The sequence below is a fragment of the Streptomyces polygonati genome (genome assembly GCF_042650325.1).
Lineage (GTDB): Bacteria > Actinomycetota > Actinomycetes > Streptomycetales > Streptomycetaceae > Actinacidiphila > Actinacidiphila polygonati.
Genome location: NZ_JBHSBB010000009.1, coordinates 136,880 through 194,550, shown reverse-complemented (window position 1 = coordinate 194,550; position 57,671 = coordinate 136,880). Strand labels below are relative to the sequence as shown.

Annotated in this window: 43 protein-coding genes (1 of these 43 cut by a window edge); 23 read left to right on the top strand and 20 right to left on the bottom strand. The window is 73.5% G+C overall.

The window, feature by feature from the left end; translation table 11 throughout:
• The 5 genes from ACFO3J_RS11005 to ACFO3J_RS10985 all read left to right on the top strand — a co-directional run.
• On the top strand, positions 1-741 hold the 3' portion of the coding sequence (locus ACFO3J_RS11005; protein ID WP_386428596.1) for a D-arabinono-1,4-lactone oxidase. 501 nt of this gene lie to the left of the window's left edge; the window shows 741 of its 1,242 coding nt (coding positions 502-1,242); its start codon lies beyond the left edge, outside the window; its stop codon occupies positions 739-741.
• Between the two features lie 35 nt (positions 742-776).
• Positions 777-1,217: an Lrp/AsnC family transcriptional regulator gene (locus tag ACFO3J_RS11000; protein WP_093741425.1), complete on the top strand. Its 441-nt coding sequence runs from the start codon at positions 777-779 to the stop codon at positions 1,215-1,217.
• A gap of 191 nt (positions 1,218-1,408) precedes the next feature.
• Positions 1,409-2,956: an amidohydrolase gene (locus ACFO3J_RS10995; protein ID WP_386429187.1), complete on the top strand. Its 1,548-nt coding sequence runs from the start codon at positions 1,409-1,411 to the stop codon at positions 2,954-2,956.
• A 707-nt stretch (positions 2,957-3,663) separates the two neighbouring features.
• Positions 3,664-5,343 carry an apolipoprotein N-acyltransferase gene (gene lnt, locus ACFO3J_RS10990; protein ID WP_386428593.1) on the top strand — a complete coding sequence of 560 codons (1,680 nt, stop codon included), beginning with the start codon at positions 3,664-3,666 and terminating at the stop codon, positions 5,341-5,343.
• Positions 5,340-6,110 carry a polyprenol monophosphomannose synthase gene (locus ACFO3J_RS10985; protein WP_386428590.1) on the top strand — a complete coding sequence of 257 codons (771 nt, stop codon included), beginning with the start codon at positions 5,340-5,342 and terminating at the stop codon, positions 6,108-6,110. Before lnt ends, ACFO3J_RS10985 begins: the two co-directional genes overlap by 4 nt.
• Before the next feature lie 60 nt (positions 6,111-6,170).
• On the opposite strand, the gene ACFO3J_RS10980 is transcribed toward ACFO3J_RS10985, so the two are convergent.
• On the bottom strand, positions 6,171-7,061 hold the full coding sequence (locus tag ACFO3J_RS10980) for a hypothetical protein (RefSeq protein ID WP_386428588.1): 891 nt from the start codon (positions 7,059-7,061) through the stop codon (positions 6,171-6,173).
• 67 nt (positions 7,062-7,128) lie between these two features.
• On the opposite strand from ACFO3J_RS10980, the gene fxsA reads away from it, so the two are divergent.
• Positions 7,129-7,785 (top strand): FxsA family membrane protein, encoded by a 657-nt coding sequence (gene fxsA / locus ACFO3J_RS10975; protein WP_386428587.1) that lies wholly within the window; start codon positions 7,129-7,131, stop codon positions 7,783-7,785.
• A 168-nt stretch (positions 7,786-7,953) separates the two neighbouring features.
• Here the strand turns inward: fxsA and ACFO3J_RS10970 are convergent, their stop codons facing one another.
• On the bottom strand, positions 7,954-8,328 hold the full coding sequence (locus ACFO3J_RS10970) for an RNA polymerase-binding protein RbpA (RefSeq protein WP_386428585.1): 375 nt from the start codon (positions 8,326-8,328) through the stop codon (positions 7,954-7,956).
• Positions 8,329-8,726: 398 nt separating this feature from the next.
• Between ACFO3J_RS10970 and yczR the strand changes: the two genes are divergently transcribed.
• Positions 8,727-10,214 (top strand): MocR-like transcription factor YczR, encoded by a 1,488-nt coding sequence (gene yczR, locus ACFO3J_RS10965; RefSeq protein WP_386428583.1) that lies wholly within the window; start codon positions 8,727-8,729, stop codon positions 10,212-10,214.
• A gap of 52 nt (positions 10,215-10,266) precedes the next feature.
• Here the strand turns inward: yczR and ACFO3J_RS10960 are convergent, their stop codons facing one another.
• The gene (locus tag ACFO3J_RS10960; RefSeq protein ID WP_386428581.1) at positions 10,267-11,877 is read right to left on the bottom strand and encodes a hypothetical protein; all 1,611 of its coding nucleotides are present in this window, start codon (positions 11,875-11,877) and stop codon (positions 10,267-10,269) included.
• Between the two features lie 118 nt (positions 11,878-11,995).
• The gene (locus ACFO3J_RS10955) at positions 11,996-12,190 is read right to left on the bottom strand and encodes a hypothetical protein (RefSeq protein WP_386429185.1); all 195 of its coding nucleotides are present in this window, start codon (positions 12,188-12,190) and stop codon (positions 11,996-11,998) included.
• Positions 12,191-12,495: 305 nt separating this feature from the next.
• Here ACFO3J_RS10955 and ACFO3J_RS10950 point away from each other — a divergent pair, with 305 nt between their 5' ends.
• Both ACFO3J_RS10950 and ACFO3J_RS10945 read left to right on the top strand, forming a co-directional pair.
• Positions 12,496-13,122 (top strand): uridine kinase, encoded by a 627-nt coding sequence (locus ACFO3J_RS10950; protein WP_386428579.1) that lies wholly within the window; start codon positions 12,496-12,498, stop codon positions 13,120-13,122.
• 94 nt (positions 13,123-13,216) lie between these two features.
• Positions 13,217-14,233: a GNAT family N-acetyltransferase gene (locus tag ACFO3J_RS10945; protein ID WP_386428578.1), complete on the top strand. Its 1,017-nt coding sequence runs from the start codon at positions 13,217-13,219 to the stop codon at positions 14,231-14,233.
• A 70-nt stretch (positions 14,234-14,303) separates the two neighbouring features.
• Here the strand turns inward: ACFO3J_RS10945 and rho are convergent, their stop codons facing one another.
• From rho to ACFO3J_RS10915, 6 genes are all read right to left on the bottom strand, one after another.
• Positions 14,304-15,449 carry a transcription termination factor Rho gene (gene rho / locus ACFO3J_RS10940; protein WP_386428576.1) on the bottom strand — a complete coding sequence of 382 codons (1,146 nt, stop codon included), beginning with the start codon at positions 15,447-15,449 and terminating at the stop codon, positions 14,304-14,306.
• A gap of 311 nt (positions 15,450-15,760) precedes the next feature.
• Entirely contained in the window at positions 15,761-17,941 is a 2,181-nt protein-coding gene (locus tag ACFO3J_RS10935) for a restriction endonuclease (protein WP_386428574.1), read from the bottom strand.
• A gap of 156 nt (positions 17,942-18,097) precedes the next feature.
• Positions 18,098-19,639, bottom strand: a complete 1,542-nt coding sequence (locus ACFO3J_RS10930; RefSeq protein ID WP_386429184.1) for an SDR family oxidoreductase — start codon at positions 19,637-19,639, stop codon at positions 18,098-18,100.
• Between the two features lie 74 nt (positions 19,640-19,713).
• Positions 19,714-20,973 carry a D-alanyl-D-alanine carboxypeptidase family protein gene (locus ACFO3J_RS10925; RefSeq protein WP_386428571.1) on the bottom strand — a complete coding sequence of 420 codons (1,260 nt, stop codon included), beginning with the start codon at positions 20,971-20,973 and terminating at the stop codon, positions 19,714-19,716.
• A gap of 212 nt (positions 20,974-21,185) precedes the next feature.
• On the bottom strand, positions 21,186-22,031 hold the full coding sequence (locus ACFO3J_RS10920; protein ID WP_386428568.1) for an MBL fold metallo-hydrolase: 846 nt from the start codon (positions 22,029-22,031) through the stop codon (positions 21,186-21,188).
• A 21-nt stretch (positions 22,032-22,052) separates the two neighbouring features.
• A complete protein-coding gene (locus tag ACFO3J_RS10915) occupies positions 22,053-23,054 on the bottom strand; it encodes an LLM class flavin-dependent oxidoreductase (protein ID WP_386428566.1) in 1,002 nt (333 codons plus the stop codon).
• Between the two features lie 200 nt (positions 23,055-23,254).
• On the opposite strand from ACFO3J_RS10915, the gene ACFO3J_RS10910 reads away from it, so the two are divergent.
• Positions 23,255-24,493 carry a transglycosylase family protein gene (locus tag ACFO3J_RS10910; RefSeq protein ID WP_386428564.1) on the top strand — a complete coding sequence of 413 codons (1,239 nt, stop codon included), beginning with the start codon at positions 23,255-23,257 and terminating at the stop codon, positions 24,491-24,493.
• Positions 24,494-24,541: 48 nt separating this feature from the next.
• Here ACFO3J_RS10910 and ACFO3J_RS10905 read toward each other — a convergent pair whose 3' ends face one another.
• The 4 genes from ACFO3J_RS10905 to ACFO3J_RS10890 form a co-directional block, all read right to left on the bottom strand.
• On the bottom strand, positions 24,542-25,228 hold the full coding sequence (locus tag ACFO3J_RS10905; protein ID WP_386428562.1) for a phosphatase PAP2 family protein: 687 nt from the start codon (positions 25,226-25,228) through the stop codon (positions 24,542-24,544).
• 10 nt (positions 25,229-25,238) lie between these two features.
• Positions 25,239-26,243: an aldo/keto reductase family protein gene (locus tag ACFO3J_RS10900; RefSeq protein WP_386428560.1), complete on the bottom strand. Its 1,005-nt coding sequence runs from the start codon at positions 26,241-26,243 to the stop codon at positions 25,239-25,241.
• Positions 26,244-26,297: 54 nt separating this feature from the next.
• A complete protein-coding gene (locus ACFO3J_RS10895; RefSeq protein ID WP_386428558.1) occupies positions 26,298-29,267 on the bottom strand; it encodes a discoidin domain-containing protein in 2,970 nt (989 codons plus the stop codon).
• 237 nt (positions 29,268-29,504) lie between these two features.
• On the bottom strand, positions 29,505-30,167 hold the full coding sequence (locus ACFO3J_RS10890; protein ID WP_386428556.1) for a hypothetical protein: 663 nt from the start codon (positions 30,165-30,167) through the stop codon (positions 29,505-29,507).
• Positions 30,168-30,369: 202 nt separating this feature from the next.
• On the opposite strand from ACFO3J_RS10890, the gene ACFO3J_RS10885 reads away from it, so the two are divergent.
• From ACFO3J_RS10885 to ACFO3J_RS10855, 7 genes are all read left to right on the top strand, one after another.
• Positions 30,370-31,053, top strand: coding sequence for an LAETG motif-containing sortase-dependent surface protein (locus tag ACFO3J_RS10885; RefSeq protein ID WP_386428553.1), 684 nt, complete (start codon positions 30,370-30,372; stop codon positions 31,051-31,053).
• 392 nt (positions 31,054-31,445) lie between these two features.
• Entirely contained in the window at positions 31,446-34,190 is a 2,745-nt protein-coding gene (locus ACFO3J_RS10880; RefSeq protein WP_386428551.1) for an alpha/beta fold hydrolase, read from the top strand.
• Positions 34,187-35,086 carry an ABC transporter permease gene (locus ACFO3J_RS10875; RefSeq protein ID WP_386428549.1) on the top strand — a complete coding sequence of 300 codons (900 nt, stop codon included), beginning with the start codon at positions 34,187-34,189 and terminating at the stop codon, positions 35,084-35,086. The genes ACFO3J_RS10880 and ACFO3J_RS10875 overlap by 4 nt, the downstream gene beginning before the upstream one ends.
• Before the next feature lie 183 nt (positions 35,087-35,269).
• Complete coding sequence (locus ACFO3J_RS10870; protein ID WP_386428547.1) at positions 35,270-36,664, top strand: S53 family peptidase; 1,395 nt, start codon at positions 35,270-35,272, stop codon at positions 36,662-36,664.
• A 143-nt stretch (positions 36,665-36,807) separates the two neighbouring features.
• Positions 36,808-38,592: a carbohydrate binding domain-containing protein gene (locus ACFO3J_RS10865; RefSeq protein ID WP_386428544.1), complete on the top strand. Its 1,785-nt coding sequence runs from the start codon at positions 36,808-36,810 to the stop codon at positions 38,590-38,592.
• 147 nt (positions 38,593-38,739) lie between these two features.
• Entirely contained in the window at positions 38,740-39,576 is an 837-nt protein-coding gene (locus tag ACFO3J_RS10860; protein ID WP_386428541.1) for an undecaprenyl-diphosphate phosphatase, read from the top strand.
• A 151-nt stretch (positions 39,577-39,727) separates the two neighbouring features.
• A complete protein-coding gene (locus ACFO3J_RS10855; protein ID WP_386428539.1) occupies positions 39,728-42,007 on the top strand; it encodes an RICIN domain-containing protein in 2,280 nt (759 codons plus the stop codon).
• A 246-nt stretch (positions 42,008-42,253) separates the two neighbouring features.
• Here the strand turns inward: ACFO3J_RS10855 and ACFO3J_RS10850 are convergent, their stop codons facing one another.
• From ACFO3J_RS10850 to ACFO3J_RS10835, 4 genes are all read right to left on the bottom strand, one after another.
• The gene (locus ACFO3J_RS10850) at positions 42,254-43,399 is read right to left on the bottom strand and encodes a Gfo/Idh/MocA family protein (protein WP_386428537.1); all 1,146 of its coding nucleotides are present in this window, start codon (positions 43,397-43,399) and stop codon (positions 42,254-42,256) included.
• On the bottom strand, positions 43,396-44,142 hold the full coding sequence (locus ACFO3J_RS10845; protein WP_386428535.1) for a sugar phosphate isomerase/epimerase family protein: 747 nt from the start codon (positions 44,140-44,142) through the stop codon (positions 43,396-43,398). The genes ACFO3J_RS10850 and ACFO3J_RS10845 overlap by 4 nt, the downstream gene beginning before the upstream one ends.
• 114 nt (positions 44,143-44,256) lie before the next feature.
• Positions 44,257-45,177: a sugar phosphate isomerase/epimerase family protein gene (locus ACFO3J_RS10840; RefSeq protein ID WP_386428532.1), complete on the bottom strand. Its 921-nt coding sequence runs from the start codon at positions 45,175-45,177 to the stop codon at positions 44,257-44,259.
• Between the two features lies 1 nt (position 45,178).
• Entirely contained in the window at positions 45,179-46,381 is a 1,203-nt protein-coding gene (locus ACFO3J_RS10835) for a Gfo/Idh/MocA family protein (protein ID WP_386428530.1), read from the bottom strand.
• Positions 46,382-46,530: 149 nt separating this feature from the next.
• Between ACFO3J_RS10835 and ACFO3J_RS10830 the strand changes: the two genes are divergently transcribed.
• The 3 genes from ACFO3J_RS10830 (at position 46,531) to ACFO3J_RS10820 (ending at position 49,904) form a co-directional block, all read left to right on the top strand.
• Complete coding sequence (locus ACFO3J_RS10830; protein WP_386428529.1) at positions 46,531-47,787, top strand: ROK family transcriptional regulator; 1,257 nt, start codon at positions 46,531-46,533, stop codon at positions 47,785-47,787.
• A 352-nt stretch (positions 47,788-48,139) separates the two neighbouring features.
• Positions 48,140-49,309, top strand: a complete 1,170-nt coding sequence (locus ACFO3J_RS10825) for a DUF5954 family protein (RefSeq protein ID WP_386428528.1) — start codon at positions 48,140-48,142, stop codon at positions 49,307-49,309.
• Between the two features lie 442 nt (positions 49,310-49,751).
• Entirely contained in the window at positions 49,752-49,904 is a 153-nt protein-coding gene (locus ACFO3J_RS10820) for a hypothetical protein (RefSeq protein ID WP_386428525.1), read from the top strand.
• A gap of 26 nt (positions 49,905-49,930) precedes the next feature.
• On the opposite strand, the gene ACFO3J_RS10815 is transcribed toward ACFO3J_RS10820, so the two are convergent.
• On the bottom strand, positions 49,931-50,344 hold the full coding sequence (locus ACFO3J_RS10815) for an NTP pyrophosphohydrolase (protein WP_386428524.1): 414 nt from the start codon (positions 50,342-50,344) through the stop codon (positions 49,931-49,933).
• Positions 50,345-51,177: 833 nt separating this feature from the next.
• Between ACFO3J_RS10815 and ACFO3J_RS10810 the strand changes: the two genes are divergently transcribed.
• Both ACFO3J_RS10810 and ACFO3J_RS10805 read left to right on the top strand, forming a co-directional pair.
• Complete coding sequence (locus ACFO3J_RS10810) at positions 51,178-51,678, top strand: hypothetical protein (RefSeq protein ID WP_386428522.1); 501 nt, start codon at positions 51,178-51,180, stop codon at positions 51,676-51,678.
• A 198-nt stretch (positions 51,679-51,876) separates the two neighbouring features.
• Positions 51,877-54,018 (top strand): SpoIIE family protein phosphatase, encoded by a 2,142-nt coding sequence (locus ACFO3J_RS10805; RefSeq protein WP_386428521.1) that lies wholly within the window; start codon positions 51,877-51,879, stop codon positions 54,016-54,018.
• 23 nt (positions 54,019-54,041) lie between these two features.
• Here ACFO3J_RS10805 and ACFO3J_RS10800 read toward each other — a convergent pair whose 3' ends face one another.
• Positions 54,042-55,598: a hydrolase gene (locus ACFO3J_RS10800; protein ID WP_386429182.1), complete on the bottom strand. Its 1,557-nt coding sequence runs from the start codon at positions 55,596-55,598 to the stop codon at positions 54,042-54,044.
• Between the two features lie 473 nt (positions 55,599-56,071).
• Here ACFO3J_RS10800 and ACFO3J_RS10795 point away from each other — a divergent pair, with 473 nt between their 5' ends.
• Positions 56,072-57,469: an NADP-dependent succinic semialdehyde dehydrogenase gene (locus ACFO3J_RS10795; RefSeq protein ID WP_386428519.1), complete on the top strand. Its 1,398-nt coding sequence runs from the start codon at positions 56,072-56,074 to the stop codon at positions 57,467-57,469.
• The last annotated feature ends 202 nt before the right edge of the window (positions 57,470-57,671 follow it).

Genomic DNA, 57,671 nt, shown 5'->3' with positions numbered 1-57,671 from the left:
CTCACCCTCGACACGGTGCCCGACTTCCGGATACGGCAGCGGGTCCGCACCGGTCTCGAACTGTCCGACGCCGTCGAGCACTTCGACGCCATCACCGGCGCCGCGTACAGCGTCAGCCTGTTCACCGACTGGCGGGCCCCCCGCTTCGGCCAGGTGTGGCTCAAGCAGCTCGCCGACGCCCCCGACCCCGACCTGCCCTGGACCCGGCCCGCCGAGGGCCCGCTGCACCCCGTGCCCGGCGCGGACCCGGTGCACTGCACGCCCCAGGACGGCGAGCCCGGCCCCTGGCACGAGCGGCTGCCGCACTTCCGGGCCGGCTTCACACCCAGCAGCGGCGAGGAACTCCAGTCCGAGTACCTGGTGCCGCGCGCCAACGCGGTGGCCGCCCTGCAAGCCCTGGCCGGCCTGCGCGGGACCATCGCGCCCGTGCTCCAGGTCTGCGAGATCCGCACCGTCGCCGCCGACCGGCTGTGGCTCAGCCCCGCCCACGGGCGCGACACGGTGGCGCTGCACTTCACCTGGATCAAGGACCCGGCCGCCGTCGCGCCCGTACTGGCCGCCGTCGAGGCCGCGCTGGCCCCGCTCGACCCCCGCCCGCACTGGGGCAAGCTCTTCACCGTCGCCCCCGACCGTGTCCGGGCCGCCTACCCCCGGATGGCCGACTTCCTGGCGCTGGCCGAGCGGACCGACCCGACCGCGAAGTTCGGCAACGCCTACCTGCGACGATTGCTGTCCGCCTGACGCGACCGCGCTCACTGCCGGTAAGGTCATCGGCTGTGGAGGAGCTGGACCGGCACATCGTGGAACTTCTCGTCGCCGATGGGCGGATGAGCTACACCGACCTGGGCAAGGCCACCGGCCTGTCCACCTCGGCGGTGCACCAGCGGGTGCGCCGCCTCGAACAGCGCGGGGTGATCCGCGGCTACGCGGCGATCATCGACGCCGAGGCGATCGGGCTGTCGCTCACCGCGTTCATCTCGGTCAAGCCCTTCGACCCCAGCGCGCCCGACGACATCGCCGACCGGCTCACCGAGGTCCCCGAGATCGAGGCGTGCCACAGCGTGGCCGGCGACGAGAACTACATCCTCAAGGTCAGGGTCGCCACGCCCATCGAGCTGGAACACCTGCTCGGCCGGATCCGCAGCCTGGCCGGCGTCTCCACCCGCACCACCGTCGTCCTGTCCACGGCCTACGAGGCCAGGCCGCCGCGCGTCTGAGCCCGTCCCGCCCGGTGGCCACCCCGAGGCCGGAGGCGGCGGGCGGGCGGGGGAGACTGGTGCCCATGCACGACACCTCCGCGCGGCGGACCGCCGACGCGACCGAGACCCCCGAGGGCCCCGCGCCGAGCGGCACCGTTCTGCTGCGCGGCGGCTTCGTCTACAGCCCCGCCGACCCCTTCGCCACCGCCATGGTGGTGGACGGCGGCTCGGTCGCCTGGGTCGGCTCCGAGGGGGCCGCGGACTCCTTCGCCGACGGCGTCGACACCGTCGTCCAGCTGGACGGCGCGCTGGTCACCCCGGCCTTCACCGACGCTCATGTGCACACCACCTCCACCGGCCTGGCCCTGACCGGCCTCGACCTGTCCGACGCCGGCTCGCTGACCGAGGCACTGGCCCGTACCGCCGCGCACGCCGCCGCCCGCCCCGCCGACCGGGTGCTGCTCGGCCACGGCTGGGACGAGAGCCGCTGGCCCGAGCGCCGGCCCCCGACCCGGGCCGAACTCGACCGGGCGGCCGGCGGCAGACCGCTCTACCTGACCCGCGCCGACGTGCACTCCGCCGCCGTCAGCAGCGCGCTGCTCGCTCTCGTCCCCGGCATCGAGGCCGAGCCCGGCTACGACCCGGTGGCCCCGCTGACCCGCGGCGCCCATCACGCGGTGCGCCGGGCCGCCCACGAGGCCGTGCCGCCGGCCCAGCGGGCCGACGCCCAGCGGGCCGCGCTGGCCCACGCGGCCGCCCAGGGCATCGGGGCGGTCCACGAGTGCGCCGGCCCCGACATCTCCAGTGAGGACGACCTGACCGGCCTGCTGGCGCTGGCCGCCGCCGCGCCCGGACCGCGGGTCTTCGGCTACTGGGCGCAGCCCTGGCAGGGCCCCGCCGACCTGGAGCGGCTCCGCGACCTCGGCGCGATCGGCGCCGGCGGCGACCTCTTCGTCGACGGCTCCATCGGCTCGCACACCGCGCTGCTGCACGCCCCCTACGCCGACGCCCCGCACACCGGTGTCGCGCACCTTGACGCCGAGACCATCGCCCGGCACCTCGTGCTGTGCACCGAGGCGGGCGTCCAGGCAGGTTTCCACGCCATCGGCGACGCGGCGATCGACGCGGTGGTGGCCGGGGTACGGGCCGCGGCGGAGGCGGCCGGAAAGGACCGGGTGCGCGCGCTGCGGCACCGGGTGGAGCACGCCGAGCTGATGACCGGGCGGACCATCGCCGCCTTCGCCGAGTTCGGGCTCGTCGCCTCCGTCCAGCCCGCCTTCGACGCGGCCTGGGGCGGCGAGGACGGCATGTACGCCCGCAGGCTCGGCGCCGAGCGGGCCGCCCGCCTCAACCCCTTCGCGGCGATGACCCGCGCCGGGGTGCCGCTGGTGCTCGGCTCCGACAGCCCGGTCACCCCGCTCGACCCGTGGGGCGCGGTCCGGGCCGCCGCCTTCCACCGCACCCCCGGGCACGGCATCTCCGCCCGCGCCGCCTTCAACGCCCATACCCGGGGCGGCTGGCGGGCCGTCGGCCGCGACGACGCCGGCGTCCTGGTGCCCGGCGCGCCCGCCGACTACGCGGTCTGGAGCGTCGGCGACCTGGTCGTACAGGCCCCCGACCAGCGCGTCGCCAACTGGTCGACCGACCCGCGCTCCGGCACCCCCGGCCTGCCCGACGTGACCCCCGGCGGCCCGCTGCCCACGGCGTTGCGCACGGTGGTCGGCGGCCGGACGGTCTACCCGCCGCCGAACGGGTGAGCTGCGGTTTCCCTCATGCCGCCGAACGGTGTGCCCTCGCCGGGCAGCGGCGTGTCGTGATGTCGTGGCCGAGTCCGTACTGACCTGCTGATTTGGCGAAACCCAGCAGGTCACAGGGGTGTTGACAGTTGCTGGTCGGGGGCGAGTAGGTTCGGCCGAGTCCACCACAGGACGTCGGACCGGGGGCACTCCGCGGCTGCGTCGACCACGCTGGGCCATGGGGCGTCGCGCCGCACGTGCACGCCGCCACTGGCAGCCAGGCCCAGCGCTCACGACGCGGCACGCGGCTCGCCAGTGGGCCCCTCCACCCGCGAGGGTACGGAGGGGGAGGGCCGCCCGACCGGCAGGTGTGACCCGGAAAGGGCCCGGACGCCCAGTAGACAACGACCTCGGTGCCGACTCGCAGCCAGCGAGCCCCGGGTCGGCCCGAAGGTCGTCCGGGCCCGTTCCGTGTGGGGTGGCGGGGTGTGCCGGCTCGCAGCTGGGGGTGCCCCCGGACGGAGTCCGGGGGAGGGCCCCGGGTCGGCCCGAAGGTCGTCCGGGCCCGTTCCGTGTGGGGTGGCCGGTGGGCCGCGGGGGCGGGATTTGCCGGTCCTTGGGCAACCACCGAGCACCGGGCGGGGCTCTGCGTACCCGGGACCGATCCTCATGGCATCACGAGGTACGGTCGCCTTCACCACCCCGCCACCTGCTGGAAGGCCGCGATCGTGCGTCTGCGACCCGAAACCGCGCCCGCGGTGCCCCCGACGGCCGCCGAGCCGGCCGGCACGCGACCCGAGGCCGCCCCGGACGACGCCGCGCCGGTACGGGCCTCCCGGCGGCGCCGGTTCGCCGCCACCTGCCGGCGAGCCGCGCCCAGCACCGCCGTGGCCGTCGTCTTCGGCCTCGCGCTGACCGTCGCCTTCCCGCCGTACGACATCTGGCCGCTGTCGATCGTCGCGGTCGCCGCGCTGTCGCTGCTGATGCGCGGCCGGACGGTCGGGCAGGGCGCCTGGCTCGGCTTCGCCTTCGGGCTGCCCTTCTTCATCTGGCTGCTGTCCTGGCTCAACGTGGTCGGCTGGGACGCCGTGGTGGGCCTGTCCGCGATCGAGGCGGCGTTCCTGGCCGGACTGGGCGCCTGCCTGGTGCTCAGCCAGAAGCTGCCGTGGTGGCCGCTGTGGGCCGCGTGCCTGTGGGTGACCGAGGAACTGGCCCGGGACCGGCTGCCGTTCGGCGGCTTCCCGTGGGGCCGGCTGGCCTTCGCCAACACCGGCTCGCCCTTCACCCCGCTCGCCGCGCTGGGCAGCGCCCCGCTGGTCACCTTCGCGGTGGCCCTCAGCGGCACTCTGCTGGCCGCGGCGGCCCTCGCCGCCTACAAGCTTCGCGGGCAGCCCCGCGGGGCGCACAGCGCCGTCACAGCGGGCGGCGCCCTCGTGCTGTCCGCGGCGGCGGTCTGCGCCGGGCTGCTGGTGCCGGTGCCCACCGGCGCCACCGACCACGTCCGCATCGCCGTCGTCCAGGGCAATGTGCAGAAGCCGGGCCTGGACTTCCTCGGCCGCCCGATGATGATCCTCGACAACCACGTCAGCGCCACCCTCAAGCTCGCCGCCGACATCAAGGCCGGCCGGGTGCCCAAGCCGGACCTGGTGCTGTGGCCGGAGAACTCCTCCGACCTCGACCCGTTCTCCAACCCGGCCGCGTACGACAAGATCACCCAGGCCGTGCAGGCGGTCGGCGTCCCCGTCCTGGTCGGCGCGCTGGTGGACGGCCCGGACAAGGACCACGTCCAGAACGAGGGCATCGTCTGGGACCCGGTCACCGGCCCCGGCGCCCACTACACCAAGCAGCACCCGGTGCCCTTCGGCGAGTACGTGCCCTACCGCAAGGAACTCACCAAGGTCATCAGCCGGCTCAAGGAGATCCCGCGCGACTTCTACCCCGGCAAGGGCACCGGCGTCCTGCAGCTCGGCCCGGCCAAGCTCGGCGATGTGATCTGCTTCGAGGTGGCCTACGACGGCATCGTGCGCGACACGGTCAACGCCGGCGCCCGCGCCATCGTCGTCCAGACCAACAACGCGACCTACGGTCGCACCGGTCAGCCCGAACAGCAGCTCGCCATGTCCCGGCTGCGCGCCATCGAGCACGGCCGGGCCGTGGTGACCGCGGCGACCAGCGGCATCAGCGCGATCGTCGCTCCGAATGGGAAGATCGAGCAGCGCAGCGGCGAGTTCACCCAGCAGGTGCTCAGCGCCGACATCCCGCTGCGCGACCAGAGAACTGTCGCCGATCGCGTCGGTGCGGTACCGGAGTGGACTCTCGCTATGGTGGGGCTCCTGTCCTGTGCGGCCGCGGTCGCGATCGGCAGGCGCGACCGGACACGCATGGCGAAGGGGCAAAAGCAGCAGTGACAGCGAACGACGACGAGCAGCGGAAATTCGGTCCGCTCGGCACAGTCCTCGTCATCATCCCGACGTACAACGAGGCAGAGAACATCAAGCCGATCGTCGAACGGGTCCGGGAGTCGGTACCCGACGCCCATGTCCTGATCGCCGACGACAACAGCCCGGACGGCACGGGCAAACTCGCCGACGAGCTCGCGCACGCCGACAAGCAGGTGCACGTCCTGCACCGGATGGGCAAGGAAGGCCTGGGCGCCGCCTATCTGGCCGGTTTCCGGTGGGGCATCGACGAGGGCTACGGCGTGCTGGTCGAGATGGACGCCGACGGCTCCCACCAGCCCGAGGAACTGCCCCGGCTGCTTATCGCGCTGAAGAACGCCGACATGGTGCTGGGCTCGCGCTGGATCTCCGGCGGCCGGGTGGTGAACTGGCCGAGGTCCCGCGAGATCCTCTCCCGCGGCGGCAGCACCTACTCCCGGCTGATGCTCGACGTGCCGATACGCGACGTCACCGGCGGCTACCGGGCCTTCCGCAAGGAGACCCTGGAAGGCCTGGGCATGGACGAGGTGGCCTCGGCCGGCTACTGCTTCCAGGTGGACCTGGCCTGGCGCGCGGTGAAGGCGGGCTTCCACGTGGTCGAGGTGCCGATCACCTTCGTGGAGCGCGAGCGCGGCGACAGCAAGATGAGCCGCAACATCGTGGTCGAGGCGCTGTGGCGGGTCACCGCCTGGGGCGTGGGCGACCGGGTCGGCAAGATCACCGGCCGCAACCGCTGACCGGGGTCCCACCGCGCGTACACCGGTACGGGGGTGGGCCGGCCGGGCCGGGGGCCGTCATCACTTCAGGATGTTGACGGCCCGTGCCACCACCAGCACGACGGTGAGCAGGGACACCGCCGCCTGCACCAGCATCAGCGCCTTGGCGGTCCGCGTCACCGGCATCACATCGGTGGGGCTGAAGGCCGTGGAGTTGGTGAAGGACAGGTAGAAGTAGTCCAGGAAGGCCGGCTCCCAGTGCGCGGGAGCCAGTTCCGGTGACTGCATCTGCACGAAGAGGAAGTCCGGTACCGGGTGCTCCCCGGCGGCGCGGGCGGCCGGGCCGCCGCGGTCGAGTTCCCAGTACAGCAGCGCGAAGATCACCGCGTTGACCAGCCAGATCCCGCCGCCGGTCAGCAGCAGGGAACCGGCGGAGTGCCCTTCGGTGCCGCCGATCAGGCCGGAGATCAGCTTGACCGCGGAGTAGGCGTTGGCGCCGCCGATGGTCAGGGCCAGCACCAGGCTCAGCAACCGGTACACGCCGGAGCGGCGTTCGATGCGGTGCGGGTTCAGCGCGGTCAGGCAGATCAGCAGGGCGAATTCGACGGCGGGCATCACCAGCCGCGGCTGCACCGACAGCCGGCCGGGCAGCGTCAGCTGGATCGCCATCACGACCAGAATGGCGGCGGTGGCCGCCCAGCGCGGCTCCCCGCGGGTGGCCCGGCGCCAGGCCGGGACGAACCGCTGCCCGGCGCCCGCGAGCTGGCTCCGGGTCGGACTGAGCAGCAGCGCTTCGATCCGGGCCAGGCGGTCGCCGAGCTGTTCCCCGCCCGCGGCAGGGGGACCGGCCGGCGGTGGGTCGCCCTCCCGCTCCGGGGCCACCCCGGCCGGCGGCCGCCGGGGTGGCTCATCCTCGCCGTCGGGAGTGCCGTCGGGGATGCCGTCGGGGGTGCCCCCGGGGATGTGCGTCACGTCGGTCATCGTGTCGCCCGGCGACCGTCCGCGTCCACCGGGGAGGCGGCTGCGGCACACTTGTCCTATGACGATGAGCACACCGCCCCCCGGCCGTTCCCCGTCGGCCGACCAGCCGAAACGGCGGCGCTGGCGGGCCCGCCGCGTGGTGCCGCTGGTGATCGCGTTCTGGGCGGTGCTGGAGATCTGGCTGCTCGTCGTGGTGGCCCGGGCGACCAACGGATTCGTCGTGCTGCTGTGCCTGCTGGCCGGTCTGGTGCTGGGCGCGGCGGCGATGAAGCGGGCCGGGCGCAGTGCCTGGCGGAATCTGACCGCGACCGTGCAGCGCCAGCAGCGGGCGGCCGGCATGGCGGGGGGCCCGCAGGGCGAGGAGGCCGCCGCGGTGCCGCCCGGGGGCAGCCGTACGGGCCTGCACATGCTCGGTGGCCTGCTGCTGATCATCCCGGGCTTCATTTCGGACGCCGTGGCCCTGGTGCTGCTCTTCCCGCCGACCCGGAAGCTGGTCGGCAGGGGCCTGGACCGCTCGCTGGCCCGCCATGTGCCCGCTGCGGGGGAGCCCGGCTCCCTCGGCGATCTCCTGCAACAGGCCCGCGACGCCGACGAGCAGGCCACGATGCACCGCCCCGACGGCAAGGTCATCCGGGGCGAGGTGATCGACCCCGACGATCCCCGTGCTCCTCGGGACAAGGGCCGCGACAGCGGGCGGCGCGACGACCGGGACTGAGCCGCCGGCCGGCCGGGGCTCCGCCCGAATGGGGTAGGGCCCCGGCGGCGCGCACGACAAAACGCCCGACCCGGGAGCGCTGCGCGCTCCCGCGCCGGGCGGGAAGTGTCGAGGGCCCTCCCCGGACGTCGTCCGGGGGTACCCCATTCGCGGGCCCGGGGCCTTGGGTCAGGCGCTCTTGCGGTTGTCTCGCGGATGGACCGCGATGTTCATCGCCCCGGAGCGCAGGACGGCCAGCCGTTCGGCCAGCACCTCCTCCAGCTCCTCCAGCGTGCGCCGCTCCATGAGCATGTCCCAGTGCGTGCGCGCCGGTTTGACGGACTTCTCCTCCGGGCCCTCTCCGTCCACCAGGAGAGCGGTCTGGCCGCATGCGCGGCACTCCCACTCCGGCGGAATCTCGGCCTCAACCGAGAACGGCATCTCAAATCGATGGCCGTTCCGGCATGCGTACTCAACGGTCTGGCGCGGGGCCAGATCGATACCGCGGTCGGTCTCGTAGCTGGTGGCCCCGAGTCGCGTGCCGCGGAGAGCTCGCTCACTCATGAATCGTGCCTCCCGGGCTTGGTCGCCCACAGGACAGGTGTCGCTGTCGTCGTCATCCGGTCAACGTCCGGTCGGCGGTGAAGATTCCCGTTGAGGGATATGCGTCGCCCGTCGTGTCAGCCCTGTTTGTACCCACCGGTGCCCGGTTTGTCACATCTGGGCAGAGATGTCACCCGGTGTCGTCGCATCTTTTGCTTGCAGTAACGGTCAGGCTACTGGGTCAACCGCGTACACTACCGGTCCTCGCCGCCGAGGGCTAAATCGCCCCGCGCTTCCGCCGCGCCCCGGCCGCCGCGCCCGCCGTCCCGCTGGTGGCCGGACGAACCCGCGTGACACCCTGTGGCCTGTACAACACCGTCATTCCCCCAGCCAATCCCCTGGAAGGTGGACTGAGTCCGATGTCGCAGTGGACCGCTTCGGTGAGCGCGGCGCAGCTGGCCCGGCTCCTCGAACCGCGACCGCGGGCCGGCGGGGGCCGCAAGCTCCCCGCCTACCGCGCGCTGGCCGACGGCGTACGGCTGCTGGTGCTGGAAGGGCGCGTCCAGGTCGCGGCGCGGCTGCCGGCCGAGCGCGAACTCGCCCTCGCGCTCCGCGTGAGCAGGACCACCGTCGCGGCGGCGTACGAGGCGCTGCGGGCGGAGGGGTTCGCCCGGTCGCGGCGCGGCGCCGGCAGCTGGACCGCCATCCCCGAGGGGCATGTGCTGCCCTCGCGCAGCCTGGAGCCGCTGCCGCCGGACGCGGCCGGCTCGGCGATCGACCTCGGCACCGCCGCGCTGCCCGCCCCCGAGCCGTGGCTGACCCGGGCGATGCAGGGCGCGCTGGCCGAACTCCCCGCCTACGCCGCCACCCACGGCGACTTCCCGGCCGGCCTGCCGGTGCTGCGGGAGGCGATCGCCGACCGCTACACCGCCCGCGGGGTGCCCACGATGCCGGAGCAGATCATGGTGACCACCGGGGCGATGGGCGCGATCGGCGCCGCCGCCCGGCGGCTGGCCGGCTTCGGGGAGCGGGTGGCGGTGGAGGCGCCCAGCTACGCCAATGTGCTGGAACTCTTCCGCGAGACCGGTTCCCGGCTGGTGCCGGTGGCGCTGCGCGAGGGCCTGGGCGGCTGGGACATGGACGCCTGGCGGCGGGTGCTGCGGGACGCGGCGCCCAGGATGGCGTACGTCATGCCGGACTTCCACAACCCGACCGGGACGCTGGTGGGCGACGACGAGCGGCGCGACCTGGTGGAGGCGGCCCGGGCGGCCGGCACGGTGGTGGTCGCCGACGAGACGATGGCCGAACTCGTGTTGGACGGGCAGGAGTCGGGGGTGCGCCCGATGGCCGCCTTCGACCGCGGCGGCACCGTGATGACGGTCGGCTCGGCGAGCAAGGCGATGTGGGCGGGGCTGCGGATCGGCTGGGTGCGCGGCACTCCCGACGTGGTGCGCCGCCTGGTCTCCGCCCGCGCCTATCTCGACCTCGGTTCGCCGGTGGTCGACCAGCTCGCGGTGGCGTGGCTGCTGCGCGGCGAGGGCTGGGACCAGGCGCTGGCCGCCCGGCGGCGGCGGGCCGCGGAGTGCCGGGACGACCTGGCGGCGGCGCTGCGCCGGCATGTGCCGGGCTGGGACTTCACCGTGCCGCGCGGCGGTATGACGATGTGGGTGCGTACCGGCGACGTCTCCGGCTCCCGGGTCGCGGTGGCCGGTGAACGACTCGGGGTGCGGGTCCCCTCCGGCCCCCGGTTCGGCGTCGACGGCGCCTTCGAGTCCTACATCCGCATCCCCTTCACCGTCAGCGGGCCGCTCGCCGCCGAGGCCGCCGCGCGGCTGGCCCGGGCCGCGGACCTGGTCCGCTCCGGCGGCGCCGCCGACAGCGAGGGCACCGGCCTGTTCGTCGCCTGACGCCGGCCCGCGACCGGGGCGCCCGCCGCGGGCCGGTCAACCCCCTGATGGCTCAGCCGAGTTCGAGGTCCGCCACGGTACGGACCACCGCTTCCTTGCGCAGGGCGACCTTCTCCGGATCGGGGAGGGCCGCCTCGGCGCCGGGGGACGGCGGCGCCGGCAGCGGGGGCCCGCCCGGCAGCAGCGCGAGCACCGCCGCACGGTCGGCGGGGGAGGTGTCCTCGTCATAGGGGTCGGGCGTCGCGGGGACCTGGAGGCGGACGACCGGACCGGCGCCGAGCCGGGCGTAACCGCGCCCCGGCGGCACCTCGGCGGCGGGCGTGGTGCGCTGCGGGGCGCCGAGCACGGCGGCGACATGCTCGGGGGCCAGCGAGCCGAGGACCACCCGGGCCCGGGTCTGGGCGATCACCACCGGCGCCAGCGCCTCGGCGGCGTCGAGCTGGTCGGCCACCGCGACCGCGACGTTGGCCGCCCGTCCGTGCCGCAGCGGTACGTCCAGCAGCGTCTGGGGGTCGGGCCTGCCCTCCGCCACCGCGAGATGGGTGAGCGCGGTCGGCCGGTCGACCAGGATCCACAGCGGTCGCCGCACGTCGTCGGGCACCTGACCACCGGACTGCCGGGCCCGGTTGACCGCGATCAGCCGCCGCTCGGTCTCGCGCCCGGCCCACTCCAGCGTGGCCGCCGCGCCCAGCAGGCCGTCCTCGACGGCCAGCACGCCGGGCCGCCCGACCAGGCACGCGTACTCGCCCGTCCCGCTGCCGTCGACCACCACCACATCCCCGTGCACCAGCGCCTGGAGCGCGATCGACCGCAGCAGGCTGGTCGTGCCCGTGCCCGGCTGACCCAGCGCCAGCAGATGCGGCTCGACCGAGCGCGTCCCGGTCCGCCACACCACCGGCGGCGCGTCGTAGGTCTCGCCGCCCGCCGTGACCGGCAGGGTGCGCCGGACCGCGTCGGCGTCGGTGAAGCCGAGCACCGTCTCGCTCGGTGAGGTGACGAACCGCTGCGCGAGCACATCGGTCGGCAGCGGCGGCAGGGCGGTCAGGGCGAGGTGGTTCTCCTCCTCGTCCCAGTCGAAGCGGTACTCCCGGCCCCGCCCGGCCTTGGCGTGCAGCAGCTGCTCGATCCGGGTCCGCGCGTCGGCCTCGCCGTCGGTGAAGTAGGCCGGATAGCGCAGCCGCAGCCGTGCCAGCCGGCCGTCCTTGAACTCGTGGGAGCTGAACGCCTTGTCCCAGCTGCCGTCGTGCGTGTACAGCGGCGCCGGGTCGGCCGGGTCGGACAGATACGGCACCAGCGCCTCGTACAGCGACTGGAGCCGCACCGCCTCCGCCTCAGTGGGCCCGGCGGGGGCGCCGGCCCGGTCCCGGCCCATCCACGCGGCGGACGCGACCAGCGCCGCCGCGCCGAGGATCGGGCCGTACGGCATCATCAGCACGACGACGACCCCCGCGGCGGCCAGCAGCAGGGCCGGCCCGCGCTGCTCCCGGGGAGTACGGCCCCACCAGCCACCGGCCCAGGCGGTCAGCCGGCGCATGCCCCGGGCGATGACGATGACGGGGTGGAGCACGTCGGTCGCGCCGTCGGCGGCGTTGCGCGCCAGCTCACGGCCGCGGACGAGCGCCGGCCGGCTGCTCAGGATGCTGGGAAGGGGACGCCTGGCCACGGGTGCTCCATGGGATGGTTCGGACTGGTGGTTCGGGCCGGTGGTGCGGATCATGGCTGCGGGCCCGGTGCGGGTCGACCGCCGCCGGGCCCATGAGGGGAGTTTCGGGAGCGGCCGGCTAGATCTTGAGGCCGCTGATCAGGCTGGCCAGGCTCTGTCCGCTCGCCTTGATGCTCGGGGCGATCGCGGAACCCGCGAGGTAGAAGCCGAAGAGGGTGCACACCAGCATGTGCGACACCTTCAGGCCGTCCTTGCGGAAGAACAGGAAGCAGATGACGCCGAGAAGAACGACGCCGGAGATGGACAGAATCATGGGGCTCTTCTCCTGGGTGCTGGGGACGGTCACCTTCAGTTCCTCAAGGCTCACAAAAGGTGATGGATCACGCTCAGTGGCAAATGGGTGATTGTCGGGTGATTTCGACCAGTCGAGTGAGTGTGCGACCGTCGCCGCGCGGGGCGGTGCGCGCCCCGCGCCCGGTGGAGGCGCCCCGGGCGCCGTCCGGGGAGCCATCACCCGGGATCCGCCCCCGCTTCCTCCGAACGAGTGAGCGGCCCGGCGGACGGCCGCCGGCCGCCCCTGACCGGTCGGCGCGAACCGCCTCGGGCAGGATGGACGGCGTGCAGCTCACCCCGATCACCTGGCCGCGCCTGGCCGACGCCCTGGCCGAACGCGTCGCCACCACCGCGTCCCCCGGGCCCTGGTGGCGCGTCGCGGTGGACGGCGCCCCCGCGGCCGGCACCGGGGACCTCGCCGACGCCCTGGCCGCCGCGCTCCCCGCGCTCGGCCATCCCGTGCTGCGGGTCAGCGCCGAGTCCTTCTGGCGGCCCGCCTCGCTGCGGCTGGAGTACGGCCACGAGGACGTCGACGCCTACTACCAACTCTGGCTGGACACCGGCGCCCTGCGCCGCGAGGTGCTCGAACCGCTGGGCCCCGGCGGCACCGGGCGCGCGCTGCCCTCGCTGCGCGACCCCGCCACCGACCGCTCCACCCGCGCCGACTACGTCCGGCTGCCGCCCGGCGGTGTCCTGGTGCTGGACGGGCCGCTGCTGCTCGGCCAGGGCCTCCCGCTGGACCTGACCGTCCATCTGCGGCTGTCCCGCGCCGCGTTGGAGCGCCGTACGCCGGACGGCGAACGCTGGACGCTGCCCGCCTACGACCGCTACGCGCGGGAGGCGCTGCCCGAGGAGACCGCCGACGTCCTGGTACGCGCCGACGACCCCCGGCACCCCGCCTGGACCGGCTGACCACCCGTCGGGCGCCGGGCCCGGGCCGTACCCGGCCGCCGCGCGGGCCCGCCTTGCCGAGGGGGCGCGTGCGGCACTAGCGTCCACCAGCACCATGACTGTCGCCATCGCGCCGCTGACCACCGAGCACATACCCGAGGCCGCACAGCGGTACGACCGCTGGTTCACCCGCGCCCGCCGTCCCCTTTCCCAGCGGTCCTGGCTGGCCGACGGCCCGGTGCGGGGCGAGGAACTGCTCGGCAAGCTGCAGACCGCTCCCGGCCTGGAGGCCTGCCGCGCCCTGGACGGCGACGGCAATCCGATCGGACACCTCGCCGCGATCCCGGTCGACCTGAGCGCCGACGACCCGGCCGCGCTGCGCAGCCACCCGCGCTCCGCACTGGTCCCGCACGGCGGCCACGCGCTTCCCTCCGGCCGGGAGAGCGAGGTGCTGCGCGCGCTCTACGTACGGGTCGCCGCCCGGCTGGTCGACGACCGGCGCCTGGTGCACTACGCGTGGGTGCCGGCCGGCGAGACGGCCACCGCGCCCTGGTCCGACCTGGGCTTCGGCCGCGAGCTGGTGCACGGGCTGATGGCCGTCCGACCGCGCGGCCGCCAGCCCCGCGGCGTCGAAGGGCTCGGCATCCGGCGGGCGGGCCCCGGCGACCTGCCGCAGATCGGCCGGATGGCCGCCGAGTCGTCCCGCCGCCAGCGCGAGTCCGGGGTCTTCCAGCCGCAGCCCGAGGGTGCGCTGGCCGCGCTCCGGCTGCGCTACGCGGATTCGCTCGGCGACCCGCGCTGCGGCGCCTGGATCGCCTCCCGCCGGGGCGAGGAGATCGGCATGGTGCTGCTCCAGCCGGCGGTCCCGGACCCGGTGATCCCGGAATCCTGCGTCGAGCTCGCCGAGGCCTATGTGACACCCGCCGCGCGCGGCGAGGGCATCAGCCGGGTGCTGCTGGCCACCGCCCTGGCCTGGGCCTACGACAACGGGCACCGCTACATGTCGGCCCGCTGGCCGTCCGCCTCCCTGTCCGCCGCCGGCCACTGGCCGGCCTTCGGCTTCCGCCCGGTGGCCTACCGCCTCAGCCGCACCCTCGACGCCCGCATCGGCGGAACACCGGGGACGTACTAGGCCGTGTCTGACAAATAGCGCAAATAGCGCCGTCCGCCCGTAGGGCGGGTCCCGCGGCGTCCGGCGGGGCTCAGGCCGGGAGGGTGCTCTGGATCTGGCGCAGGAAGGCCGTGTTGTCCGGGGTCTGCCGGATCCGCTCCAGCAGCACTTCGAGGCCGGACTGGGAGTCGCGGCCGTTCAGCGCCTGGCGCAGGCCGCGTACCACCGAGAGCTCGCCGGCCGGGAGCAGCAGCTCCTCGCGGCGGGTGCCCGAGGTCAGCACGTCGATCGCGGGGAAGACGCGCCGCTCGGCGAGCGCGCGGTCCAGGTGCAGTTCCATGTTGCCGGTGCCCTTGAGCTCCTCGTAGTAGAAGTTGTCCGCCCGCGAACCGGTGTCCACCAGGGCGGTGGCCAGGATGGTGAGCGAACCGCCCTCCTCGGCCAGCCGCGCCGCGCCGAACAGCCGCTTCGGGCCGAGCAGCGCCGCCGCGTCCACACCGCCGGACAGGGTGCGGCCGCTGCTGGCGGCGGCCGTGTTGTGCGCCCGGCACAGCCGGGTCAGCGAGTCCAGCAGGATCACCACGTCCAGCCCCTGCTCCACCAGCCGCTTGGCCCGCTCCACCGCCAGCTCGGCGACCGCGATGTGCTGCTTGGCCGGCTGGTCGAAGGTCGAGGAGATCACCTCGCCGCGCACACTGCGCCGCATGTCGGTGACCTCCTCGGGGCGCTCGTCGAGCAGCACCACCATCAGATGGCACTCCGGGTGGTTGGCGGCGATCGCTGCCGCGGCGCTCTGCAGCAGCACGGTCTTGCCGGCCTTCGGCGGCGCCACGATCAGCCCGCGCTGGCCCTTGCCGACCGGTGCCATCAAGTCGATGATCCGGCCGGCCGCCGCGCCCGAGCCCTTGAGCAGCCCGCTCTCCAGCCGCAGCCGCTCCCGGGGGTGCAGCGGGGTCAGATCGGCGAAGTTCCGCCGATCGCCACCGGGCGGCCGCCCGTTGACCAGCCGTACCTCACCGAGGGTGCCGGGGCTGCCGGTCACCCCTTCCACCAAGTCCCCCTTGCGCAGGCCCGCTTTACGGATCTGTGCCGGGGACACCTGGATGTCGTCGGGTGCGGCGAGCCACCCGGAACCACGCAGCCGGCCGCCCTGGCCGCCGCTGGCGTCGAAGACGCCCACGACACGGGTGGGTGCCGACTCCCGCTGTGCCCGCGGGTGTTCGAGAATGTCGGTCATGAATCGTCGTCCTTTCGAGGACGGAGGTCGAGCCGTCCGACGAAGGCCGGGCGGGTCGAGGGGAAGAAGGGAAAAGCGCACACGGGGGAATGCGGTGCGAGCGGATCCGTCACGCTCCACGTACCGCGAGAAAGCACCGGAAGGCCGACAGCGACCAGCCGACGCGGGGGAAAGAGAACCTGAGCGGGGAGATCCGAGCGGACCTCCGGAAAACCAGGGACAGGCGCCTCAGAAGGGCACGGACTGTGAGTCCCTGCTCGCAGTGTAGCACGGGGCCCGCCCGGCCCCGCCCGGCCTCGCGCAGCCCCCGATCAATCCACCTCGATGCCGTGCTCCTGGACCAGGTTCAGCAGTCCGTCCGGGCCGGCGTAACCCTTCCCGCCGGGGACGAAGTCCCAGTCGCCGCCCGGCCGTCTGCGGAACGAGCCGAGGACGAGGGCGGTCTCGCCGGGCCGCCCGTCGGACACCTCCAGCCGGCCGGCCTCGGTGCCCGCCGGGTCGGTCAGCCGGATCCTGGCGTCGGTGAAACCGGACAGGTCGGCGTCGGGATCGGCCTCCGGATCGATCGCCGCCACCAGCACCACCCGGTCCGCCGCGGCCGGCAGCCGGTCGAAGCTCACCCAGATCGCCGCCTTGTCCTCGCCCAGCGCCGGCATCATCCGCACCGTGCCGTCCGGGGTGCGCGGGTTGTTGTAGAACACGAAGGAGTCGTCGCCCAGCGCCCGGCCGCCCGCGCAGACCAGCGCGCACACATCGAGGCGCACCCGGCCCGCCCACCACATGCCCAGCACGCTCGCGTCGGGCTGCTCCTCCTCATCGTCGTTCTCGCCGGGACCGTCGGAGCCGAAGCCCCGGTCGCCCGCGCCCCCGCGCGCGTCCGCCGCCGAACCCGCCACCGTTCCCGCCGCCGGACCTCGCTCGGCGGGACCGAGCCGGCCGCGCAGCCCGTACTGGTGCAGCAGATCCACCAGCTCCGTACCCGACACCAGCGTCATCGGCTTGCCGCTGACGAAGACGTACGAACTGCGGCCGAAGCCCGACGTGGTGACCAGCACGCCCTTGTTGGCGCCGATGCTCTGCACCGTGCCGTACAGGTCCCGGACCGCGGTCGGCGGGACGGTCCTGCGGTAGCGCTTGACCTGCACCGCGATCTTCCCGCCGCGGATCGGATCGGGGTCGAGCGCGTCCACGTCCACCCCGCCGTCGCCGGAGCGGACCGTGGTGACCGCCTGCATGCCCATCGCCCGGAACAGCTCGGCGACCAGTTCCTCGAACTCCAGCGGGTCCATCACCAGCAGATCCGGCTCGTCGCCCGCGTCCTCGCCGCCGTGCGAGACCACCGCGCGGCCCGCGCTGCCCGGCAGCCGGGCCGGCGGCACCGCCAGCCGCCGGTCGGGCCGCGCGGACAGCTGCCCGCCCAGGCCCTCGACCAGGCAGTCCGCGGCGTCCACCGCGGCCAGGTTCACCGCCTCGAAGTCGGCGCGCGACACCGCGACCGTGCCGAGGAACACCGGTGTGCGGTGCCCGGTGGCCGGATCGATGTCGTCCACGAAGCCGTTGAGCACCACCGAGTCCAGCAGTGCGAACCGGTCGGCGCCGAACACCTCGCGCAGCACCAGCAGCAGGCACTGGGCCAGCAGGTCGCGGTAGGCGCCGCGCCGCTCGGTGACCGGCCTGGCCACCTCCTTGTCCCGGCCGGACCCGGGCATGAAGCGCACCAGCGAGATCTCCGGGACCACCGCGAAGGGCGGCAGCTCCCAGTTGAGCAGCAGGCGCCGCTCCGGGGGTTCGAAGGAGGCCGACACCTGGCGGGGGAGACCCTCGGGCCACACCGGGGAGGCGTAGAGCGCGGCCGTCAAGTACTCCACGACCGCGGTCGGTTCGCCCCGCCGCAGCGCCGCCATGGTCCTGCCGACCTCGGCGTTGTGCCGCCGGACCTGGGCCAGCCGCTCGTCCGCCCACTGCGCGTACTGCTCGCGGTAGGCCGCCAGTTGCTGCTGCCGCCGGGCCTCGGCGCCCTGCGCGGCGCGCAGATCGCTCTCGTAGCGCGCCCGCGCCGCCTGCTCCTGCGCCCGGGCACCGGATCCGAGGCCCCAGCCGGAGCGCTGCGCCGGGAGATACAGCTCGGCCCTGGGCATCGCCACCGGCTCCGCCAGCCGGCCCGGCGCGAAGGGCTCCAACTCCTCGGAGGCCAGCAGCGCGTCGGGCGAGAACGCCGGCGCTCCGCAGCCCGCCCGCAGCAGCCCGCCCAACTCGGCCATCCTGCCGTCGAGTTCGTCGGTACGCCGGGCCGCGTCCGCTTCCCGGCGGCGGCGGTACTCCGCCTGCTCCTCGCGCCGGTTGGCGGACTGCGCGCGCTCGGCGGCCCGTTGGCGCCGCTCCGCCTCACGCTGCTGCTGGGCGTGCGACCGGTTCTGTGTCTCCACCTGCCGTTGCCTCTGCCGCTGTGCCTCGGCCCACGCGGACACCGGACCGGTCGAACGACGGCTCATGACGCAGACGGCTCCCTCACGACGAACTCCCCGGTCCCCGGCCGGTGATGGCCTCGGGACAACAGAGCGTACTGCCGACATTACGCGCCACGTCAGCGCTTCGAGCGCACCGCCCCCTCGGACGCCGGCGCCCCGCCGCAAGCCCGGCCCGGCGCCTCACCGGCCGGCGGCCCCCGGTCCCGGCTTGCGGCGGGGCAGCGGCGGCCGGTCGGGGTCCTGGGCCGGATGGGCGGACCGCTCCTCGCGCACCGCGACCGCCGCGATGTTGCGGGCCATGCCGCCGAAGACCGCCGCGTGGAAGGGCGACACGCTCCACCAGTAGGCGTGCCCCATCAGACCGCGCGGATGGAAGATGGCGCGCTGGCGGTAGTGGGTCACGCCGGGCACATCGCCGGGTGCCACACACATCTCCAGCCAGGCCAGCCCCGGCAGCCGCATCTCCGCGCGCAGCCGCAGCAGCCGGCCCGGCCGGATCTCCTCCACCCGCCAGAAGTCCAGCGAGTCACCGACCCGCAGGTGCTGGGCGTCGCGGCGCCCCCGGCGCAGCCCGACACCGCCCACCAGCCGGTCCAGCCCACCGCGTACCGACCAGGCCAGCGGCAGGGAGTACCAGCCGTGCTCGCCCCCGATGCCCTCCACCACCCGCCACACGGCCTGCGGCGAGCATCTGACGTACAGCTCGCGCACATCGGTGTAGAGACTGCCGCCGGCCCAGTCCGGGTCGGTGGGCAGCGGGTCGCTGGGGGCGCCGGGGACCGCCGCCGACGACCAGCGGGTGGCCACCTGGGAGTCGCTGACCCGCCGCAGCGCCAGGGTCAGGGCCTGGTCGATGCCGACCGGACGGCCGGGCGGGTCGGGTACGTAGGCGGCGATGTCGTGCTCGGCGCAGATCACTTCGTGGCGCAGCGACTCGGCCAGCGGGCGGGCGATCGAGGCCGGGACCGGGGTGACCAGGCCGACCCAGTGGCTCGACAGGCTCGGGGTGAGCACCGGCACCGGCACGATCAGCCGCGGGTTGAGGCCGGCCACCACCGCGTACCGCCGCATCATGTCGCGGTAGGTGACCACGTCCGGGCCGCCGATGTCGAAGGTGCGGCTGACCTCGGCGGGCAGCCCGGCGCTGCCGACCAGATAGCGCAGCACGTCGCGGACACCGATCGGCTGGATCCGGGTGCGCACCCAGCTCGGGGTGACCATCACCGGCAGCCGCTCGGTGAGATAGCGCAGCATCTCGAACGACGCCGAACCGGAGCCGATGATGATCGCGGCCCGCAGCACCGCGGCCGGCACCCCGGAGTTCAGCAGGATGCGGCCCACCTCGGTCCGGGACCGCAGATGCGGCGACAGTTCCCGTACGGGCACCGCGGCCGGGGTGAGGCCGCCGAGATAGACGATCCGGCGTACGCCCGCCGCCCGCGCCTGCTCGCCGAAGATCCGCGCCGCCTCGCGGTCGGTCCGCTCGAAGTCGTGGCCGCTGCCGAGGGCGTGCACCAGGTAGTAGGCGATGTCGACGCCGCGCATCGCCTCCCCGACCGACCCGGGGTCCAGCGCGTCGGAGCTGACCGTCTCCACCCGGCCCGCCCACGGATGGTCGCGGAGCTTGCCGGGGGAGCGGGCGGCGCAGCGCACCCGGTATCCCGCGGCGAGGAGCTCGGGGACGAGCCGGCCGCCGATGTAGCCGGTGGCGCCGGTCACCAGGCAGAGCTGCCCGCCGCCCGCGGGGCCCGCTCCGGCGTCCGGCTCCTCGCCCGCCCGGTCGCGGGGCCGCGCGCTCACCGGGGCCTGACCGACGCGCGCCGGCGCAGCACCAGCACCGACACGACCGCCGCCACGGCCAGCCCGCCGCCGACGAACCACGCGGTCGGCGAGCCGTCGGCGGCCTGATTGTGCGCGGACGGGGGCTCGGTGGCCGGGGGAGCGGTGGGCGTGTGCGCGGCGGCCGGCGGCGGCCCGGTGCGCAGGCCGGCCGGGCGGGCCGCGTTGAGGGTGCCGACCGAAGTGGTGCGGCCGGCCGCCGCGAATCCCCAGTCCAGCAGGCTCGACGCCTCGTGGTAGACCGCCTGCGGCAGCCCGGACTGCGGATTCATCACGGTGACGATCAGCGTACGGCTGCCCCGGCGCGCCGCCGCGACCAAGGTGTTGCCGGCGTTGGTGGTGTAGCCGTTCTTCACCCCGATGAGCCCGCGGTAGGGCGTGACCCCGTCGGCGCCGGTCAGCAGCCGGTTGGTGTTCCGGATGCCGAAGGACTTCACATACGTGCCGTGCGCGTCGTAGCCGCCGGGGAACTGCGCGGTCGCCGTCGAGACGTACTCCGCGAAGTCGTGGTCGGCCAGCCCGGCCCGGCCGAAGACCGCCAGGTCATAGGCGGAGGAGACCTGGCCCGGCTCGTCGTAGCCGTCCGGGGTGACCACATGCGTGTCGTCGGCGCCGAGCATCTCGGCCTTGGCCTGCATCTGGGCCACCGTCCTGGCCACCGAGCCGTTCATATGGGCCAGGACGTGCACCGCGTCGTTGCCGGAGCTGAGGAAGACACCGCGCCACAGGTCGGCGACGGTGTACGTCTGCCCGGCCTGGACCCCGACCAGACTGCTTCCCTCGCCCAGGTCGGCCAGATCCGAGTCGGTGACCTTGTGGGTGGCCTCGCGCGGCAGGCGGGGCAGCACGGTGTCGGCGAACAGCGTCTTGAGCGTGGAGGCGGGCGGCAGCCGGCGGTGCGCGTCCTTCGCGGCCAGCACCTGCCCGGTCCGGGCGTCGGACACCGTCCAGGACAGCGCGGACAGGCCGGACGGCAGCCCGGGCACCCCGGCGTGCGGCCGTACCTGCACGCCGGGCTCCGACAGCAGGGAACCGCCGGGCGCGACCCGGGCGTCCGAGCCGGACGAGCCCTGCCCCCCGCCGGAGGAGGCCGCGGCGGGCAGCGCGGCCAGCGCCGTCAGGCAGCAGGCCGCGGCGATCGCGCCGGCCGCCCGGGCGGGCCTGACGCGGGGACGGACCCGGGAGGGACGCGGGAGCGGGGGAGGCGAGGCAGTCATGTCGCCCACGCTGGGGTGTTCGCGCCGCACCGGCACGGCGGAAAGGCCCATCCGGATGAGCCGGCGGCGCCTGCGGGTGACACCGCCCGCCCGGCGCCGACGAACCGTCACCCGGCGGGCCGACGCTTCGTCACCCCCCGGTCCCGGTCGCCGTCAGGTACCCCGACGCCCCGTCACTCCGCGCGGCCGGTCCTCGCTGCCACTGCGCGCCGTCATTCCTCGATGTGCAGCAGGAAGTCCGCGTAGCGATGGGTGCCGGGCCGGCCCGCGGTCTCGGTCAGGGCCCGGCGCAGGGCGCGCAGATGGCCCGGGTTCATCTCCAGCGGCGGCTCGTCCGGCTGGTGGGTGGTGCCCCGCGGGTAGTCGTCCCCTGGGGTGGTGGTCATCTCGATGTGGCAGCCCAGCAGCTGGGTGACCGGGTGGCGCTCGCAGAAGGCCAGCAGCCGGTCCACGGTCGCGGTGTACGCGGCCACGTCCTGGACGTAGAGGTGCCCCGGGTAGAGGGTGTCGCCGGTGAACAGCATCCCGGTGCGCCGGTCGTGGAACACCGCGGCGGCCGGCTCGTGCCCGGGACCGGGGATGACGTCCAGCACCCGGCCGCCCAGGTCCAGCGACGCGACCCCCTCCGGCCAGCGGGGCAGCCCGAAGAAGGAGGTGACCGCGCCCAGCCCGCGCCCGACGGTCACCGTGTGCGGCCGGTCCGCGAACTGCCCGTCGGCGGCGGTGTGGTCCCGGTGCCCGTGGGTGTGCGCGACCACCAGGCCGTACGAAGGACACGGGTGCAGTTCCAGCCACCGCGCCACTTCCTCGTCGACCACCCGCCGCAGCGGGAAGTGCGCCGGGTCCGCGGTGGCGCCGGTGTCCAGCAGCAGCGCCCGCCGCTCGCCCAGCAGCAGGAACAGGAACGGCGCCTCGAAGTGCACCGACATGTTCTGCCGCAGGATCAGGGTGCTCTCGTCGTAGACATGCACCTGGATGTCCGGCGCCGGATCGTGCTTGGCCGAAGGCCATCCGGCGTGCCAGCGCACATCGAGCCCGCCCCGCTGTCGTTGCCTCATCCGACGACCCTACCCGCGGGCTCAGGCCCGCATCCCTGCGAGGAGCCGGTAGGAATCCAGCAGCTCAGCGCGGTCGTAGCCGCTGGTGGTGACCATGAACTCATCGGCGGCGCTGCGGGTCAGCAGCGACTCCAGCGCCTTGGCCACGTCCTCGGGCGGACCGTGCAACTGCCCGGTCATCGCCTCCTCGAAGCGCTCGCGCTCCGGCCCGCTCATCTGGCGCCCGGCGATCGACTCGTACGACGCCAGCGGCGGGAAGACCCCGTGGGTGCGGGAGTACGCGGCCGACCAGGCCTCAGAGGTGAGCAGCCGGCGGGCCCGCTCACCGTCGGCGGCGACCGCGACGGTGCCGGAGATCACCACATACGGCCGCGCGGCCCAGAGGGAGGGGCGGAAGGCGGCGCGGTAGCGGTCCACCGCCCGCAGCATCGCGTCCTCGCCGCGGATGCCGCCGATCACCAGCGGCAGCCCCCGCGCGGCGGCCAGGTCCGCCCCGCTGCCGACCGCCAGCAGGAAGGGTGCCGGGCGCAGCCCCTCGGCGGGCAGCGCGTGCACCTGCGGATACGTCCGCTGGGTGCCGGTGAACCACCCCAGCAGCTCGGTCAGCTGCTCGTCGAAGGCGTCCGCCGCCTCCTTGCCGTGGCCCAGCGCCTTGCGGATGCCGCCGGTGAAGCCCACCGAGCGGCCCAGACCCATGTCGATCCGGCCCGGGTACAGCGCCTCCAGCACCCCGAACTGCTCGGCGACCACCAGCGGCCGGTGGTTCGGCAGCATCACCCCGCCGGTGCCGACCCTGATCGAGCCGGTCGCGCCGGCGATCGCGCCGGCCAGCACGGTGGGCGCGGAGCCGGCCACCCCGGGCACGCTGTGGTGCTCGGAGACCCAGAACCGGTGGTAGCCGAGCGTCTCGGCCTCCCGCGCGAAGGAGACCGTGTCGCGCAGTGCCCGCGAGGGGTCCTCGCCCTCGCGGACCCGGGACCGGTCGAGGACGGAGAAGGGGGTGTCACGCAGTACGGAACTCACCTCTTTTCCAACGCCCCACGCGCCCGGAGATTCCCCGCGTCGGCCCGCCGGGGCCTCCAGCAGGCCCTTTCGGGGGCGGCGCCCGGCGCTCGCCCGCGGGGCCCGTTCCTGTCCGACCTGTGCCGGTGCGGGCACTCTTGTGGCGGGGTCGGCGGGGGGCCTATCTTTGGCGCGCCCGGCCACCGGAGAGGACAGCTGCCATGCCTTTACGCGGACGCCACCGCCGTTACCGCCCGAACCGGGTCTCCCAAGCCTCACTGACCGTCACCGCGGGTGGCGCCGGACTCGCCCTCCCGCTGATCGGACTGACCAGCGCGCACGCCGCCTCCGGCGCGAGTGTTTGGGACAAGGTCGCCAGCTGCGAGTCCTCCGGCAACTGGAACACCAACACCGGCAACGGCTTCTACGGCGGGCTGCAGTTCGCCTCCAGCACCTGGAAGTCCTTCGGCGGCAGCGCCTACGCGCCGCGCGCCGACCTCGCCACGAAGAACCAGCAGATCGCGGTGGCCGAGAAGGTGCTGCGCAGCCAGGGCCCCGGCGCCTGGCCGGTCTGCTCGGTGTCGGCGGGGCTCACCCGGGAGGCGGCGTCCGCCTCGCACGTCGTCCGCATACCGACCCACCCGGCGAAGCCCAAGCCGGCCGCCGTCCAGCACACCGCGAAGCAGGCCGCGCAGCACACCGCGAAGCCCGCGCCCGCGGCCCAGCACACCGCGAAAACACCGGCGAAGGCGGCGCACCCCGGCGCCGGACACGACCGCTACACCGTCGCCGCGGGGGACACCCTGTCCGGCATCGCGACCGAGGAGCGGGTCCACGGCGGCTGGCCGCAGCTCTACGCCGACAACCGCGCCGTCATCGGCGGCGACCCCGATCTGATCCTCCCCGGCCAGCACCTGGCGCTCACCGCGCCGCCCAAGGCGGCCCCGAAGCCCTCGGTGAAGGCGGCCCCGAAGGCCAAGCCCGCGGCCGGGCCGGCCGGCGGCACCCGCACCCTGGAGCGGCAGACCAAGCCGGTCGCCGCACCCAAGCACGGCGGCTACACCCTGCCGGTCGAGCACGCGCCGATCGGCACGCCCTACGACGCGGCGGGCAGCAGCTGGGCCAGCGGCCTGCACACCGGCGTGGACTTCCTGGTCTCCACCGGCACCTCCGTCCACTCGGTCGCGGCCGGCAAGGTCGTCACCGCGGGCTGGGGCGGCTCCTACGGCTACCAGGTCGTCATCAAGCACGCCGACGGCCATTACAGCCAGTACGGGCACCTGTCCCAGATCTCGGTGAAGGTCGGCCAGCACGTCAACGAAGGCCAGCGGATCGGCCGTTCCGGCGCCACCGGCAACGCCACCGGCCCGCACCTGCACTTCGAGATGCGCACCGGACCCGACTACGGCGACGACATCGACCCGCTGCGCTACCTGCGGGCGCACGGCGTGTCCGTCTGATGTCCGGCCCGGCCGGCGCCGAGCCGGCCGGGTGTCCGGGGGCGGGCCTCAGGGCCCTCGCCCCGGGCCGCCGCCGGTGTCCAGCCAGGCGGTCAGCGGCGGCAGGGTGAGGCCGAGCCAGCAGCCGGCCAGCAGCCAGCCGCCGAGCACGTCGGTCGGCCAGTGCACGCCCAGATAGACCCGCGAGCAGCCCACCGCCACCGCGACCGTCACGCCCACCGCCGTCAGGGCCTTGCCCGCGCGGCCGGGCAGGGCCCGCAGCAGGCCCCAGCCGAGCAGGCCCGCGGCCATCGCGCTCGACGCGGTGTGGCCGGACGGGAAGGCGCTGCCGGAGACGTGCACCGCCCAGTCCGCGACCGGCGGCCGGGCCCGGTGCGCGGCCGTCATCACCGCGGTCCGCAGCACCTGGCCGGTGACGAAGACGAGCAGCGCGAGCGCGGCCGCCACCGCCTGGCGCCGGGCACCGCGGCCACCGGCCAGCCAGCCGCCGACCGCCGAAGCCACCGGCGGGAACGGCCCGGCGCCGGCGTCGGTGACGTAGCGGACCGCGGTGGCCGCCGCGTGCGGCCGGTGCGCGACGGACCAGTCGTGCGGCCCCGTGTCGAACACGTACGGCGAGCCCTGCTTGGTGAGCACCACCCCGGCCAGCGCCGCGAAGCCCGCGCCGCAGCAGGCCGGGAGCAGCAGCCGGGGCCACCGGACTCCGGCCGACCCGGCTGCCGCCCTGCGAAGCACACGGCCGAGCTTACGGCCGCTGGGTCGGAACGTTGTCGTAGACGCGCTTGGGGTCGGTGACCGCCACCGGCTCCAGGATCTCCTCGATCCGCCCCATCAGATCGGCGTCGAGCTTCACCCCGGCGGCCTTGGCGTTCTCCTTGACCTGCTGCGGGCTGGACGCGCCGACAATCGCCGCCGACACGTTCGGGTTCTGCAGCACCCAGGCCACCGCCAGCTGGGCCAGCGTCAGATCCACCTCGGCGGCCAGCGGCTGGAGCCGCTGCACCCGCTCCAGCAGTTCGTCCTTGAGGAAGCGGCTGATCATATTGGCGCCGCCCTTGTCGTCGGTGGCCCGCGAGCCCTCCGGCGGCTGCTCGCCCGGCTTGTACTTGCCGGTCAGCACTCCCTGCGCGATCGGCGAGAACACCACCTGGCCCAGGCCGAGTTCCTCACAGGTGGGAACGACCTCGCCCTCGATGATCCGCCACAGCGCCGAGTACTGCGGCTGGTTGGAGACCAGCGGGACACGCAGCTCGCGGGCCAGGCCGTGGGCCCTGCGTATCTGGTCCGCGGTCCACTCCGAGACGCCTATGTAGTGCGCCTTGCCGGCGTGCACGATGTCGGCGAAGGCCTCCATCGTCTCCTCCAGCGGCGTGAACAGGTCGTAGCGGTGCGCCTGGTAGAGATCCACGTAGTCCGTCTGCAGCCGGCGCAGCGAGCCGTTGATGGACTCCATGATGTGCTTGCGCGACAGGCCCCGGTCGTTGTGACCGGGGCCTGTGGGCCAGAAGACCTTGGTGAAGATCTCCAGACCTTCGCGGCGTTCGCCCTTCAGCGCCCTGCCGAGTACCGACTCGGCGCGGGTCTGCGCGTAGACGTCCGCGGTGTCGAAGCTGGTTATCCCCGATTCGAGCGCCGCGCCGACACACGCGGCGGCGGCGTCCTCCTCGACCTGGGAGCCGTGGGTGAGCCAGTTTCCGTAAGCGATCTCACTGATGATCAGGCCGCTGCGGCCGAGGTGACGATAGTCCATGGTGCCTGACTCTAGATCGTCACCCCGGCGCTTAGCGAGGGTACGAACGCGGGGTCAGGAGGCGTATGCCTCCAGCTCGGAGAGCTGGCCCGCGGGCCAGCCGGTGTTCGCGGTGAAGGTGAGCCGCAGGTACCGGGTGGAGGCCGGGGTCAGGCTGACGGTGACGGTGTCCCCGCTGTTCGGGTCGAAGGTGTAACCCGCCGACGCCTTCAGCGTGGTGTAGGCGCTGTTGTTCGTCGAACCGAGCACCGAGAGGGTCTCGGTACGGCTGCCCCAGCCCGCGGGGAGCTTCAGCACCAGCCGGCCGACGGTCTTGGCCGAGCCGAGGTCCACCGTCAGCGACTGCGGGAAAGCGCTGTTGGTGCTCTCCCAGTAGGAACTGGCGTTGCCGTCCACCGTGTTGGACGCCACGTAGACGTCCGAGTGGCCGGTGTCGCTGACCGCCGCGCCGCGCGCCAGGTTCGGGTTGCCGGTGGGCGGCGGAGTGGTGGGCGGCGGGGTGGTGGGCGGAGGAGTGGTCGGAGGGGGCGTGGTGGGCGGCGGGGTGGTCGAGCCGCCGTCGGGCGCGTAGACCTCCAGCTCGGACAGCTGGGCGGCGGTCCAGCCGGTGTTGGCCGTGATGTTGAGCCGGACGTAGCGGGCGTTGGCGGCGGTGAAGGTCAGCGTCGCGGTGTTGCCCGAGGCCGGGTTGAGGGTGACGGCGCTGGAAGACTTCAGCGTGGCCCAGGTGTTGTTGTCGGTGGAGCCGAGGACGCTCAGCGTCTCGGTACGGGTGGCCCAGTCCGCGGACGGCGGGAGCTTCACAGTGACCTTGCCGACGGACTTGCTGGCGCCGAGGTCGACGGTCAGTGTCTGCGGGAAGGCGTTGCTGTTGGACTCCCAGTACGAACTGGCGTTGCCGTCCACCGCGTTGGCCGGTGCGTAGTTCTGCACCGAGGAGGACGCGGAGGCCGGGTGGCCCTGCGCCAGGTTGCCGTTGGCCGGGGTGGTGGGAGGCGTCGTCGGGGGAGTGGTCGGCGGGGTGGTGGGAGGCGTGGTCGGCGGGGTGGTGCCGCCGCCACCGGTCGTACCGCCGCTGCCGCCGGTGGGCACACCGCCGTTGGTCCAGATCGGCGCCGGCCAGGTGCCGGTGCAGGTCTGGCCGGTGTTCCAGCCGGAGTTGCCGCCGCCGTCGGTGATCTGCAGGCTGCTGCCGACGCAGTTGTGGATCGGGGTGGCCGCCTGGCCGATGTTCTTGGCCTTGACGTTGATGAAGGTCATGTTCGCCGCGGCCTGCGCCTGGATGGCGTAGGTGCCCGCGCCGTCGATGTTGACGTTCCGCATGGTGACGCCGGTGACGCCGGTCTCGATCGACTGGATCGCCTCGTAGGAGCTGTCCAGGATGTCGGTGTCACTGATCTGGATATTGGCGTTCACCAGCCCCTGGAGGCCGTCGAACCAGATGGCGCCGACGCCGAACTGCCAGTTGTAGTCGCTGTTGCCGGTCCGGATCAGGGTGTTGCGGGCCGCCGTGATGGTGCCCGACACCCCGTTGGGGCCGCCGCCGTTGACGCCCGGGTAGCGGTTGGCGATGTGCAGGCCGCCGCCGTTGGTGATGGTGTCCGCCATCACGTTGTCGGACAGATTGAAGTCCTTGCCGCCGTACGTGACGATGTTGTTCGCCAGGATCGGCAGGACGACCGTGTCGTGGTCGAAGCTGTCGCCGACGTTGGCGCCCTTCTCCGGCCAGGAGGCCAGACCGTCGTCGCCGACGTTGCGCACGAAGGTGTTGGTGACGGTGGAGTTGGTCACGCCGGAGTGGAAGTTGACCCCGTCGGCGGTGGTGTCCAGGATGCGGCTGTTCTTGATGGTGAAGTGGTCCATCGGGCCGTCCATCCAGGCGCCGACCTTGACGTGCTGGATCCACAGGTCGTCCACGGTGGAGTTGGACATGGCGCCGCCGAGGCCGTTGACCTGGTCGTCGTCCACCCGCTCGGTGATGTCGCCGATGATGGCGAAGTCCTTGAGCGTGACGTTCTGGCTCGGACCGCCGGCCTCCTGCGGGCGGATCGCGCCGCCGTAGCCGCCGCCGGATACGTACTTGCCGTAGAAGCCGGCCGCGTGGCTGCGGTTGACCGGGTCGCGGCCGCCGAAGACGGTGTACCAGGGGCCGGCGCCCGCGACGGTGACGCCGTCGACGATCACGTGGTCGTAGAGGGTGTAGGTGCCCTGGGGGACGTATACGACCTTGCCCTGTGCCTGGCCGGCGTTGACGGCGGCCTGCATCCTGGCGGTGGAGTCGGTGGCTCCGGTGGGGTCGACGCCGTAGTCGGTGACGGCGTTGATCGATCCGGCGGGCTGGGTAATAGGGGCGGCGACCTGCTCGAAGTCGGCGAGGTCGATGGTGAAGGTGGGGGACTGGGCGGTCGAGGTCACCTGCACGCGGATCTTGGTGCCGGCGGGGTAGCTGGTCCCGAACATGGTCCGGGCCTCGTCGTACATGTGGTGCGGGTTGGTGTCACCCGGGTTGTTGTTGAACGGGTAGCCGCCGTAGTACCAGCTGTAGCGCGAGGTGACCGGCAGCGTCCTGACCGCCGCGCCGTTGGCCAGCACGCTCAGGGTGGCGTCGCGGCCCTTGCCGTCCGAGGTGTCCGGCAGGCTGTAGCGCAGCGACATCGCGTTGGCGGGCTTGGTCAGGGTGAACTCGACGTACTGCCCGGCCCCGCTGAGGGTGACGGCCTGCCGGCCGGACGCCTCGGAGGGCAGGTGGCCGTAGAGCCGGTCCGGACCGATCAGCGTGCCGTTGGTGGCGGCGTACTCCGCCTCCTGCTCCGTGAACGGCACGTTCGCGCCCCGCCCGGAGATCCCGATCGGCGAAGGCGCGGGCACACCCGCCGCACTGGCGGTGGGAGCGCCCGCCAGCGTCACAGCGGTCAGCGCCGCCGCTGCGGCGACGGCGAACGAGACGACGGCGGCGAAGCCGCGTCGTCCGTTCCGGCGGTGTGGTTGGGGACTTCGGTCATCACTGCGAGGTGAGTGCGACACAGGCACACGTCCTTGCGGGTCGGGGGTGAGGGGAGGGTTGAGCACCCGGCCAGGCGTGGAGAGACTACGAGCGTGGCCGCAGTAAGTCCATGAGTCTGCGCAAAACAGCGATGGTTCTTCGCAATATCCGCGACACCTGCCCGTCATAGACGTTCTTGAAAACAGAGATTCCACGACACAGGTTGCGTGCGGGGGATCAGGGGACGGCCGGGTCCAGGTCGCGGGGCGGGCCGGCGGTCAGCGGCGGGGCGAGACCACCAGATAGGAGTGCCCCTCGCGGGTGCGGTGCCGGGTGCACTGCCAGCCGCGGGAACCGAGGAGATCCGCGCACCGGGCAAGCGCGTCCGCGGCGGGGCCGGGCACGGACCAGCGGATTTCGGCCATCCCGCGCTCCGGGGCGGCGGTCACCCGGTAGCCGGGCGAATCCGGGCCCGCGGGCGGGCAGTTCGCGGCCTCCAGCGCCAACGCGACGCAGTGCACGCAGCGTTCGCGCTCCCACGGGGCCGGTACGTCCGTCACCCCGTCGAGCAGCAGCGCGCGGATCCGGAGGAGGCTCTCCCAGGCCGCGGCGACCTCCGCGGCCCGTCGCGCCCCGCGGCCGGACGGCGGCGCGTCGCCCGTACCGTCGTCGGCGACGAAGCCGGTGCCCGGGGCCGGCGGGGGCGGCGTGCCGCCCGGCTGCCCGTCCGGTGCCTCCCCTGACGCCGCCGCCAACTCGGCGCGCAGCCGACGCCCTTCGGTCGTCAGGTAGTAGGAGTGGTGGCCGCCTCGTCCGTGCGGCGCGGCCAGGCCGGCCGCGACCAGGGCCGCGCAGACCGCCGGGCGCGCCGACAGCCGGCCGGTGGCCGGCTCGGCATCGGCCACCGCCCCCCGCTGAGCTGCCGAAAGCGCCTTCGTCATACCGCGGACTCTACTGCCGGGCACCGACAGGGGATCACCTTGCCAAGATCCGAATTACCCGGCGAATAGAGCCGACTTCACGAATGGGAGGCCCGGTGCAATGCCGGAATCGATCAAGGTGTACGGTCCCGGTCTCGCGCATATCCAGGCGGACGGGGGCCTCGCCCGGAAAGTTCCGGAAACACAAGGAGGATTCATGAGAATGACGCGTCAAAACCGTGGAAGATCGGCGGTGATAGCCGGCGCCGCAATGGCCGCACTGGCCGGGGCCGGCATCCTCGCCGTTCCCGCCGCCGCGCACTCCGGCGTCTGGTCGGTTGGCTGCGACACCGTGTCGGTGCATCTGAAGGACTACAACGCCCGCGCCACCAACTCGGTGACGGTCTCGGTCGACGGCGGCGGCGTCCTGGCGTCGAAGGACTCCTTCGGCAGCGGTTACGAGTTCTCGGGCCCGCTGCCCGACCACACCGCCGCCATCACCCTGCACCTGGTGGTGAAGGCCGGCGACAGCAGTAAGTACGACATCGACCAGCGCAAGACCGCCGAGCCGTGCGAGAAGCCGCCGACCACGCCGCCGCCGACCACCGCGCCCACGACTCCCCCCACCACCGCGCCCACCAGCACCCCGCCGACGACCGCGACCACCACCCCCGCGCCGCCGAGTGGAACCACCACCCCGCCCGCCACCGCCCCGACCACCGCGCCCCCGACCACCAACGCTCCGGTGGTCCAGGCGAGCAGCTCCGCGGCGGCCGGCGGGGATCTGGCCGAAACCGGTAGTTCCAGCGACACCCCGATGATCGCCGGTATCGCCGTGGCCGCGGTGGTCGTCGGCGCCGGAGCGCTGGTGTTCACCCGCAGGCGCCGCTCCTCGTCCCACCGCTGAGCGTCCGCCGAGAACCGTCCGCCGAAAGCCGTTCGCGGCTCCGCCGCCAGCGCGCCGGCGATTCGGCCGACCGGGAGAAGGGTCCGTACCGCGCCGGTACGGGCCCTTCTCCATGGGTCTCTCCATGGTCCGCAGCCGAACGCCGCAGTGTCATTTCGCGCGAATGCCCGTGCGGCCCCGGTTGATCATCGCGCTGATCGTCTTTGGCCCTTGTCCACTTCCGGGGAATCGACCCGTCCGGTCGACTTGTCGATTCCTCGTCAGCTGCCCCGGAAAAACATCCGGAACGAATAGCGCCGCCGGGTCCGCACGACACGCCAGGAGTCTGGGAAATCCCGGGGAAACCGGGCCCCGTCGCGGGCCGGACGACGATGCCCCCCTAGGATCGAGGGATGGATCTTCGATGGCCGCGGCGCAGGCGGTGGTTGGCCGGGGCCGGGGCGCTCGCGGTGCTGGTGGCCGGGTCGGTCGCGGTGGGGACCGCCAGGGCGGCCGGCGGTCCGGGCGTCCACCGCAGTGACGCCATGATCGCAGGGGCCGGGGGAGTATCCCTGGACACCTCCTACTTCACCGCCGGCGGCTCCGGCCGCAGGCCCGCCGTGCTGCTCGGCCATGGGTTCGGCGGCAGCAAGGACGATGTGCGCGGCCAGGCCGAGGACCTCGCCCGGCACGGCTACGCGGTCCTGACCTGGTCGGCCCGCGGCTTCGGCCACTCCGGCGGCCGGATCGGGCTCAACGCGGCGGGCGGCGAGGTCGCCGACGTCAGCAAGCTCATCGACTGGCTCGCCACCCGCCCCGAGGTCCGGCTGGACGCGCCGGGCGACCCCCGGGTCGGAATCTCCGGTACGTCCTACGGCGGCGCGATCTCGCTGCTCGCGGCCGGCTACGACCACCGGGTGGACGCCATCGCGCCCCGCGAGACGTACTGGAACCTCGCCGACGCGCTGTTCCCCGACGACGTCTACAAGAAGCTGTGGGCCGGCATCTTCTTCTCCAGCGGCGCCGCGCCGCTGCCCGACTCCTCGGCCGGGAGCGGCAAGACCCCGGCGACGGCCCCCGGCGCTCCCAGCACCCCGTCCGGCACCGGCAGCGGCGCGCCCGCCGCGGGCCCCAACGCGAACCCGCTGTGCGGCCGGTTCGAACCCGCCGTCTGCGCCCTCTACCAGCGGGTCGCCCAGGCCGGAAAGCCCGACGCCGCCGCCCGGGCCCAGCTCGCCGCGCTCAGCCCGTCCGCGGTCGCCGGCCGTATCAAGGTGCCCGCGCTGATCGTCCAGGGCCAGACCGACTCGCTGTTCACCCTCGCCCAGTCCGACGCCACGGCCGAGGCGATCAAGGCGAACGGCGCACCGGTGGCGGTGGACTGGATCGCCGGCGGTCACGACGGCGGCGACACCGAGGACGCCCGGATCGACGGCCGGGTCACCGACTGGTTCGACCACTACCTCAAGGGAGACACCGGCGTCAGCACCGGACCGGCCTTCCGCGTCACCCGCGCCACGGGTCTGAACGCCAGCGACGGCAGCGTCGTGCTGCGCGGCGCGACCGGCAGCGGCTACCCCGGGCTCCAGGGCAGCGCCACCCGCCGGATCGCGCTGACCGGCCGCCCGCAGCCCGTGGTCAACCCGGCCGGCGGCGCCCCGCCGGCCATCTCGGCGGTGCCCGGCAGCGGCGCCCTCAGCCAGCTCTCCGATCTCGGTGCCGGCCTGGCCACCGACTTCCCCGGCCAGTTCGCGAGCTTCCAGTCCGCCCCGCTGCCCCACGGTGTCACCCTCACCGGGGCGCCCTCGGTCAGCGTGCAGGTCAGCACCGACGCGCCCGACGCGGTGCTCTTCGCCAAGCTCTACGACGTCGGCCCCGACGGGAAGCAGACGCTGCCGGACTCGCTCGCCGCCCCCGTCCGGGTGGCCGGATCGCCGCGGGGCAGCACCGTACGGGTCCAACTCCCGGCCGTGGACCACGACTTCCCCGCCGGTCACCGCTTGCGCGTGGTGCTGTCCACCACCGACCTCGGCTATGCCTCCCCGGCCGCGCCGGCCGTCATCACGATCGCGCTGGCCGCCCCCATCCTGAGCGTGCCCACCGACACCGCGCTGACCGCCGCCGCGCCGCCGCTGCCCTGGTGGGCCTGGGCGCTGCCGCTGATCGCGCTGGCGGTCGCGGCGGCGCTGCTGCTCACCGGCCGTAGCCGCACCAGGCCCCGCCCCGCCGACCCGGCGCTGGCCGCGGTGCCGCTGCGGATCGACGGGCTGAGCAAGCGCTACGCCAAGTCCGCCGACCGCTACGCGGTGCGGGACCTGTCCTTCCGGGTCGAACCCGGCCAGGTGCTCGGGCTGCTCGGTCCCAACGGCGCCGGCAAGACCACCACCCTGCGGATGCTGATGGGCCTGATCCGCCCCGACGAGGGCGAGATCAGGATCTTCGGCGAGGCGGTTCGGCCGGGCGCGCCCGTCCTGTCCCGGGTCGGCGCCTTCGTGGAGGGCGCCGGCTTCCTGCCGCACCTGACCGGCCGCGCCAATCTCGAGCTGTACTGGCAGGCCACCGGCCGCCCCGAGCGGGACGCCCACCTGGCCGAGGCACTGGAGATCGCCGGCCTCGGCGACGCGCTCGGACGCGCGGTGCGGACGTACTCCCAGGGCATGCGCCAGCGGCTGGCCATCGCCCAGGCCATGCTGGGCCTGCCCGACCTGCTGATCCTGGACGAGCCGACCAACGGCCTGGACCCGCCGCAGATCCGCGAGATGCGCGAGGTGCTGATCCGCTACGCCGCGGCCGGCCGTACCGTCATCGTCTCCAGCCATCTGCTGGCCGAGGTCGAGCAGACCTGTACGCATCTGGTGGTGATGGACCGCGGGCGGCTGATCACCTCCGGGCCGGTCGCCGACATCATCGGCTCCGCCGACACCGTACTGATCGGTGTCGAGGGCGGGGTCTCGCAACTCGTGGTGGACACGGTGGCCGCGCTGCCCGGGGTGGCGAACGCGGTACGCGAGGAGGACGGGCTGCTGGCGGTGCTCGACGGGATGACCGCGCCCCGACTGGTGGCCGAACTCGTCCGCCTGGAGGTGCCGGTGGACCGGATCGGGCCGCACCGCCGCCTGGAGGACGCCTTCCTGACCCTGATCGGAGGCTCGGCATGAGCACCACCGCACCCGTACCGGGGCCGGCGCCCGTCCCCGCCCTGGCGCGGGAGTCGGCCACCGCGCCCGGCTACCGTCCCGGCCGGACCCTGCGGCTGCGGGTCGAGACCCGCCGCCAGCTGCGCAGACGGCGGACGATCATCGTGGGCGCGCTGCTGGCCGCGCTGCCGTTCATCCTGATGGCGGCCTTCGCGATCGGCGGCACCCCCTCCGACGGGCGCAACGGCCCGACGCTGATCGACACCGCCACCGCCTCGGGCGCCAATTTCACCGCGACCTGCCTGTTCGTCTCGGCCGGCTTCGTCCTGGTGGTGCCGGTCGCGCTGTTCTGCGGCGACACGGTGGCCTCCGAGGCCGGCTGGTCCAGCCTGCGCTATCTGCTGGCGGCGCCGGTGCCGCGGGCCCGGCTGCTGGCGGTCAAGCTCACGGTGGCGCTCGGCTTCAGCGCGGTCGCGCTGGTCCTGCTGCCGGCCGTCGCCCTGGTGGCCGGCACCGTCGCCTACGGCTGGGGCGATCTGCGACTGCCCACCGGGGGATCGCTGGCGGCCGGCAGCGCGCTGCCCCGGGTCGCGGTCGTGGTGGCGTACATCTTCGTCAGCCAACTCGTCACCGCCGCGCTGGCCTTCTGGCTGTCCACCGTCACCGACGCGCCGCTGGGCGCGGTGGGCGGCGCGGTCGGGCTGACCATCGTCGGCAATGTGCTGGACGCGGTGACCGCGCTCGGCTCCTGGCGGGACGTGCTGCCGGCCCACTGGCAGTTCTCCTGGCTGGACGCGGTGCAGCCGACGATGGACTGGACCGGGATGATCCAGGGCGCCTCGGTCTCGGTGTCGTACGCGGTGGTGCTGACCGCGCTCGCCTTCCGCGGCTTCCGCACCAAGGACATCGTGTCCTGAGGTTCCGAGCCACCCTCGTGTCATGGCCGTGGAAGGGAAAGGCAAGGATCGGCCGATCGGGTAGAGCACGCGGCGGCGGACGTCGGACTCCCGTGTCCCGGGCACCATCTATCGACGGTTTTCCGGTCAGCCGCTCCGTGCGGTCGCACGCCGCACGAGGAGAGCTCCACCCGAGGAGAGTCCATGCGCACACCTCGTCGGCGGCCACGCGCCGCGGTCGCCGCGGCCGGGGCCACCGCCCTGACGGCCGCCGCCCTGATCGCCGCTCCGTTCACCGGGGCGGCCACCGGGTCTTCCGCCGCCGGGTCCTCCGCCGCGGGGCCGGCGGTCGGGCCGGTGCCCGCCGTCGTCGGGCACCGGCTGGTCAAGGGCGCCGACCGTCCGCTGAGCGACGAGCAGTGCCGGGCCACCTGGGGCATCAACTGCTACACGCCCCTGCAGTACCGCCGGGCCTACGACCTGGAGCCGCTCTACCGGGCCGGCGTCACCGGCGAGGGCCGCACCATCGTGATCGTGGACTCCTTCGGCTCGCCGACGATCCAGCACGACCTGGACGTCTACAGCGAGCAGTTCGGCCTCCCCAGCACCCGGGTGGAGGTGCTGAAGTGGGGCGACGTACCGCCGTTCGACCCGACCGACGCCGACCAGGCCGGCTGGGCCGGTGAGAGCACGCTGGACGTGCAGATGGCGCACGCCGTCGCGCCCGGCGCCCGCATCGTGCTGGTGGAGACCGGCGTCGCCGAGACCGAGGGCGTCACCGGGCTGCCGGAGATGATGGACGCCGAGAAGTCCATGATCGACCGCGGCGTGGGCGACGTCATCACGCAGAGTTTCGGGGCCACCGAGAACACCTTCCCCGGTTTCGACCGCGGCGACTTCTCCAGCATCGGGAAGCTGAGGTACGCCTTCGAGGACGCGCGGCGGCACGATGTGACGGTGCTGGCCTCGTCCGGAGACGGCGGCGCGACCGACGCGACCGCGGACGGCGGCGGCGACTACCCGTACCGGGTGAACTCCTGGCCGTCCGCCGACCCGCTGGTCACCTCGATCGGCGGCACCCAGCTGCATCTGGACGACAGCGGCGACCGGACCGCGCCGGACAGCGTGTACAACGACTACGGAGCCGGCGGTGGCGGCCAGTCGCACGTCTTCGCCCGGCCCGCGTACCAGAACGGGGTGAAGGACGTGGTCGGCGACCGCCGCGGCACCCCCGACATCTCGATGGCGGCCGCGGTGGACGGCGGCGCCTGGGTGTACTCCAGCTACGACCCGACGGCGGTCGGCTGGGACGTCTACGGCGGTACGAGCGAGGCGAGTCCGCTCTTCTCGGGCGTCGTGGCGCTGGCCGACCAGTTCGGCGGCCGCCGGGTGGGCGACATCCACCAGGCGCTCTACGCGCTGTCCCGGGGCGAGAGCCGGCTCACCGGGATCGTCGACGTCCAGGACGGTACCGACAACTCCTATGACGGCGTGACCGGTTACCCCGCGGTCAAGGGCTACGACATGGCCACCGGGGTCGGCTCCCTGGACGCGGCGCGGTTCGTCCCGGCGCTGGCGCGGGCCGCCCGGCCGCACTGACCGGTTTCCGGCCGCCCGGGCACGCGGGAGGCCGGTCGGTCCAGCCGCGATATCTGTTAGGGCTCTTGACAGTTGGGTGGCCCAGAGCCGCATATTGGTCCAGACCAAATGCGTCCCCCCCACCGTCGAAGGGAGCGCGGTCCATGACCGGACCCGTTCGCAGACCTTTCCGCGCCCTTGTCACCGGGCTCGTCACCGCTGTGGCAGCGGCAGGGCTCGCCCTGACCGGGAGCGGCACCGCCCAGGCCGCCACCGCCCTGCCCACCCACGTCTTCGCCCCCTATTTCGAGGCGTACAACGGCGACAGCCTGTCCGGACTGGCCTCGGCCTCCGGCAACAAGTACCTGACGATGGCCTTCATCCAGACCCCGTCGGTCGGTTCCTGCACGCCGTACTGGAACGGCGACAGCGGCATGCCGATCAGCCAGGCCAACTTCGGCAGCGACATCGACAGCATCCAGGCGGGCGGCGGTAACGTCATCCCGTCCTTCGGCGGTTACGCGGCCGACAACAGCGGCACCGAGATCGCGGACAGCTGCACCAATGTCAACTCCATAGCCGCGGCCTACGAGAACGTCATCACCACCTACGACATCAGCCGGATCGACCTGGACATCGAGGACAACTCGCTGACCAACGCCGCCGGCATCGACCGCCGCAACAAAGCGGTCAAGATCGTCCAGGACTGGGCCGCCGCCAACGGCCGCCCGATCCAGTTCTCCTACACCCTGCCGACCACCACGAGCGGGCTGACCACCGGCTCGGTCGGCTCCGGCAGCGGCCTGGCGATCCTGCAGAACGCGGTGTCCAACGGCGTCAACCTCAACGTCGTCAACCTGATGACGTTCGACTACTACGACGGCGCCACGCACAACATGGCGACCGACACCCAGACCGCGATCACCGGTCTGCACAACCAGCTCGCCCAGCTCTACCCGTCGAAGACCGACGCCCAGCTGTGGGGCATGACCGGCATCATCGAGATGCCCGGCATCGACGACTACGGGCCGGCCGAGACCTTCACCACCGCCAACGCCACCACCGTCTACAACTGGGCGGTCAGCAAGGGCGTCAACACCCTGTCCTTCTGGGCGCTCCAGCGCGACAACGGCAACTGCAACGGCACCGGCGGCTCCGACTCCTGCTCGGGCACGCCGCAGACCACCTGGCAGTTCAGCCACATCTTCGAACCGTTCACCGGCGGTGGCACCACCACCCCGCCGACCAACGACTTCTCGGTGTCGCTGTCCCCGTCCTCCGGGTCGGTCGCACCCGGCGGCTCCGCCACCTCCACCATCCACACCGCGGTCGCCTCGGGCGCTGCCCAGTCGGTCGGCCTCTCGGTGAGCGGCGCCCCGGCCGGCGTCACCGCCACGGTCAGCCCCGGCTCGGTCACCGCGGGTGGCAGCGCCACCTTGTCGGTCGCCACCACCGCTTCCGCGGCGCCCGGCACGTACAGCCTGACCGTGAACGGCTCGGCGGCCTCCGGTGCCCACTCGGCGACCTACGCGCTGACGATCACCGGCGGTACCGGCGGCAACCCGGGCAGCGGCATCGTCAACGGCGGCTTCGAGACCGGCAGCCTGACGCCGTGGACCTGCCAGCCCGGTGGCGGCGTGGTCGCCACCCCGGCGCACGCCGGCACCCACGCGCTGCATGTCGTGCCGTCCTCCTCGCAGACCGGGGAGTGCGACCAGTCGGTGGCCCTCCAGGCCAACCACGCGTACACCCTGACCGCCTGGGTGCAGGGCCCCTACTCGTACGTCGGGGTCAGCGGCGGCGCCACCGCCAGCACCTGGACCTCCGGGACGGCCTGGACCAAGCTCACGGTCCCCTTCACCACCGGCGCCAGCGGCACGGTGACCGTCTACCTGCACGGCTGGTACGGGCAGAGCGCGGTCTACGGTGATGATTTCTCGATAGCCTGACCATCGACCCGGCTGAATAGCCGACCGCAGCATCCTCTAGAGTTTCCCCGAGCGTCTACGCGAATGTAGTCGGAACGGGCCGGGTATGCCCCGCGAGGCATGCCCGGCCCGTTCACATCGGAAGACACCAGGGGACGGGAACACCCAATGAGTGCCATCGGCGTCGGCCAAGCCGTCATTCTCGGCATAGTGGAGGGAGTGACCGAGTTCCTGCCGGTCTCCTCCACCGGCCACCTCAAGGTGGCCGAGGGATTGATGAACATCCCGGTCGACGACGACGCCGTGGTCGCCTTCACCGCGGTGATCCAGGTGGGCGCCATCGCCGCCGTCTTCGTCTACTTCTTCCGGGACATCGCCCGGTTCGTCGGCGCCTGGCTGCGCGGACTGCGGAACAAGGAGGAGCGCGAGAACCACGACTACAAATTCACCTGGTGGGTGATCTACGCCACGGTCCCGATCGTGATCGTCGGTCTGGCCGCCAAGCCGCTGATCGACGGCCCGCTCGGCTCGCTGTGGGTGGTCGCCTTCTCCCTCATCGGCGGCAGCGTCGTCATCTGGTGCGCCGAGCAGATGGCACGCTTCAAGCGCGGTGAGGACCAGGTCACGCTGCGCGACGCCATGATCGTCGGGACCTCGCAGATCCTGGCGCTGCTCTTCCCCGGCTTCTCGCGCTCCGGCGCCACCATCTCCACCGCCCTGGTCCGCGACCTGGACCGGATGGCCGCGACCCGTCTGTCGTTCTTCCTCGGCCTGCCCGCCCTCACCGGCGCCGGACTGTACGAGCTCAAGGACGCCACCAGCGGGAGCGTCGGCGTGCCCGCGCTCGCCGTCGGCACCCTGGTGTCCTTCGTCGTCGCCTACGCCTCCATCGCCTGGCTGCTGCGCTATATCGCCAAGCACTCCTTCAACGCCTTCGTGATCTACCGGATCGTCATCGGAGTGATCGTGATCGGGCTGCTGGCGACCAACACCATCAGCGCCTGACCCGCGCGGAGTTCCGGCACACGGAGTTCGGCGCGAAGATCCCGACTGCATAGTTCACGACTTATTTTTTGATGTGTATTGACTCCTTCGGCGGGCGGCGCCTAGCGTCCAGACCGCATCGCGACCCCACAACGCGACTGAGGAGACACGTGTGACCCCGGTACCAGCAGTGTCCGGCACGCTCATCCGCCCCCCACGCCACCGCAGACGCGCAGCCGCCATCGTGGCGGCCGTCGCGCTTCCGGTGTCCGCCTGCATCGCGCTGGTCTCCGCCTCCGGCGCGGGCGCCGCGACCATTCCCACCGCCCCGGCCACCGTCACCAACGTCGGCAGCGGCAAGTGCGTGGACGCCCGCGCCGCCGCCACGGCCAACGCCACCGCGGTGCAGCAGTACACCTGCAACGGGTCCGCCGCGCAGTCCTGGCAGTTCACCGCCACCGACAGCGGCTACTACCGGGTCGGCGTCTCCACCGCGCCGAGCCAGGTCTGGGACGAGACCGGTGTGTCCACCGCCGACGGCGCGCTCACCCAGCTGTGGCTGTACGGCGGCGGCTCCAACCAGCAGTGGCAGCCGGTCGCCGAGTCCAGCGGCGCCTTCCACTTCGTCAACCGCAACAGCGGCAAGTGCCTCGACGTGCCGGGCGCGTCCACCGCGGACAGCGTCCAGCTGGAGCAGTACACCTGCAACGGCACCGCAGCGCAGTCGTTCACCATCAGCGGCAGCACGGGCGGCACCACCCCGCCGCCGACCAGCCCGCCGCCCGGCACCACGCCGGACTTCGGCCCCAACGTGACGGTCTTCGACCCCTCGATGTCGGCCGCGTCGATCCAGTCGAAGGTCACCTCGGTCTACAACGCCCAGGTGGGCAACGAGTTCGGCACCCAGCGCAACGCCCTGCTCTTCCGGCCCGGCACGTACAACGTCGACATCCCGGTCGGCTACAACACCCAGGTCTCCGGGCTCGGCCTGTCCCCGGACGACGTGTCGATCACCGGTGGCGGCGTGCACGTCGCCGGCCACACCAGTGACGGCAACGCCACCCAGAACTTCTGGCGCGACGTCGAGAACATGTCGGTGACCCCCAGCTCCGGCAGCACCATGTGGGCGGTCTCGCAGGCCGACCCGTTCCGGCGGATGGACGTGCACGGCGGGATGCTGCTGTACGACAACACCCACGGCAGCTCGGGCAACTGGTCCAGCGGCGGCTACATCGGCGACTCCCGGGTCTCCGGGACGATCAGCTCCGGCACCCAGCAGCAGTTCATCACCAAGAACACGGCGATGAACGGCGGCTGGAACGGCCAGAACTGGAACATGGTCTTCGTCGGCGACACCAACGCCCCGGCGACCAGCTTCCCCAGCCCGCCCTACACCACGGTCGCGCAGAGCCCGGTCTCCAAGGAGAAGCCGTTCATCTACGTCGACTCCGCGGGGAACTGGCAGGTGTTCGTCCCGGCGCTGCGCACCAACGCCCAGGGCCCCGACTGGACCAACGGCACCCCGGCCGGGGCGTCGCTGCCGATCGGCCAGTTCTACATCGTCAAGCCCGGTGACACCGCCACCACGATCAACGCCGCGCTCGCCGCGGGCAAGAACCTGATCGTCACCCCGGGCGTCTACCACCTGTCGACCGCGCTCAACATCACCCGCCCGGACACGGTGGTGCTCGGTCTCGGCCTGGCCACCCTGGTGCCGGACAACGGCGTCACCGCGATCACCACCGCCGACGTCGACGGCATCGACATCGCCGGCCTGCTGATCAGCGCCAACACCACCAACTCCGCCGTCCTGATGCAGGTCGGCCCGACCGGTGCCACCGCGAGCCACGCCACCGACCCCACGGTCCTGCAGGACGTGTTCTTCCGGGTCGGCGGTGACATCGCCGGCAAGGCGACCACGACGCTGGTGGTCAACAGCGCCAACGTCATCGGCGACGACCTGTGGCTGTGGCGCGGCGACCACTCCAACGGCGTGGGCTGGAACACCAACCCGGCCGCCCAGGGGCTGGTCGTCAACGGCGCGAACGTGACCATGTACGGTCTCGCCGTCGAGCACTACGAGAAGTACCAGACCACCTGGAACGGCAACGGCGGCCGCACGTACTTCTACCAGAGCGAGACCCCCTACGACGTGCCCGACCAGGGGAGCTGGACGACCAGCGGCGGCGACCTCGGCTACGCGTCGTACAAGGTCGCCAACACGGTCACCTCGCACGAGGCCTGGGGCGTCGGTGTCTACGCCTACCTCCGCGACAACCCGTCCCTGGTGCTCGGCCACGCCATCGAGGTGCCCACCGCGGCCGGGGTGAAGTTCCACAGCATGGTCACCACGGTGCTCGGCGGGGCCGGCACCATCAACCACATCATCGACAACTCCGGCGGTCAGGTGACGGCGAGCCACAACGTGGCCGATCTCGTCAGCTACCCGTAACACGGCGCGGGCGGGCTATCCGCCCGTGACGATCCCGATGCGCTTCCCCCGACACAGGCGGGACGGCGCACCGGACAGAGGGGCCGGCCGGCCCTGGGGGCGCATCCCGTCGGCCGGCCCCTCACTCGTCCCCCCACGGGCGGGACGACGGCGAAAGACACGACCTGGCCGACCCATCCCCCCACGGGTGGGCCGGCCAGGCAACCGGGGGCCGGAGCCCGGTATCTCGGTGGCGGCGACGCGGGGTCAGGTCAGCGTCGCCGCCACCGGGTTCCAGTCGTCCGGAAGCGTACGGACGTCCGGCGCGCGTGACGCGAGCTCCACAAAGCCGTGCTGCTCGGCGGAGTTCGTCACGCTGGTCATCAATTCCAGCACGTGCTGGGCGAGTTCACCCGACGCACGGTGCGGGGTGCCACCGCGGATCGCGCGGGCCATGTCGAGGACGCCGATGCCGCGCCCCGCGGTCGTGCCGGTCACCGGCAGCTCCCGCCACTCCTCCTCGCCGAACGCCCGTACCCGCAGCGGCCCGTCGAAGGTGTTGGGGTCCGGCAGCGACAAGGTGCCCTCGGTGCCGGTGATCTCGATCATGCGGCGCGGCACCGCCGAGTCGAAGCTGAAGGTCGCCGAGGCGCTCGGCCCGCCCGCGAAGTCGAGCAACGCGTGTACATGGGTGGGCACTTCCACCGTGAACTCGGTGCCCGCCTTCGGCCCGGAACCGATCACCCGCCGGGCCCGCGCCTGCCGGGCCGTCGCGGCCACCCGCGTCACCGGCCCGAACAGCGCGACCAGCGCGGTGAGATAGTACGGGCCGATGTCGAACAGCGGCCCGGCGCCGTACTGGTAGAGGAACTCCGGGCTGGGGTGCCAGCGTTCGGGCCCCGGCCCCTGGGTGACGGCGGTCGCGCTCACCGGCGTACCGATCACGCCCGCCGCCAGCGCCCGCGCCGCCGACTGGAGCCCGGCGCCCAGGAAGGTGTCCGGCGCGCTGCCGACCCGCAGTCCCCGCGACTGCGCCTCGGCCAGGATCTTCGCCCCGTCCGAGGGGTCCAGCGCCAGCGGCTTCTCGCCGTAGACGTGCTTGCCCGCGGCCAGGGCGGCCGCGGCGACCTCGGCGTGCGCGGCCGGAATGGTCAGGTTGACGACGATCTCCACCTCGGGGATCGCCAGCACCGAGGCCACATCGCCCGCCTCGGGCACCTGATGCTCCCGCGCCGCCGCCCGGGCCCGCTCGACATCGAGGTCCGCCACCGCCAGCACCCTGACATCGGGGAAGGTGGACAGCGCGGTCAGATACTGGGTGCTGATCACCCCGGCACCGATCAGCGCGACGCCGACCGGTCCGCCGGCGCCGCCGCCGGGCCTGGCAGCCGGCTCCGGCGAGACCCCGGTCACGACCGTCCCTCCAGCGCGGTGAGATAGGCGTGGCTCTCCGCGACGGCGTCGAAGACATCGGTCGCGCAGGAGTCGAGTTCGACGATCCGCAGCGCGTCCGGCGCCGCCGCCAGGATCGAGGGCACATCAATGGCGCCCTTGCCGACCGCGGTGTGCGGCTCGTCCTTCACCCCGGGGCCGTCCTTGACGTGCAGGGCCAGCACCCGGTCACCGAGCGCGCGCAGCAGCGCCGGTACGTCCGCGCCGCCGACCTGCGCCCAGTACGTGTCCACTTCCAGGAACACCCGGGGGTCGAGAAGACCGGCCAGCACCTCCAGCGCGGTACGGTCCTCGAACCGCGGCTCCAGCTCCCACCAGTGGTTGTGGTAGCCGATCCGTATCCCGCGCTCGGCCGCCCGGTCGGCGAAGCCGTTGAGCAGGTCGGCGGTGCGCCGGAGCCCGTCCGGGGTGGTGAACTCGTCATGGGCGATGCCGCCCGGGATGATCGCCAGATCGGTGCCGATCTCGGCGACCGCGTCGAAGACCTGGCCGGCGTCCTTGCTGAACAGGGCGTAGGCGTGGGTGCTGGAGACGCTGATCCCCAACGCGTCGGCGGTCCGGCGGAATCCGGCCGGGTCGGCGGTCGGGTCATAGGCCTCGACCGAGCGGTAGCCGATCTCGGCGAGCCGGGCCAGCGAGCCGTCGCGGTCGGCGGCTATCTGGTCCCGGAGGGTGTAGAGCTGGATGCTCAGCGGTGTGGCCATCGGAGCGGTGCCTCCTGGAAGTCCCGAAGTCCTGAAGTCGTGAAGTCCTCGTGGTGGTGCCGTGGTGCGATGGCGGCCCGGCCCCGCGGCGGCTCGTGGTCCGGTCCCGGCCGGTCAGCCGACGATGAGCGGGCGCAGTGTGCGGTGGGCGATCTCCAGCCCCTGGGTGACCCGCTCCACGTCGCCGCTCCACACCGGGTCCTCGTGCTCCACCGACAGCACCCCGGTGAACCCGCCCTCGTAGAGCGTGTCGACGATCCGGCGCCAGTCCACGTCGCCGAGGCCCGGCACCCGGTAGCGCCACCAGCCGCTGTCCCAGCCGTCCGCGCGCTCCACCGTCCGGCCGAAGAATCCGTAGCGGTCCCTGGCCCGCGGGTCCAGCTGGGCGTCTTTCGCCTGCGCGTGCGGGATACGGCCGATGTACGGCTTGAGCGCCGCCACCGGGTCGATGCCCAGCCACAGCAGGTGCGAGGGGTCGTAGTTGAGGTAGAAGCCGAGGTCGAACATCCACTCCCACAGCTCCGGCGAGTAGGCCAGGTTGCCGGGGTAGCCGTCGGGATGCCAGCCCTCCATCACGCAGTTCTCGATGATGATCTTCACCCCGCGCTCGCCCGCGTACTCGACCAGGGCGGGGAGTTCGCGCGACGCCAGCGCCAGATTCTCCTTGACCGACAGACCCGGATGGCGGCCGATGAAGGTGCCCACGTACTCCACGCCGAGCAGCTGGGCGGCGTCCACGTTGGCCCGTACGTGGGCGGCGATCTCGGACCTGCGGGTCTCGTCGGGGTGCAGATTGTTCTCGTAGTAGGCGAGCGCGGACAGGGCCAGCCCGTGCTTGTCGAACAGGGCGCGCACCTCGTCGGCCTGGCGCTCGCCGAAGGCCGTGACGTCGATATGGCTGGCCTCGAAGTCCCGGGAGCCGGTGGACGGCCAGGTGGCCACCTCCAGCGCCTCGTAGTCGTGACCGGCCGCCCAGGCGGCGATCTCGTCCAGCGGGAGCTGCGGAAGGCAGGCGGTCAGGAAGCCCAGCTTCATCTCAGGAGACCTCTTTCCAGGACCGGCTCGCCGCGGAGGCCAGGACGGCCTCGGTGAGGCGGACCATGCGTGCGGCGTCGTCGAAGGTGGGGAAGCCGAAGGAAGGGACGGCGGAAGCCTCGGCGGGTGCGGTGCCGGGGAGGGCGCCGATGGTTGGGCCGTCACCGGGGAGGGCGCCGACGGTCTCCTGGACCTCGGCGGCGCGGATCGCCGTGTGCACGTCCCGGACGAAGGCGGCGAAGCAGTCGAGATAGCCCATCGGGTGCCCGCCCGGCACCGTCGACAGCCGGGCGGCGGCGGGGGAGAGGGTCGCCGGGTCGCGCAGCACCGCCGCGTTCTCGCCGCGGCTGCCGACGAACAGCGACTCCGGGTTCTCCTGGTCGAAGGCGAGCGAGGTGCGGGCGCCGTCCACCTCGAACCACAACCGGTTCTTGCGGCCCGGGGAGATCTGGGAGACGGTCACCGATCCGGTGGCCCCGCGGTCGGTGCGCAGCAGCAGCTGCACCGCGTCCTCGGTGCCGGGCCGGCCTCCGTCCCAGCCGCCGTCCCGGTCCATGGTCTGGGTGACCGCCGTCACCTCGGCGATCCGGTGGCCGGTCACCCATTCCACCAGGTCGCACCAGTGCGAACCGATGTCGGCGAACGCCCGGGAGGGCCCGCCGGTCACGGCGTCCACCCGCCAGTTGGTGTCGCCGGGCTCCGACAGCCAGTCCTGGAGGTAGTGGCCGTGCACCAGCCGGATGTCGCCCGCCCGGCCGTCCAGCACCCGGGCCCTGGCCTCGGCGGCCATCGGGTGGTAGCGGTAGACGAAGGGCACCGCCGCCACCCGTCCGGTCTCGGCGGCCAGCGCGGCCAGCGCGTCGGCGGTCGCCGCGCTGGTGGTCAGCGGCTTCTCGCAGACCACGTGCTTGCCGGCCCGCAGCGCGAGTTCGGCCAGCTCCGCGTGCGCGTCGTTGGGCGTGCAGATGTGCACCACGTCCACGTCGTCGCTCGTCACCAGCGTCCGGGAGCTGTCGAAGGCCCGCTCCACGCCGAGTTCGGCCGCCGCCTCCTTGGCCCGGGCGGAGGACGAGGCGCTGATGCCGACCACGGGGGCGCCGGAGCGCCGCACCGCGTCGAGATGAACGCGCCCGATCATGCCCGCGCCGGCGATGGCCGTACGCAGCGGTGGCGGATTCGCTGAATCCACGGAGATTCGGCCCACGAATGCCCTCCCTTTCGGCTTGTAGAAAACGCTAGCCATCGATGTTTCGGTTGACAATGGCAATGTTTACGCTATGTTCTGCCATAAATAGCGGGCTGCGGCCGCGCCGACCGGGCCGGGTCCCCGCCGAGGAGAGGCAGGCGCACAGGGTGACGGCAGCAGCAGGGGTTTCGGCGACGCCACCGGGCGCGGCACCGGACGGGTCACCGAGTACGTCACCGGGCGCCTCACCCGCGGGTGACCGGCAGCTCACCGCGCTCAGCGAACTGGCCGGGCTGGTGGCCGGCGGTGCCACCCGGCGCAGCCAACTGGCCACCGCCACCGGCCTGTCCAGGGCCGCCGTCGCCCAGCGCGTCGACTTGCTGATCGCCAGGGGCCTGCTGGTGGAGACCGGCACGGTGGCCACCGACCGCGGCCGCCCCCCGCTCACCCTGCAACTCGCCTCGCGAACCGCCGTGGTGTGCGCGGTGGACCTCGGCGCCACCCACAGCACGGTCGCGGTCGCCGAACTCGGCGGCACCGTACTGGCCGAAGCCACCGACGAGTTGGACATCAACGACGGACCGGAAGCCGTACTCGCCGGTCTGCACGAGCAGTTGGGACGGCTGCTGGCCACCGCCGGACATCCCGCCGAGCACGTACGCGCCATCAGCATCGGCGTCCCCGGCCCGGTCGAGGCGAGCACCGGCACGGTGGTGCGCCCGCCGATCATGCGCGGCTGGGACGGCTACCGCGTGCCGGGCTACTTCGCCGGCCGCTACGACGCGCCCGTTCTCGTCGACAACGACGTCAACATGATGGCGCTGGGCGAGTACGGCCACCGTCCGGCGACCACGCATCTGCTCTACGTCAAGGTGGGTACCGGAATCGGCTGCGGGATCGTGTCGGGCGGTGTGGTGCACCGCGGCGCGTCCGGCGCCGCGGGGGACATCGGCCACATCCCCGTCCCGGGCCACGACCACGTGCTGTGCCACTGCGGCAACACCGGCTGTGTGGAGGCGGTCGCCTCCGGCGCGGCGGTGGCCGCCACCCTGCGCGAGGCCGGTCTGCCCGCCGAGCACGCCGCCGACGTGGTGCGGCTCGTCGCCGCGGGCGACCCGCTGGCCCGCCGGCAGGTACGGCTCGCCGCCCAGCGGATCGGGGAGGTGCTGGCGTCCCTGGTCAGCTTCTACAACCCCGACACCATCGTCCTCGGCGGCAGCATCGCCAGCCTGCACGACGACCTCCTGGCCGACATCAGGGCCGCCGTCTACCGCCGTGCGCTGCCGCTCGCCACCCGGACGGTGGCGATCGAGACCACCCTGCTCGGGCGCCGGGCCGGAATCGAGGGCGCGCGGCGGCTGGCCGTGCACCATCTGCTCTCTCCCGAGGGGATCGGGCGCATGCTGGCCGCCGCCGGCCGCTGAAGAGGGACATCCGGGACGACCGGGACAGCCGGCAGCCGGCGGCGGCGCCGCGCCGGGCACTGTGCGGCGGGCCGTGCACCACGCCTTTCGGGCGGCCGGGGAGACACGCGGCGGTCCGCCAACTCCCTTGCGGACGGCGGATGATGGCGCTCGCGAGGGCGCCGCCGGACGGCACGGCCCGGGCGCGGAGGGTAGTCGCCGCCCCGCCCCGGCGCGGGGCCGCGACGGGTGCCGCGCGGGGCCGCCGCGGGTCTACCGGGCCGGTGGACGCGGGTAGCGTGCCCGGCTGTCAAGAGGGCGCCTTTCCCGTAACCCCTCCCCATCGCGGGGTCCAATGGGCATCCTTGGAGGCATGAATCCGAACGGCGACGATTCCGCCCACCGGACCGCCCCGGGCAGCGATCCGGAATCCCCGGTCGCGGCGCTCGCCGACCTGGAGGCGTGGAAGGCCCGCAAGACCTATCCGTCCACCCTGCTGGCCGGCGGCCCGGTCTTCGGCATCGCCCGCGAGCGGGCCGAGGGCGGCTGGGAGGTGCAGCCGTACTTCTCCGGACTCGCCCCGCAGGACGCCCGCGACAGCCTCGCCGGGTACTTGCGCGGGCTCGCCGAGCAGCCGGAAGGGAGCCCCGACGAGAATCCGGAAGGGGCGCCCGCCGCCGGCCCGCCGGCCCCGGCGCCCGCTGACCGGCCGGCCGCGCCCCGCGCCGACTACCTGGCCGCCGCCGACCGCCTCGACCGGGCGGAGGCGGACGAAGTCACCGCTGGCGGTGAGCGCTTCCGGGTGATCCGCGCCGAACGCTTCATCCGGATGGGCCCGGACGGCCCCGAGCCGCCGCGCGCCACCGACCCGGATCCGGCGCATGGCGCCGGCCGCGGCGGCGACCCGGTGGCCGCGCCCGACCCGGCCGCCGGACTGGTCATCGACCCGGTGTCGCCCGGCGGTTCGGAAGGCGTCCTCGACGCCGAACTGCTCGCCGCCCTGCGCAGGAACGACACCGTGCCCAACGACGTCTACGACGACTCCCGCGTCGCCGCCCGGACGCACCCGGGCACGCTGCTGCTCCCCGCCAGCTTCATGACGGCGGAACGCGAAGGAGGCCGCTGGCGCCCCCACTCCACGGGCACCGCCGCCACCCCGCACGACGCCCGCGACGGCCTCGCCGTCCATCTGCGCGTCCTCGTCCCCTGGCAGCGGGACCTGACCCCGGGCGAGCACGAGGTCTACAAGCGCGCCGCCGACCTCCTCGACGCCGAGCAGCCCGACGAACTCGACGTGGCCGGCCGCCATTTCCGTATCGTCCGGGTCGAACGCCTAGTCCGGGTGGGCCCCGACGGCCCCGAGGGCCCGCGCCCCTCCGACCTCGACCCGCTCCCGACCGACTCCCGCATCCCCGACCAGCCCCTCCCGCCCCACGACGACGAGCCGGCCGCGGAGCCCGACGCCCGCACCCGGCGCTTCCTCGAACTCTTCGAGGAGGAGGCCCGCCGCCGCACCTCGCGCGACAGGGAAAGCCGGCCCTGAGGCCCTGCGGCGCCCCCGCGAGGCACCGCCCAGCGCGACCCCGCCAGCGGCGCCGATCCCCCGCGGCCCAGCTACGCCCCACCCCAGGAGCGCCGGGAACCGCGCGACCCGCCACGCCGGGGGAATGTTCCGTGCCGGGGACCACAGCGCGATGCCGGCGGCATCCGGTGGGCCCGGGCGGCGCCCGCGGCCGGGACGGGCCTGCCGAGGGCCAGGGCCGCACCGCACACGGGTTCCGGGGCCATGACGGCGGCCGGAGGGCCAGGTCCGAAGCCCCGTCCGACCCGGGCGCGCGGGGCCGTACGCCGCCGATCAGGTGGGAGTGCGCGGGCGGTACGGACACGCGACCCGTCCGGAGCGGGCACACTGGGGGTACAGCCCTTGCCGCCGGCGGTCCGCCGGACGGGCGGGCGTCACCGGTACGTCACCCATGGGGGGACCCTTGACCGATCAGCTCTTCTCCGACCCGGAGCACGTCGAACCCGTCCGCGCGCCGGGGGCCCGCCCCTCGTCGGACCCGTTCCAGGTGCTCCCGCCCGCCGAGACCCCGGACGCCCCGGACACCCCGGCGCAGACGGCCCCCGCGCCGAAGTAGACCGGGGCAGCGGGGCGCCGGCCCGCCTAGCGGGGCCGGACCGTGCGCGGGCCCACGTACGAGGCGCCCGACGCGGTCACCCGGCGGCGCAGTTCCCGGTCCGCCGTGGCGACCAGGCAGGGGCGGTCGGGGGCGGCGGCGCGGGCCCGGGTGACGAGGTCGGCGATCAGGTCGTCGCCGCTGCCGGGCGCCGCCTCCACCCGTACGCCCGGCACCGGCTCCACCGCGCGGGCCGCCCCCTCCACCACCAGCAGGACCTCCAGCGGCACGCCGACCGCCCATTCGGGCGCGCCGCCCCCGGCGGGCAGACCGGCGGACGCCAGCGGCACGAGCGCGTCCCGGAGCCGCTCGGCGGCGGCGCGCCGGTCGCGCCACCAGCCGTCCGGCACGGAGCCGACGACGTTCGCGGCGTCCACGACGAGCAGCGGCCGGGCGGTCATGACCGCCGCCCGGGTGCGGCGATGTCGTACGAAGGCGGCGGGCCCGGCGGCCGGGAGTCGGTGTCATCGCGGAACATGTGCCGCAGTATGCCGCCGCCGTCCTCCGCACCCGCAGAGGTGCGCCGGGCTCACGTCCGGCGCGCCGTCGTCGGCGGCGTCGACGACCGTGCCGGCCGGTCCCGCGAAGCACGGTTCGCCCGGTCCCGGCACGGCGGGCGGTCGGGCGCGGGTCAGTACAGCGGCGGCGGAGCCGGGATCGGGTTGGGTTCCGGTGTGGGCGGGACGGGCTCCGGGCCCGGCGAGGGCGGGCGCGGCTCGGGTCCGGGCGTCGGCGGCACCGGGTCGGGGGCCGGACCGGGGACGGGGTGCGGCTCGGGCGCGGGAATGGGATCGGGACCCGGCGCCGGCTCCCCGGGACGCACCGGAGGCGTCGGCGCGGGGAACGGGTCCGGGTAGGGCTGGGTCATCGGACACTCCTTGAGTTCGGGCGGGAACGCGGTTCGTCCCCCGCTGGACACCTCGCGTACCCGATCGGCGCCCACCCATGCGGCGTACGACCGGCGCCCGGGCCGGTTTTTCCGCCCCGGCGCCATCGCTTCCGTCACCTGAACGGACCGACTGACCGCCATGAGTCGTCACCCGGTGTAGCCGCGGCCGATTCACCTGCCGGCCTGGGCAGTTGACGGCCCCGGCCGGTCCCGGCGGCATCCGCGCGCACCGGGCGGCCGCGTCCGCGCGCGGGCAGGCTGGAGCGCCCCCGCCTTTGATGCCATCAGTGCCGGTACACCCCATGGACGGTCACCCGACCGCCCCCGGCACCGGAGAAGCCCCCCATGCGTGCTGGACGTACGACCGCTGCCCTGCTGCTCGCCGCTTCCGCCGTGGCCCTCGCCGCCCCGACCGCGCTCGCCGACTCCGACGTCATCTCCTTCGGCTTCGGCGCCGCCCCGGACACCGTCGCCCCGGGCGGCAGCGTGACGCTTCGGGCCACCGGCTGCCCGGAGCGGACGACCGTGTCCGCGCCGGCCCTCTTCCACGACGTCACCTTGGGCGGGGGCGGGGACCGCGGCCAGGCCGTCACGGTGCGGATCGCGGGCGCCGCCAAGCCCGGCACGCAGTACGACATCAGCTTCACCTGCGGCTTCGAGAAGGGCACCACCCCGCTGATGATCGGCGCGGCCACCACCGCCGCCCCGGCCGCCCCCGGCCGCGCGGTGCGGACCGGCCTGGGCGGCGCCGTCTCCGGCCTGAACTCGGTCGAGATCGTCGCGGGGGTGGCCCTGATCGGCGCCGCGGGGGCGTATCTCGTCCGCCGCAGGGCCCACCGTTACTGACCGCGACCGACCGAGACCGACCGATCGACTGACCGTCCGACTGCACGACCGAACCACCGAACGACCGCCTCGCCGGGCGGCCCGCTGCCCGGCCGCCCTTCGCCGAACCATGACAATCGAGGCATCGGGTAGATAATGGGCCTGATGCTTGCGGCGCACCCGCCCATGACCGCAGATCCGACCCCCCGGAGCACGCGCATGGCACCTCGTAACCCGCCGGACGGCGGTCCGTACGACCCCCGGGCGTCCCGTAGCGGCACGGGCCGCCCGGCCACCGCGCCGCGGATCGGGCCGGAGGAGCGGCTGGCCATCAATGGCGTGGGGAGCTTCGACTGGGACCTCGACCGGGGCACCTTCGACCTGGACCAGGCCGGTCTGGACGTCTTCGACCTGACCCCCGAGGAATTCGACCGCCGCCCGAACTCCCTGGTGCTCCGGGTCTCCCCGCAGGAGCGCACCCGGCTCGACGCCGAGCTGCGCACCGCGTTCCAGGAGGGCTGGCGCAGCTACGGCGGCTACTTCCAGATCACCCGGCGCGACGGCACGAAGCAGTGGACGCACACGCAGGGCACCGTGCTGCGCGACGACCGGAGCAATCCCTACCGGATCGTCGGCATCGTCAGGGACGTCTCGGAGGAACTGGAGGAAGCCCCGGCGCCCGGGGAGCGCCCCGCCGGTCTGGAGCAGCTGCATCTGCCCTCCATCGTCCGGCGCACCACCGAGGCGCTGTCGCAGGGGGTCACGGTGCAGGACGTCACCGCCGTGCTGACCGGCGCCGGCGGTCTGGAGCGGTTCGGTGCGGACGGCCTCGCGCTGGCCCTGGTCGAGGGCGGAAACCTGCGCTACATCGCGGTCTGCGGCGAACCCATGACCGACCTGGGCCTGGAGCGGCTGCCGCCCCGGCGGCTGGCCGACTCGGTGCCGCTCGACGAGGCCGTGCTGACCCAGCAGCCGCTGTACACCGGGGACAGTCCCGACCTGGGAGAGCGTTTTCCCCTGCTGGGCCCCTACCTGGAGCGGATCGGCATGGAAGCCGCCGCCTTCCTGCCGCTGATCGCCCAGTCCCGCTCCATCGGCGGGCTCGCGCTCTTCTACGAGCGCCGCAGGGGCTTCAGCCGCGAGGACCGCGAACTGGACAACGCGCTGGCGGGCATCCTCGCCCAGTCGCTGCAACGGGCCATCCTCTTCGACCAGGAACGCGAGTTCGCCACCGGACTCCAGGCGTCCATGCTCCCCCGGCACATCCCGCGCTTCAGCAGCGTCGAGATCGCGGTCCGCTACCACGCCGCCCGCATCGGCCGGGAGGTCGGCGGCGACTGGTACGACGTCGTGGCGCTGCCGCAGAACCGGGTGGCCGTGGTGGTCGGCGACGTCCAGGGCCACGACACGCACGCCGCCGCCGTGATGGGCCAGCTGCGGATCGCGCTACGGGCCTACGCGGCCGAGGGCCACTCGCCGTCGACGGTGCTCGCCCGCGCCTCCCGCTTCCTCGCCGAGCTCGACACCGAACGCTTCGCCACCTGCGGCTACGCCGAGGTCGACCTGGTGACCGGCACCGTGAGGGCGGCGCGCGCCGGGCATCTGGGCCCGCTCATCCGGCACACCGACGGCCGCACCGGCTGGCCCCCGGTCCGCGGCGGTCTGCCGCTGGGCCTGGCCACGCATCTCGACCTGCCGGAGTTCCCCGAGACCCGGCTGGACCTGGTCCCCGGCGAGACGCTGGCGTTCTGCACCGACGGCCTCGTCGAGGAGCGCGGGGTGGACATCACCGTCGGCATGGAGGCGCTCGCCGACGTCGTGCAGCACGGGCCGCAGCCCGTCGAGGAGTTGGCCGACCACATCGCGGACCACCTGTGGGAGCGCTGGGGTTCCGACGACGACGTGGCCCTGCTGATCCTGCGCCGGTCACCCGACCCCCGGACCGAACGCGCCCCGCGTATGCACGCCTACGTGCATCAGGCCGACCCCGAGGGACTGACCGAGGCCCGCGCCGCGCTGCGCCAGGCGCTGACGGACTGGGGACTGCCCGAACTCGCCGACGACATCGAACTCGCGGCCGGCGAGCTGCTGGTCAACGTCCTGCTGCACACCGAGGGCGGCGCGGTGCTGGAGCTGGAGGTGCTGCCCGAACCGGTGCGCCGGGTGCGGCTGTCGGTCCAGGACCGTTCCAGCGTGTGGCCGCGCCGCCGGTCGCCCGGTGAGGCGGCCACGTCCGGCCGCGGCCTGCTGATGATCGACGCGATGGCGTCGAGCTGGGGTGTCGAGCCGCGGGGCGACGGCAAGGCCGTGTGGTGCGAGTTCGGCCCCGCGGCCGATGGACCCGCACCCGGCCCGGCCTGAGGCCGGGCCGGGTGCGGCGGCGGTCAGCTGACGTTGAGCGCCGTGTCGTCCACCACGAAGGACGTCTGGAGCTTGGAGCCCTCCACGCCGGTGAACTTGATGGTGACCGTCTGCCCGGCGTACGCGCTCAGGTCGAAGCTGCGCTGGGTGTAGCCGGAGGCGGCGTTGGCGTTGGAGTAGGTGGCCAGTGTGGACAGCACCGTTCCGGAGGAGTTGAGGACCTGTGCCTTGAGGGTGTCGTACGCCGTCGAGCCGGTCTCGGCGGTGTCGATGTGCAGCCAGAAGCTCAGGCTGGCCGAGCAGCCGGACGGGATGGCGACCGACTGGGAGAGCGTGTTGGTGGTGGCGCTGCCGTAGCCGTCCAGCCACGCCTTGTAGGAACCGCTGTGCGCCGCTTCCTTGGTGGAGTTGCTGATCACGCCGCTGGTGGCGGACCAGGCCGAACTGCCGGACTCGAAGCCGGGGTTGGCCAGCAGCTGCTGGTCGGTGCAGTTGCCGCTCCCGCCGGTGGTGGTGCCGCCGGTCGTCGTACCGCCGGTGGTCGTTCCCCCGGTGGTGGTGCCGCCGGTGGTGGTGCCGCCCGTGGTCGTACCGCCGGAGCTGCCGCTGCCGGCCAGCCAGGCGGTGGCGTTCAGGGCGAGCGCGGCGTCGGTGCCGGCCGGGTCGTTCCACCCGTCGTACAGGGTGTCGCCGGACGCGCCGGTGCCGTCGTCGACCGGTGAGCTGTCGCCCCAGATCGCCACCCGGCCGCTGCCGAAGGTGCTGGTGACGAAGAACGCGCCCGTGTTGCCCGAGCTGCCGGCCTTGTAGAGCAGGCCCTTGACGTTCGGGTCGTCGTTCGGCTTGAGGGTGAAGGTGGTGCCGTCACGCAGGATGCTGCCGGTCACCGTGCCGAACGGGCCGTGCAGCACCGGGTCCGAACTGCTGCTGATCGCACGGGGGTTGTCGGTGCTGATGTCGACCAGGTCGACCGAGAAGCCGAACGGGTCGGTGTTGTCGACCCCGTTGTTGGTCAGCAGGTCGTTGATGACGCACGGCGAGTCGCAGCCGTCGTTGTTGCGGTCGCTGCCGTTGTGGTCGGAGATCAGGAACAGACCGCCGCCGTTCTGCACGAACTTCATGACCGCGGTCTTCTCCGCGGTGGTGAGCTTCACATTCGGCTCGGTCAGCACGAAGGTGTCGAATTTGCTCAGATCCTGTGCGCCGGTGCCGCCGTAGGTGATCGTCTTGCCGGACGGCAGGGTGTTCAGCACATAGCCGCCGGCCTTCTGCAGCGCCACGCCCCACGAGGAGAGCGCGCCGGTCCAGTCGGTCTCCGAGTTGGGGGTGGAGTCCTGGCCGAGCGGGTCGGGCTGGCTGGTGCTGATGACCCAGTCGGCGTTGCCCGCCGTCTCGGCCTTGGTGTTGTCGAACAGCACGCGGTGGGTCGTCGCGGCGGCCGGGGCGGCCTGTGCGGCGGTGCCGGCCTGCGCCGACGGGGCCGCCTGGGCGCTGCCGGCGAGACCGGCGGCGCCCAGGGCGAGGGTGCCCAGCGCGGCGGCCGCGCCGATCAGCACACGACTTCTGGGGATACGGGGCATGCGGGGACCAGACATCCGTCAACCTCCTGGTGGGGGGCGGTCAGTGGGGGATGCAGCGGGGGAACCACGGACGTGCGGGACAATCTGCGCGCGTAGAACTCGGGCACGACGTGCCGGGGAGATTCTGCGCGCGTAGAACCTGTGGACGATGTGCCGGGAGTTACCGCCTGATGAACGCTTCCGGTCGGATCCGGCGGCCGCGCCCGCAGGCCCGCCCGCCGGCCGGAAGCCGGTTCCGCCGCCGGGGTGGGCGGGCGGATGGCGCCCGTCCGGCCGGGCGGCGGGACCCGCTTGGGTGGTGAGAAGGCGCGGCACCGGTGGAGGCGGGGCAGGATCGGACCTGAGCCGCATGCACCGGCAGGGCGCGGGTAGGCGGGCCCGTCGGGTACCCCGCGAGGACGCCGGGCCGACGGCCGGCGTCGCAGGTCCGGGTCGCCCCGGCCGTCCGGCCCCGGCACGAGAAGGAGCACAGCATGCCCATCGCCACCGTGAACCCCGCGACAGGGGAGACCCTGCGGACCTTCGAGGCGCTGGGGGCGGACGGGATCGAGGAACGTATCGCCAAGGCGGAGAGTGCTTTCCGGGGCTATCGCACCACCGATTTCGCCGCGCGCGCCGCCCTGCTCACCGCTGCCGCCGACCTGCTGGACGAGGAGCGGGAGACGATCGCCCGCACCATGACCCTGGAGATGGGCAAGACACTGGCCGCGGCCAGGTCCGAGGCGGCCAAGTGCGCGAAGGCGATGCGCTGGTACGCGGCCAACGCCGAGCGGCTGCTGGCCGACGAGCGGCCCGCCGAGGCCGATGTGGCGGACAGCGGCGCGCACCAGGCCTATGTCCGCTATCGGCCGCTGGGCGTCGTGCTGGCCGTGATGCCCTGGAACTTCCCGCTGTGGCAGGTGGTGCGCTTCGCCGCCCCCGCGCTGATGGCCGGCAACGTCGGGCTGCTCAAGCACGCGTCCAACGTCCCGCAGACCGCGCTCTACCTGGGCGACCTCTTCCACCGGGCGGGCTTCCCCGTGGGCTGCTTCCAGACCCTGCTGGTCGACTCCAAAGCCATCGAGGGGGTGCTGCGCGACCCCCGGGTGGCCGCCGCGACCCTCACCGGCAGCGAGGGCGCGGGCCGCGCCGTCGCCTCGATCGCCGGCGACGAGGTCAAGCCGACCGTGCTGGAGCTGGGTGGCAGCGACCCCTTCGTGGTGATGCCGTCCGCCCGCGACGAGCTGGACCACGCGGTGCACACCGCGGTCACCGCCCGGGTGCAGAACAACGGCCAGTCCTGCATCGCCGCCAAGCGCTTCATCGTGCACGACGACCTCTACGACGAGTTCGCCGAGACCTTCGCCCGGGCGATGCGCGGGCTCGTCGTCGGCGATCCGCTGGCCGACTCCACCGACATCGGACCGCTGTCCACCGAGCAGGGCCGCGCCGACCTGGAGGAGCTGGTCGAGGACGCGCTCGCCAAGGGCGCCACCGCGCTGTGCGGCGCCGGCCGCCCCGCCTCGCGGGCCGCCGGCTGGTTCTACGAGCCGACCGTGCTGACCGGGGTCACCGAGGAGATGAGGATCCACCGCGAGGAGGCCTTCGGCCCGGTCGCCACCCTCTACCGGGTGCCCGACCTCGACGCGGCCGTCGCGCTCGCCAACGACACGCCCTTCGGTCTGAGTTCGAACGTCTGGACCCGGGATGTGGACGAGCAGCGGCGCTTCGTCCGCGATCTGCAGGCCGGCGGGGTCTACTTCAACGGGATGACCGCCTCCCACCCGGCGCTGCCCTTCGGCGGCGTCAAGCGCTCGGGATACGGCCGCGAGCTGTCCGGCCACGGCATCCGGGCCTTCTGCAACGCGACCACGGTCTGGTACGGCCGGTAAGCCGCCGCCGCGGAGCGCGGGGGCGAGCCCGGGTCGGATCGGGCGGGAAGGTCGTCTCACGGAGCCCCCCACACCCTCGCGTCGCGATGGCCAGCCTGGTCTCGTCCCTGAGTTTGGCACATCAGGGGCGGCCGGGGTCAAGGGTGCCCGTGTGCCATCACCCGACCGTGGGCACATCCGCGGGCGCCCGGCGGTGCGGGGC

Coding starts and splice junctions, on each gene's coding strand:
- ACFO3J_RS10870 (WP_386428547.1), top strand. CDS start 35,270: ATGCGCACACCTCGTCGGCGGCCACGCGCCGCGGTCGCCGCGGCCGGG.
- ACFO3J_RS10840 (WP_386428532.1), bottom strand. CDS start 45,177: ATGAAGCTGGGCTTCCTGACCGCCTGCCTTCCGCAGCTCCCGCTGGAC.
- ACFO3J_RS10995 (WP_386429187.1), top strand. CDS start 1,409: ATGGTGGTGGACGGCGGCTCGGTCGCCTGGGTCGGCTCCGAGGGGGCC.
- ACFO3J_RS10900 (WP_386428560.1), bottom strand. CDS start 26,243: ATGGACTATCGTCACCTCGGCCGCAGCGGCCTGATCATCAGTGAGATC.
- ACFO3J_RS10815 (WP_386428524.1), bottom strand. CDS start 50,344: ATGACCGCCCGGCCGCTGCTCGTCGTGGACGCCGCGAACGTCGTCGGC.
- ACFO3J_RS10935 (WP_386428574.1), bottom strand. CDS start 17,941: ATGAGCCGTCGTTCGACCGGTCCGGTGTCCGCGTGGGCCGAGGCACAG.
- ACFO3J_RS10845 (WP_386428535.1), bottom strand. CDS start 44,142: ATGGCCACACCGCTGAGCATCCAGCTCTACACCCTCCGGGACCAGATA.
- ACFO3J_RS10860 (WP_386428541.1), top strand. CDS start 38,740: ATGAGTGCCATCGGCGTCGGCCAAGCCGTCATTCTCGGCATAGTGGAG.
- yczR (WP_386428583.1), top strand. CDS start 8,727: ATGTCGCAGTGGACCGCTTCGGTGAGCGCGGCGCAGCTGGCCCGGCTC.
- ACFO3J_RS10890 (WP_386428556.1), bottom strand. CDS start 30,167: ATGACGAAGGCGCTTTCGGCAGCTCAGCGGGGGGCGGTGGCCGATGCC.
- ACFO3J_RS10955 (WP_386429185.1), bottom strand. CDS start 12,190: ATGATTCTGTCCATCTCCGGCGTCGTTCTTCTCGGCGTCATCTGCTTC.
- ACFO3J_RS10865 (WP_386428544.1), top strand. CDS start 36,808: ATGACCGGACCCGTTCGCAGACCTTTCCGCGCCCTTGTCACCGGGCTC.
- ACFO3J_RS10880 (WP_386428551.1), top strand. CDS start 31,446: ATGGATCTTCGATGGCCGCGGCGCAGGCGGTGGTTGGCCGGGGCCGGG.
- ACFO3J_RS10825 (WP_386428528.1), top strand. CDS start 48,140: ATGAATCCGAACGGCGACGATTCCGCCCACCGGACCGCCCCGGGCAGC.
- ACFO3J_RS10875 (WP_386428549.1), top strand. CDS start 34,187: ATGAGCACCACCGCACCCGTACCGGGGCCGGCGCCCGTCCCCGCCCTG.
- ACFO3J_RS10805 (WP_386428521.1), top strand. CDS start 51,877: ATGGCACCTCGTAACCCGCCGGACGGCGGTCCGTACGACCCCCGGGCG.
- fxsA (WP_386428587.1), top strand. CDS start 7,129: ATGACGATGAGCACACCGCCCCCCGGCCGTTCCCCGTCGGCCGACCAG.
- ACFO3J_RS10970 (WP_386428585.1), bottom strand. CDS start 8,328: ATGAGTGAGCGAGCTCTCCGCGGCACGCGACTCGGGGCCACCAGCTAC.
- ACFO3J_RS10885 (WP_386428553.1), top strand. CDS start 30,370: ATGACGCGTCAAAACCGTGGAAGATCGGCGGTGATAGCCGGCGCCGCA.
- ACFO3J_RS10795 (WP_386428519.1), top strand. CDS start 56,072: ATGCCCATCGCCACCGTGAACCCCGCGACAGGGGAGACCCTGCGGACC.
- ACFO3J_RS10810 (WP_386428522.1), top strand. CDS start 51,178: ATGCGTGCTGGACGTACGACCGCTGCCCTGCTGCTCGCCGCTTCCGCC.
- ACFO3J_RS10920 (WP_386428568.1), bottom strand. CDS start 22,031: ATGAGGCAACGACAGCGGGGCGGGCTCGATGTGCGCTGGCACGCCGGA.
- rho (WP_386428576.1), bottom strand. CDS start 15,449: ATGACCGACATTCTCGAACACCCGCGGGCACAGCGGGAGTCGGCACCC.
- ACFO3J_RS10910 (WP_386428564.1), top strand. CDS start 23,255: ATGCCTTTACGCGGACGCCACCGCCGTTACCGCCCGAACCGGGTCTCC.
- ACFO3J_RS10925 (WP_386428571.1), bottom strand. CDS start 20,973: ATGACTGCCTCGCCTCCCCCGCTCCCGCGTCCCTCCCGGGTCCGTCCC.
- ACFO3J_RS10800 (WP_386429182.1), bottom strand. CDS start 55,598: ATGCCCCGTATCCCCAGAAGTCGTGTGCTGATCGGCGCGGCCGCCGCG.
- ACFO3J_RS10945 (WP_386428578.1), top strand. CDS start 13,217: ATGACTGTCGCCATCGCGCCGCTGACCACCGAGCACATACCCGAGGCC.